The following is a 56,489-nucleotide window of genomic DNA, read 5'->3' as shown; positions in this document are numbered from 1 at the left end:
GTTTATCGAAGGCTATGGCCCGGCGATCCTGACTCCAGCCTGACCCGGTCCGGTAGGAGCTGCCGAAGGCTGCGATCTTTTGATTTTGCTTTTTGCAGATCAAGATCAAAAGATCGCAGCCTTCGGCAGCTCCTCCAAGGGATCTGCGGTTTTCCTCGATATCCAGTAAACTGCCGCACGTTTTTTCTTCAAGTAGTGTTTCCCATGCAAATTGCTCTGGCGCCCATGGAGGGGTTGGTCGACGACATCCTGCGCGACGTGCTGACCCGTGTTGGCGGTATCGACTGGTGCGTGACCGAATTCATTCGGGTCAATGACCAGTTGCTCACCCCGGCGTACTTCCACAAGTTCGGCCCGGAGCTGCTCAACGGTGCCCGTACCGCGGCTGGCGTGCCGTTGCGCGTGCAGTTGCTAGGTTCTGACCCGGTGTGCCTGGCGGAAAACGCCGCGCTGGCCTGCGAACTCGGTTCTGAAGTGATCGACCTCAACTTCGGCTGTCCGGCCAAGACCGTGAACAAATCCCGGGGCGGTGCAGTGCTGCTGAAAGAGCCTGAGCTGCTCAACCAGATTGTCGAGCACGTCCGCCGCGCCGTGCCGGCACATATTCCCGTCACCGCAAAAATGCGCCTGGGTTTCGACAGCCCCGACGGTTCGCTGGTTTGCGCCACGGCGCTGGCCGAAGGCGGGGCCGAGCACATCGTTGTGCATGCGCGGACGAAAATGGATGGCTACAAACCGCCGGCGCATTGGGAGTGGATCCCGCGCGTGCAGGACGTGGTCAAAGTGCCGGTGTTCGCCAACGGCGACATCTGGAGTGTCGAAGACTGGCGTCGTTGTCGGGAAATCAGCGGCGTGGAAGACATCATGCTCGGTCGTGGCCTGGTGTCCCGCCCGGATCTGGCCCGGCAGATCGCTGCCGCCCGCGCCGGCGAAGAGGTCGTTGAGATGACCTGGGCCGAGCTGATGCCGCTGGTTCAGGACTTCTGGCTGCAGGCCAAAGCGCAGATGACCGCGCGTCAATCGCCAGGCCGGCTGAAGCAATGGCTGGCCATGCTGACGCGCAATTACCCCGAGGCGGCAGAACTTTTCACTGTTCTACGCCGCGAAACCGAGCCCGATCAGGTCTCGCGCTTGCTCGGATTGCCGCTCGTCGAGGCCGCATAAAAAAACTGAAAATAATCTCTTGAAATCAAAACAGCGGTCCCTATCTAAGGGTTACGCGATGCCGAATTCGGGTCGCGGAGACACAAAACCTTGCTGATTGTTTTCAGGAGATTTGAATCATGAGTACTGCATTTTCCCTCGCGCCACTGTTCCGTTCCTCGGTAGGTTTCGACCGTTTCAACGACCTGTTCGAAACCGCGCTGCGCAACGAGCCAGGCAGCAGCTACCCACCCTACAACGTCGAGAAACACGGTGATGATCAATACCGTATCGTCGTTGCGGCCGCCGGTTTCCAGGAAGAAGACCTGGACCTGCAAGTCGAGAAGGGTGTGCTGACCATCAGTGGCGGCAAGCGTGACACCGACGAGAGCGTGACGTTCTTGCACCAGGGCATCGCTCAGCGAGCCTTCAAGCTGTCGTTCCGTCTGGCCGATCACATCGAAATCAAGGACGCCGCTCTGCGCAACGGCCTGCTGAGCATCGACCTGCTCCGTGTGATCCCGGAAGAAGCGAAAGCCAAGCGCATCCCGATCAATGGAGCGCAGCAGCCCGTCCTGCAATAACGCCGGGCAACAAGAAGGGCGCCAGAGATGGCGCCCTTTTTTGTGCCCGCTATTCGAGGAGAATTTTCAGATCCTCCAGCGCCACCGGCCGGCTGTGCAGATAGCCCTGATACAAATGGCAGCCCAGGCCTTGGAGAAACGCCAGCTGTTCCGGCGTCTCTACCCCTTCGGCAATCACTTCCAGCTCAAGGCTGCGCGCCATCGCCACAATCGCGCGGATGATCTCGGCATCGTTCGGATCGGTGGTCGCATCGCGGATAAACGATTGGTCGATTTTCAGTGTGTCCACCGGCAGCCGTTTCAGATAAGTCAGCGATGAGTAACCGGTGCCGAAATCGTCCATGGCGAAACTCACGCCGAGCTTCTTCAGGCGGCGCATTTTGCTGATGGTGTCCTCCAGGTTCTGGATGACGATGCCTTCGGTGATCTCCAGTTTCAGCAGCGAGCAGGGCAGGCCGTGGCTGCTCATGCTGTGTTCGATGCGTTCGACGAAATCGTTCTGGCGGAACTGCCGAGGGCTGATGTTCACGCACAGGCTGAAGTTGAGCGGGTCGACCCGTTTCAGCGCGATCAATTGTTTGAACGCATTACAGGCTTCATCGAGGATCCACGTGCCGACTTCGAGAATCAGGCCGCTGTCTTCCAGCACCTTGATGAACTCGGTGGGTGATTGCGCGCCGAGTTCCGGGTGGTTCCAGCGCACCAGCGCTTCAGCGCCGATGATGCGGTTGTCGCGGGCGTCGACCTGCGGCTGGAAATGCACGTTGAACTCGCCGCGTGACAACGCCAGACGCAAGTCGGTCTCCATGCGCAGGCGTTCGCTGGCCGCTTTCTGCATGGTGTTGTGGTACATCTGCGTGGTGTTGCGCCCGGAATCCTTGGCCCGGTACAGGGCGATGTCCGCGCGTTTGAGCAGGTCGGTCGGGGTCGAGCCGTGATCGGGAATCAATGCCACGCCGATACTTGGCGTCACCTGCAGGCGCTGGCCATCGAGGAACATCGGCTCCGAAAGCAATTCGCGAATGGTGTCGGCCAGCGCGCGCACTTGCTCACTGACTTCACTGCGCGAACCTTCAAGGCCGCTGAGCAACACCACGAACTCGTCGCCCCCGAGGCGCGCCACCGTGTCTTCCATGCGCACGCTGGCTTCCAGGCGTGCGGTGATGATCTTCAACACGGTGTCGCCGACCGGATGTCCGAGCGAGTCGTTGATGTGCTTGAAGTGATCAAGATCGAGAAACAGCAGCGCCCCGCGCAAATTGTGGCGCTTGAGCAGGGCGATCTGCTGACTGAGGCGATCCATCAGCAGGGCGCGGTTGGGCAGGTTGGTCAGCGGGTCGTGATAGGCCAGGTGGCGAATCTGCGCTTCGGCGTTTTTCAACAGACTGACATCGCGGGCGGTGAGCAACAGGCACGCGGTTTCGTTGAGGGTGATCGGCTCGACCGAGACTTCCACTGTGAGCAATTCCCCGCGCTTGTTGCGCCCGAGCATTTCCTGATGATGCACGCGGCCCTTGATCTGCAATTCGGCGAGCAGCGTGGAGCGCTGTTTCTCTTCGGCCCAGATCCCCACTTGGTAAACGGTTTTGCCCACCACTTCGTCGGCGCGATAGCCAGTCAGGCGACAGAAGCCGTCGTTGACCTCCAGATAACGTCCGGTGTCGCGCTCGGTGATGGTGATGGCATCGGGGCTGGAGTGGAACGCCTTGGCGAATTTTTCTTCGCTGGCCTTCAGCGCCGCTTCCGAACGCTGCTGCTGGGTGATGTCACGGAGGGTGGTGACGATGCAAGGCTGGTCGCCGACGCTGATCTGGCGGCTGGAAATCACACAGGTCAACGACTTTCCGTCTTTGTGCTGAACGAGAATGGCGACGTTGCTCAGGCCTTGTTCGCGAATCACCCGTTCGATGCGTTGCAGGCTTTTTGCCGAGGCGTCCCATAGGCCGATTTCTTCGGCGGTGTGGCCAATCACATCGGCGGCGCTCCAGCCAAAGGTCTGGCTGAAGCTTGAGTTGATCTCGATGAACTCCCCGGTTTCCTGGCGCGTGACGCAAATCGGGTCGGGGCTGACCTGGAACAGCGTGGCGAATTTCTCTTCCGACGCCACCAGGCGCTGCTCGCGCTCGACCTGATCGGTGATGTCCAGCAGCGTACCGGCCATGCGCAGCGGCGCACCGTTGTCGTCACGATAAAGACGGGCGCGGCTTTCCAGGTAACGCGAGCTGCCGTCGGGCAGCTGCACGCGATAAGTCAGTTGGTAATTGCCCGCCGGTCCTTCACGCAGGCTGCGGTAGGCGTCGCGCATGGTGTCGCGTTCCTCGCCCGGCACCCCTTCGAAAAACTCCTCGAACGATTCATGGAATGGAATCGGCTCCAGCCCGTGCAATTGCGCGGCGCGTGCCGAACCGTAGAGCATGCCGCTGGGTATATGCCAGTCCCAGGTGCCCAGTTGCGCCGAGTCCAGCGCCAGGTCGAGGCGTTCCTGGCTGTCCTTCAAGGCATGTTCAGCGGCTTTGCGTTCGGTGGTGTCAAGAAAGGTGCTGAGCAGGTAGGGCTGACCTTCGAGCTCGACCTTTTGCGCGCTGAGGATGCCGTCGTGCACCTGACCATTGCTGGCACGAAATTGCACTTCCATGCTGACCAGTTCGCCCTTGGCCTTGGTTTTCTTCACCAGTTCCGCGCGTTGCTCGGGATGTACCCACAGGCCCAGTTCCAGGGTGGTGCGGCCGATTGCGCTTTGTACCGGCCAGCCAAACAGACTTTCGAAATACTGATTGGCTTCGGTGATCAGGCCGTCCTCCTGACGGGTCAGCAAAACCATGTTCGGACACAGGTGGAAAAGTGTAGCGAAACGTTTCTCCGAGCTGCTCAGGGCCTGCTCGCGCTGACGCTGGTGGGTGATTTCGCGAATCACCCCGATCATTCGGGGCCGGCCGTTTTTGTCCGGCAGCAGGCTGCCACTGATTTCCAGCCAGTGCAGGCTGCCGTCGGGCCAGCGGATGCGATGGTGCATCGCCTGTTCCAGCGGAGCGCCGGCGATCACGGCGTGGAAGGCGCGAACGGTCTTGGCGCGGTCTTCGGGCGGCAGCAGGTCGAGGTATTCCAGATCGGCGGGTAATGGTTGCCGGGGATCGAAGCCGAATAACGCCTGCGTGCCCCGCGACCAACTGATCTGCCCGCGCTCGATGTCCCAATACCAGGCGCCGAGGCGCGCGCCGTTGAGCGCGGCGAGCAATTGCGGCGCGCTTTCCCAGCTCTGCTCGGAGTGTCGCGGATCAACAGCCTGGATGCGCGGCATCGGCGGAATTCGGTCAACGGATTTCGGCATTGTCAGCGGGCCTTGAGCGGAAAGTGGCATTAGGCACAGGGGTGGCGGTTCTATAGGAGTAGCACAAGTCAGGCCGGAATCCCTGGCCGATCGATTTGTGCATCCAGCAAGGCCATGAAAGCTCTTGCTGCATTCGATAGCGTCCGTTCGGTGTGCAAGATATAGCCTAGCTGGCGAGTGAGCTGTATGCCCGGCAATGCGATGCTTGCCACCTGCTCATCGAGCATGGTGCGCGGCAGCACGCTCCACGCAAGACCGATGGAAACCATCATCTTGATGGTTTCCAGGTAATTGGTGCTCATGGCGATGTTCGGCGTCAGACCCTGGGCTTCGAACAAGCGCTGGACGATGTGGTGGGTAAAGGTGTTGCCGCCGGGGAAAACCGCGGGGTGGCCGGCAATATCTGCCAGCGTGACGGCGCCGTTGTTGATCAGCAAATGCTCCGGGGCGACCACGAAATCCAGCGGGTCGTCCCACACCGGCGTGGCTTTGACCAGGGCGTGAGGCTCTGGCGCCAATGTAATGACCGCCAGTTCTGCGCGACCGTGGAGAATTTCTTCGTAGGCCACTTCCGAATCGAGGAACTGAATATCCAGCGCTACCTTTGGATAACGCCGGGTGAACTCTCTTAATAAGGGTGGCAAACGGTGCAGGCCAATGTGGTGACTGGTAGCCAGAGTCAGGCGGCCGCCGACTTCCCCGGTCAGATTGGTCAGGGCACGGCGAGTGTCATCGAGCACATTGAGAATCTGATAGGCCCGTGGCAGCAGGGCGCGACCGGCCTCGGTCAGACTGACTTCACGACCCAGTCGGTCAAACAGGCGCACCTTCAATTGTTGCTCCAGCCCAGCGATGCGCTTGCTGATCGCCGGTTGCGTCAGGTGCAGGCGTTCGCCGGCGCCGGAGAAGCTGCCGGTCTCGGCGATGGCAATAAAAGCGTTGAGGTTAGCCAGGTCCATGTCGCATTCCAGTTGGTTATCCAAAGCATGAAAAATATGAATTTGAGTTATTTAATCTAACCCCATAGGATCGGCCTCACAAGCCAAAGGGTTATTGATAAGCCCAGGGCATAGAAACAAGCTGATGAGGAACCGTCTGATGGCCGGCAAAACGCTCTACGACAAGCTCTGGGATTCGCATTTGGTCAAGCAGCGCGACGATGGCTCGGCGCTGATCTACATCGACCGTCACATCATTCATGAAGTGACCTCGCCGCAAGCGTTTGAAGGTCTGCGTCTGGCCGGGCGCAAGCCTTGGCGCATCGATGCCAACATTGCGACCCCGGATCACAACGTACCGACCACCCCTGAGCGCAAGGGTGGCATCGAAGCCATTGCCGACCAGGTCTCGCGTTTGCAGGTCCAGACCCTCGACGACAATTGCGATGAGTACGGCATCGTCGAGTTCAAGATGAACGACGTCCGCCAGGGCATCGTCCACGTCATCAGTCCGGAGCAGGGCGCGACTTTGCCGGGCATGACCGTGGTTTGCGGCGACTCGCACACCTCGACCCATGGCGCGTTCGGCGCATTGGCTCACGGTATCGGCACTTCCGAGGTCGAGCACGTGCTCGCCACTCAGTGCCTGGTGGCCAAGAAAATGAAAAACATGCTGGTGCGCGTCGAAGGCCAATTGCCGTTCGGCGTGACCGCCAAGGACATCGTCCTCGCGGTGATCGGCAAAATCGGCACCGCCGGTGGTAATGGCCATGCCATCGAGTTCGCCGGCAGCGCGATCCGCGATCTGTCCGTCGAAGGCCGCATGACCATCTGCAACATGTCCATCGAAGCCGGCGCACGTGTGGGCCTGGTGGCGGCGGACCAAAAGACCATCGACTACGTCAAGGGGCGTCCATTCGCGCCGAAAGGCGAGCAGTGGGACATGGCCGTCGAAGCCTGGAAGGATCTGGTTTCCGACGCTGATGCTGAATTCGACACAGTGGTTGAGCTGGACGCCGCGCAGATCAAGCCGCAAGTCAGCTGGGGTACGTCGCCCGAGATGGTGCTGGCGGTTGACCAGAATGTGCCGGATCCGGCCAGGGAAATGGACCTGGTCAAACGCGATTCGATCGTCCGTGCCTTGAAATACATGGGTTTGACCGCCAATCAGGCGATCACCGACATTCAGCTCGATCGGGTATTCATCGGTTCCTGCACCAACTCGCGCATCGAAGATTTGCGCGCCGCTGCGGTGATCGCCAAGGGCCGCAAGGTTGCCTCGACCATCAAACAAGCGATCGTCGTGCCGGGCTCGGGTCTGGTCAAGGCGCAGGCTGAAGCCGAAGGCCTCGACAAGATTTTCCTTGAAGCCGGTTTCGAATGGCGCGAGCCGGGCTGCTCGATGTGCCTGGCGATGAACCCGGATCGTTTGGAATCCGGCGAGCATTGCGCGTCGACTTCCAACCGTAACTTCGAAGGCCGTCAGGGCGCCGGTGGCCGTACCCACCTCGTCAGTCCGGCCATGGCGGCGGCGGCCGCGGTGAACGGCCGTTTCGTAGACGTTCGTGAATTGATCTGAAAGGAGCGCAGCATGAAAGCTTTTACCCAGCACACTGGTCTTGTCGCGCCTCTGGATCGTGCCAACGTAGACACCGACCAGATCATTCCCAAGCAGTTTTTGAAGTCGATCAAGCGCACCGGTTTCGGTCCCAATCTGTTCGACGAGTGGCGTTATCTGGATGTCGGCCAGCCGTATCAGGACAACTCAAAACGTCCGTTGAACAAGGACTTCGTCCTCAACGCCGAGCGTTATCAGGGTGCCAGCGTGTTGCTCGCTCGCGAGAACTTCGGCTGCGGTTCGAGCCGTGAACACGCGCCGTGGGCCTTGGAAGAGTACGGTTTCCGCAGCATCATCGCGCCGAGCTATGCCGACATCTTTTTCAACAACAGTTTCAAGAACGGCCTGCTGCCAATCATCCTCAGCGACGCAGAAGTTGATGAACTGTTCAAGCAGGTTGAAGCCGAGCCGGGTTATCAATTGCAGATCGACCTGCAAGCACAGACCGTGACCCGCCCGGATGGCAAGGTGTACAGCTTCGAGATCGACGCGTTTCGCAAGCACTGCCTGCTCAATGGCCTGGACGATATCGGCCTGACCCTGCAGGACGGCGATGCGATTGCGGCGTTCGAGGCCAAACATCGTGTGAGCCAGCCGTGGTTGTTTCGCGACGCGTAAGCAGGTTTTGAATTGATGTGGTTCAGGCTGGCCTCTTCGCGAGCAAGCTCGCTCCCACAGGGGAATGCATTTCAAATGTGGGAGCGAGCTTGCTCGCGAAGACGGTAGTCCAGGCAATACAAGGCTAAAACCCAGAAGGAAGTGTCCATGACCAGCACCGCCCAGCACACCCAGGTCGTCCAGAAGCAATTCGGCGAACAGGCCGCCGCTTACCTGAGCAGCGCCGTTCACGCCCAAGGCAGTGAATTCGCACTGCTGCAGGCTGAGCTGGCCGGGCAGGGCGCGGCGCGGCTGCTGGATCTGGGTTGTGGCGCCGGGCACGTCAGTTTCCATGTCGCACCGCTGGTCAGGGAAGTGGTGGCTTACGACCTGTCGCAGCAAATGCTCGATGTCGTCGCCAGCGCTGCCGCCGATCGCGGCTTGAGCAACGTCGTCACCGTCAACGGTGCTGCGGAGCGTTTGCCGTTCGCCGATGGCGAGTTCGATTTTGTGTTCAGCCGTTATTCGGCGCATCACTGGAGCGACCTCGGCCTGGCCTTGCGCGAAGTGCGCCGGGTGCTGAAGCCGGGCGGGGTGGCGGCGTTCGTTGATGTGTTGTCACCGGGCAGTCCGTTGTTCGACACTTACCTGCAAAGCGTTGAAGTGCTGCGCGACACCAGTCATGTGCGCAACTACTCCGCCGCCGAGTGGCTGCGCCAGGTCAGCGAGGCCGGTCTGCATGTACGCAGCACCGCCCGTCAGCGCCTGCGTCTGGAGTACAACAGTTGGGTCGAGCGCATGCGCACGCCTGAAGTGCTGCGCGCGGCGATCCGCCAGTTGCAGCAGTCGATGGGCGACGAAGTGCGTGAATATTTTGAGATTGATGCCGACGGCTCGTTCAGTACCGATGTAATCGTCCTGATGGCTGAGCGATAAAAATTTTTCCGGGCGCGCCGTTCAGTGGCGCACCGCTTGAAGACACGAGGAAAGCATGAGCAAGCAGATTCTGATTCTCCCGGGTGACGGTATTGGCCCGGAAATCATGGCCGAAGCGGTCAAGGTTCTTACACTTGCCAACGACAAGTACAGCCTGGGCTTCGAGTTGAGCCACGACGTGATCGGTGGCGCGGCCATCGACAAACACGGCGTGCCGCTGGCCGATGAAACCCTGGAGCGTGCCCGCGCTGCCGATGCCGTGCTGCTGGGCGCTGTCGGTGGCCCGAAATGGGACACCATCGAGCGTGACATTCGCCCAGAGCGCGGCCTGCTGAAAATCCGTGCGCAGCTGGGCCTGTTCGGCAACCTGCGGCCGGCGATTCTTTATCCGCAACTGGCCGATGCGTCGAGCCTGAAGCCGGAAATCGTTGCCGGTCTGGACATTCTCATCGTCCGTGAGCTGACCGGCGGCATCTACTTCGGCGCGCCGCGTGGCACCCGGACGCTGGACAACGGCGAGCGGCAGTCCTACGACACCCTGCCGTACAGCGAAAGCGAAATCCGCCGTATCGCCCGCGTAGGTTTCGACATGGCCATGGTGCGGGGCAAGAAACTCTGCTCGGTGGACAAGGCCAACGTGCTGGCCTCCAGCCAGCTGTGGCGGGAAGTGGTTGAGCAGGTGGCCAAGGATTATCCGCAAGTCGAACTGAGCCACATGTACGTCGACAACGCCGCCATGCAGCTGGTGCGCGCGCCCAAGCAGTTCGACGTGATCGTCACCGACAACATGTTCGGCGACATCCTCTCCGACGAAGCGTCGATGCTCACCGGTTCCATCGGCATGCTGCCGTCGGCTTCGCTGGATTCCAACAACAAAGGCATGTACGAGCCTTGCCACGGTTCGGCACCTGACATTGCCGGCAAGGGCATTGCCAACCCGCTGGCAACAATTCTGTCGGTGTCGATGATGCTGCGTTACAGCTTCAATCTGCACGATGCTGCCGATGCCATCGAAAAAGCCGTCAGCGTCGTGCTCGATCAGGGCTTGCGTACCGGCGACATTTACTCGGCCGGTTGTACCAAAGTCGGTACGCAGGAAATGGGCGACGCAGTAGTCGCCGCGCTGCGGAATCTGTAATCTCTCGGGCCCGCTGCGAAATTCAATACAAAGCAGCGGCCCACTTTTCAAGAAGGTGTAGTTGCGATGAAACGTGTAGGTCTGATCGGTTGGCGCGGGATGGTCGGTTCCGTGCTCATGCAGCGGATGCTGGAAGAGCAGGATTTCGATCTTATCGAGCCGGTGTTTTTCACCACGTCCAATGTCGGTGGCCAAGGCCCGTCCGTGGGCAAGGACATTGCTCCGCTCAAGGACGCTTACAGCATTGACGAGCTGAAGACCCTCGACGTGATCCTGACCTGCCAGGGCGGCGACTACACCAGCGAAGTGTTCCCGAAGCTGCGCGAAGCCGGCTGGCAGGGTTACTGGATCGACGCCGCGTCGAGCCTGCGCATGAACGATGACGCAGTGATCATTCTCGACCCGGTCAACCGCAAGGTCATCGATCAGCAGCTGGATGCGGGCACCAAAAACTACATCGGTGGCAATTGCACCGTCAGCCTGATGCTGATGGGCCTGGGCGGTCTGTTCGAAGCCGGTCTGGTGGAGTGGATGAGCGCCATGACCTATCAGGCGGCCTCCGGTGCCGGCGCGCAGAACATGCGTGAGCTGATCAAGCAGATGGGCGCGACCCACGCCGCTGTTGCCGATCAACTGGCCGATCCGGCCAGCGCGATCCTCGACATCGACCGTCGGGTAGCCGAGGCCATGCGCAGCGAAGCGTACCCGACCGAAAACTTCGGCGTACCGCTGGCTGGCAGCCTCATCCCCTGGATCGACAAGGAACTGCCGAACGGCCAGAGCCGCGAAGAGTGGAAGGCCCAGGCCGAGACCAACAAGATCCTCGGTCGCTTCAAGAGCCCGATCCCGGTCGACGGCATCTGCGTGCGCATCGGTGCCATGCGCTGCCATAGCCAGGCGCTGACCATCAAACTGAACAAAGACGTACCGATTGCCGATATCGAAGGGCTGATCAGCCAGCACAACCCTTGGGTCAAACTGGTGCCGAACAACCGCGACATCAGCATGCAGGAGCTGAGCCCGACCAAAGTCACCGGCACCCTGAATGTACCGGTCGGTCGTCTGCGCAAACTGAACATGGGTTCGCAATTCGTCGGCGCCTTTACCGTCGGCGACCAGCTGCTGTGGGGCGCGGCCGAGCCGCTGCGCCGCATGCTGCGGATTCTGCTGGAGCGTTGATCGTTTGCAGTAATGAAGAAGCCCGTACCTTGCCAAAGGTGCGGGTTTTTTTTTATGCCTTGAAATGCATTCCCTTGTGGGAGCGAGCCTGCTCGCGAAGGGGCCGGCACTGACATCGCAAATCCCGCAGAAATTGCCTGTGCGCCACCCACCCGGTAAAGTGCCGCTCCCCCCGTTTTGCCAGAGGTAGTTCCATGACCCAGACTTTCGATATCGCCGTTATCGGCGCCACCGGTACTGTCGGCGAAACCCTCGTACAGATTCTCGAAGAGCGCGACTTCCCGGTCGGTAACCTGCACCTGCTGGCCAGCAGTGAATCGGCCGGCAGCTCGGTGCTTTTCCGCAACAAAAACGTACGCGTGCGTGAGGTCGACGAGTTCGATTTCAGCAAGGTCAGACTTGTGTTCTTTGCCGCCGGCGCTGCGGTGTCCCTGAGCTATGCGGCCCGGGCGCATGCCGCCGGTTGCTCGCTGATCGATCTGTCCGGCGCCTTGCCGGCCGATCAGGCGCCCCAGGTGGTGCCGGAGGCCAACGCCGAGGTCCTCACCACTCTGAAAACCCCATTTCAGGTCAGCAGCCCGAGCCCATCGGCCACCGCGCTCGCCGTAGTGCTCGCGCCGTTGCTCGATCTGGTTGACCTGCAATACGTCAACGTCACTGCCAATCTGGCCGTTTCGGCGCAGGGGCGCGAGGCGGTAACCGAACTCGCGCGTCAGACCGCCGAGCTGCTGAACATGCGGCCGCTGGAGCCGACGTTCTTCGACCGGCAGATGGCATTCAACCTGCTGGCCCAGGTCGGTACGCCCGATGCGCAAGGCCACACGCTGCTGGAAAAACGCCTGGTACGTGAGTTGCGGCAGGTGCTGGCGAAACCTTTATTGAAGATTTCCGCCACTTGCGTTCAAGCCCCGGTGTTTTTTGGCGATAGCTTTAGCGTGACCTTGCAGTCAGGCAGCGCTGTTGACCTGGAAAAGGTCAACGCAGTGCTCGAGGCCGCACCTGGCATCGAGCTGGTCGAGGCCGGCGATTATCCGACGGCTGTCGGTGATGCAGTGGGGCAGGACGTGGTCTACGTCGGTCGAGTACGCAGTGGAGTCGACGACCCGGCGGAACTAAATCTTTGGCTGACGTCAGATAACGTACGCAAAGGCGCGGCCCTCAACGCCGTGCAACTGGCTGAGTTGTTGATAAAAGACCTGCTGTAAAAGATACTTGGCAACAATTTGTCGACTGATTCTAGGTGAGCGCTATGCTTGCCCGAAGTGATCGATGACGTGTCACCCTCCGGGACTTTCCGGGGCATCAAAGAAATGATCGCGCGCGGCGGCTCTCGTCGTTGCGCGCAATGCCTTACGGCAGCGCTATTCAAAAGCTTCTCGCTGGCCGAGGAACGTTCAAACAAAGGATGAGGCTATGGTTCAAGTTCGCAAACTGGTGTTAGCAATAGCGGCCGCCTCGGCGCTGTCCTCCGGTATGGCGCATGCCCTCGGGCTCGGGGAGCTGACCCTGAAGTCGACCCTGAACCAGCCGCTGGTGGCTGAAATCGAGCTGCTCGACGTCAAGGATCTCACCGCCGCCGAAGTGGTGCCGAGCCTGGCTTCACCCGAAGATTTCGCCAAGGTCGGCGTCGATCGCCAGGCCTTTCTCAATGATCTGACGTTCACCCCGGTGCTCAACGCCAACGGCAAAAGCGTGTTGCGCGTGACGTCGAGTCAGCCGCTGTCGGAACCGATGGTCAAGTTCCTTGTGCAAGTGATGTGGCCCAATGGCCGCCTGCTGCGCGATTACAGCGTATTGCTGGATCCTTCGAAGTTCTCGCCGCAGACCGCTGATGCCGCCGCGCAACCGGCACCGTCGCAGACCATCGCCGCGCCAACCACTGGCGCCACCCATCGCAATCAATACACCACCACGCCGCGCGACACCCTGTGGGAAATCGCCGCGAAGGCACGCAACGGCGGCTCGGTACAGCAGACCATGCTGGCGATTCAGGCGCTCAATCCGAACGCATTCATCGACGGCAATATCAACCGCCTGAAAACCGGGCAGGTCCTGCGTCTGCCGGACTCGGTGCAAAGCACCGCACTGCCGCAATCGGCAGCCATTGCCGAAGTGGCGGCGCAGAACGAAGCGTGGCGTCAGGGCCGTCGCTACGTGGCCAAGCCTGGCACCGGTCAGCAGCAACTCGACGCGACCAATCGCGGTCGCGGCAATGCCGCTGCGGCGCCCAACACTCAGGACAATCTGAGTCTGGTCTCGGCCGAAAGCGCCAAGCCCGGCGCGAAGGGGCCGGCGGGCGACGCCAAGGCGCTGAGCAACAAACTGGCAATCACTCAGGAAAACCTCGACACGACCCGTCGTGACAACGAGGAACTGAAAAGCCGTATGGCTGATCTGCAAAGCCAACTGGACAAGCTGCAAAAGCTGATCGAGCTGAAGAACAATCAGCTGGCGAAGATGCAGGCCGATGGCGCCGGTGCCGCGCCTGGCGCCAACGGTGCTGTGCCGCCAGTGCCGGCAATTACCGCCGAACTGGCCGCGACACCGCCCGCCACCCCGGCGGACGCCGCAGCCGCTTCACCCACCCCGGAGTCAGCCATTGCGCCACCAGCGGAAACACCGGTTGAGCCGGTGGTCGAGCCGGTGGTCGAAACCACGCCGGCTGCTGCTGACGATGACAAAGCTTTCAACGAACTGCTGACCAATCCGATCCTGCTCGGCCTGATCGGCGGCGGTGCGGTGGTTCTGCTGCTTCTGCTATTGCTTCTGGCGCGTCGTCGCAAAGCTCAGCAGGAAGCGGAAAAGCACCTGCGCATGGCCCGCGCCCTGGCTGAAGAGCAAGAGTTCTCCGCCGAGCACGATCTGCCGGAGAGCAGCTTCGCTGGCCTGGAAACTCCGGCGGCCAGCGTCAAGCTCAACACGCCTGCTTCAGCGCCTGCGCCAACCCCTGCGCCGGTCGTCGCTCCGGTGGTGATGGCCGCGCCGATCGCCGCGCCTCTGGTGGCCCCGTCCGGCGAGCGCTCGGATGACGTGCTCGACAAGGCGCAATCGCACATCAATGCCGGTCGCCTGAACCAGGCCGCCGCCCTGCTGGAAGAGGGCGTCAGCCTTGAGCCGGAGCGCAGTGATCTGCGTCTGAAACTGATGGAAGTCTACGGCCAGCAGGGCGACCGCGACGCGTTCGTCGCGCAGGAACGACAACTGGTGGCCAATGGCGACAACTTTGCCAAGGTCGAGGCATTGAAAAGCCGCTTCCCGGCAATGGCTGTGGTTGCTGCCGGTGGGCTGGCGGCCGCCGCCGTCGCCGCGGAACTGGACGCGCAATACGTCAAGGATCTGCTGCAGGACGAGCCGCAAACGCCTGAGCCTGCGACTGACGACCTGGACACGGCGTTCGATTTGAGCCTGGACGACCTCGACAACATCACCCCCGTAGATCCTGCGCCAGTGGCCGAGCCAGAAGCGCCGGTCGAGCTGGACGCATTTCCGGCTGAAGACGATCTGAGTTTCGCATCGGTGCTGCAAGAGCAGACCGAGATGAAAGACAATCTCGACGATCTGTCGGACTTCGATCTGGACATGGATCTGGGCGCCGAACCATCACCAACTACTCTGGCTGAAGATGACTTCCTGCTGGATCTGGATGATGGCGTGAAAGATCTGCCACCGGTCGAGACACCGGCAGTTGCTGACGTGCCCCAGGACGATCTGGAGTTGCCAGCCGATTTCGACCTGTCACTGGCGGACGAAATGGACACCAATCCCGCCGCCGAGCGGGACGCCTTCGGAGCCGAGCTGGACGACGTCAACGCCGAGCTGGATCGTTTGTCGCAAAGCATGGCCGAGCCAACCTTCACCGAAGCGGACGCTGCGTTGGGCGACGATCTGGGTGAAGATGATTTCGACTTCCTTGCCGGCACTGATGAAGCGGCGACCAAACTGGATCTGGCCCAGGCTTATATCGACATGGGCGACGCCGACGGTGCGCGTGACATCCTCAACGAAGTGTTGACCGAGGGTGACGAGAAGCAGCGGGGCGAGGCCAAGGAAATGCTTTCCAATCTGGTGTAAGTTCAGCAACAAACAAAAACGGCAGCCCGGTGGGGCTGCCGTTTTTGTTTGTGCCGGGTTCGGCGGTGTTTGATCGATTGCTTTCGCGAGCAGGCTCGCTCCCACAGGGGAATGCGTTGCAAATGTGGGAGCGAGCCTGCTCGCGAAGAGGTCGGAACTGGCGACAGAGAACTCTGGCATCCCCGGCCCGCCGCCTTATAATGCCCGCCTTTGCAAATCAGCAGGCTGTCCCACCTTGGCAAACATAGATAACCCGGTCGCCGAAATGGCGCCCGACGGCTTTTACCGCGTCGCGCTGGGCGTTGAGTACAAAGGCTCGCGCTACAGCGGCTGGCAGCGTCAGCTGACTGGCGTGGCAACGGTGCAGGAAGAACTCGAAAAAGCCTTGTCGAAGGTCGCCGATTCGCCGGTTTCCCTGCAGTGCGCCGGGCGTACCGACGCCGGTGTGCATGCCTGCGGACAAGTGGTGCACTTCGACACACAGGTCGATCGGTCGCTGAAAGCCTGGGTCATGGGCGCCAACATCAATCTGCCCCACGACATCAGCGTCAGTTGGGCGAGGGTGATGCCTGCGCATTTTCACGCCCGGTTCAAAGCCATCGCCCGGCGTTATCGCTATGTGATCTACAACGATCAGATCCGTCCGGCGCATCTCAACGAAGAAATCACCTGGAATCACCGTCCGCTCGACGTCGAGCGCATGGCTGAGGCCGCGCAATGCCTGATCGGCACTCATGACTTCAGCGCGTTCCGGGCTGGTCAATGCCAGGCCAAGTCGCCGATCAAGAAAATGCACCACCTGCGCGTGACCCGGCACGGCAAGATGATCGTGCTTGATATACGTGCCAATGCGTTCCTGCATCACATGGTGCGCAATATTGCCGGCGTGCTGATGACCATTGGCGCCGGTGAGCGTCCGGTGGAATGGATGAAGGAAGTGCTGGAAAGTCGTGAGCGCCGTTCCGGCGGAGTGACAGCGCATCCGTACGGTTTGTATCTGGTGCAGGTCGAGTACCACGACGAATTCCCGTTGCCCGAGCGTTTTATCGGGCCACATTTCCTTACGGGTTTCTCCGAACTTGACGGCTGACGCCCTCGAACGCTTTTGTTACCATCCGGGACGTTTTCGGATTTTGCCTTGAGGTTTTCCTGACATGTCAGCCGTTCGCAGCAAGATCTGCGGCATTACCCGCGTAGAAGATGCACTGGCCGCCGTCGAAGCCGGTGCCGATGCGATCGGTCTGGTGTTTTACGCCAGGAGCCCGCGTGCGGTGAACGTGCAGCAGGCGCGGGCGATCATCAAGGCATTGCCGCCGTTCGTCACCACCGTGGGGCTGTTCGTCAATGCCAGCCGTTGCGAGCTGGGGGAAATCCTCGATGCGGTGCCCCTGGATCTGTTGCAGTTCCATGGCGATGAAAGCGCTGAGCAATGCGAGGGCTGGCACCGTCCGTACATCAAGGCGCTGCGGGTCAAGGCCGGTGATGACATCGCCGCTGCCTGCGATGCCTATCCCGGCGCCAGTGGCGTGCTGCTCGACACGTACGTCGAAGGCGTGCCCGGCGGAACCGGCGAGGTGTTTGACTGGTCACTGATTCCGCGGCGCTTGAGCAAGCCGTTGATTCTGGCCGGTGGCCTGACGCCGGAGAACGTTGCCGACGCTGTGGCACGAGTCAAACCGTATGCCGTGGATGTCAGCGGCGGGGTCGAGGCGAGCAAAGGCATCAAGGATCACCACAGGATTCGCGCATTCATCGATGCGGTGCGCGGCAATACATTGCGGATGTGACGGCTGGCAGTCTGCCGCCGTCCACCAATGCACCTGCACAAAGCAGGCGCGGCTGAGGGTTTCTGAATCGTGCGCAGGTCATGTTTCGCGCTGACCGCGACCCTTCACCAACCATCGCCACACACATGAATTTAGCTCAAGGGCATACGCGGGGCTGCGAACCAGAGCGTTCGGGCCGCCGGTACTGGAGAAAGAAAGCATGAGCAACTGGTTAGTAGACAAACTGATCCCTTCGATCATGCGCTCGGAGGTCAAGAAGAGCTCGGTGCCTGAAGGTCTTTGGCACAAATGCCCATCCTGCGAGGCGGTTCTGTACCGTCCGGAGCTGGAAAAGACCCTGGACGTTTGCCCCAAGTGCAATCACCACATGCGCATCGGCGCACGTGCGCGCATCGACATCTTCCTCGATCCTGAAGGTCGCAACGAACTGGGCGCCGATCTGGAGCCGGTTGACCGTCTGAAGTTTCGCGACGGCAAGAAGTACAAGGACCGTCTGACTGCTGCACAGAAGCAGACCGGTGAAAAGGACGCGCTGATCTCTGTCAGCGGTACCTTGCTGGGAATGCCGGTGGTGGTTTCGGCGTTCGAATTCAACTTCATGGGTGGTTCCATGGGCGCCATCGTCGGTGAGCGTTTCGTTCGCGCTGCCAACTACGCGCTGGAAAACCGTTGCCCGATGATCTGTTTTGCTGCCTCCGGCGGAGCGCGCATGCAGGAGGCGTTGATCTCGCTGATGCAAATGGCCAAGACCTCGGCCGTTCTGGCGCGTCTGCGCGAAGAAGGCATTCCGTTCATCTCCGTGCTGACCGATCCGGTCTACGGCGGTGTTTCCGCCAGTCTGGCGATGCTGGGCGACGTGATTGTCGGCGAGCCGAAAGCCTTGATCGGTTTTGCCGGCCCGCGTGTAATCGAGCAGACCGTGCGCGAAAAACTCCCTGAAGGCTTCCAGCGCAGCGAGTTCCTGCTTGAGCACGGTGCCATCGACATGATCATTCATCGTCAGGAACTGCGTCCGCGTCTGGGCAACCTGCTGGCGCAAATGACCGGCAAGCCGACGCCGAAATTCGTCGCCGCGCCGATCGAGCCGATCGTGGTTCCGCCGGTGCCTGCCAACGTATGACCCAGCGCACCCTTGGTGAATGGCTCGCCTACCTCGAGCAGTTGCATCCGTCGGCCATCGACATGGGCCTGGAACGCTCGCAGCAGGTAGCGTCCCGCATGGGGCTGGGCCAGCCGGCGCCTCGGGTGATCACGGTCACCGGCACCAACGGCAAGGGTTCAACCTGCGCATTCGTGGCTTCATTGCTGCGCGCGCAGGGCCTGAGCGTTGGCGTCTACAATTCTCCGCACCTGCTGCGTTACAGCGAGCGGGTGCAGCTCAATGGCGTCGAAGCCACTGACGCCCAGCTGTGCGAGGCCTTTGCGGCAGTCGAGGCCGGCCGTGGCGACACTTCCCTGACTTATTTCGAGATGGGCACCCTGGCGGCGTTCTGGCTGTTTCAACGGTCGGCGCTTGATGCCGTGGTGCTCGAGGTCGGGCTGGGCGGACGCCTGGATACGGTCAACGTGGTTGATGCCGATATCGCGCTGGTCACCAGCATTGGCGTGGATCACGCTGATTATCTGGGCGATACCCGCGAATCCGTAGCCTTCGAAAAGGCCGGAATCTTCCGTCAGGGCAAGCCTGCCTTGTGTGGCGATCTGAATCCTCCGCAACCGCTGCTCGACAAGGCGCGCGAACTGGCTTGCCCGTTTTCCCTGCGTGGCCGCGATTTCGATCTCGCTGTCACCAAACAGCATTGGCAATGGCGCGGTACCGATGCCCAAGGCCAAGCGGTCGAGTTGCACAACTTGCCGCTGCTCGATCTGCCGATGGAAAACGCCGCGCTGGCGTTGCAGGCTTATCTGCTGACGGGGTTGCCATGGGTTGCCGAGCAGATTGTCGCGGCCTTGCAGGCCACTCGTGTGGTCGGGCGCCTGGACCGTCGCTCGTTCGAATGGAATGGCAAGCGTCTGAATCTGTTGCTGGATGTCGGTCACAATCCCCATGCCGCTGAATATCTGGCTGGTCGTCTGGCTGCGCGTGCGCCGGTGGGCAAGCGCCTAGCGGTGTTCGGCCTGCTCGCAGACAAGGATCTGGATGGTGTTGTGGGCGAATTGAATGCTAGTGTCGCGCACTGGGCTGTAGCGCCTCTGGACTCCCCGCGCGCCCGTCCGGTGGCTGAGTTGCAGGCAGCGCTGCAGAACCTTGGTGCTTCGGTCACGTCTTACGACAGCGTGGCGGCCGCTCTGGAAGGGCAGTGCGCTGTAGCGACCGGCGACGACGAGATTCTGTTGTTCGGATCATTTTATTGTGTCGCCGAGGCCCTTGAATGGCTGGCCCGGCGCTCCACGGAGGAAGCGGCAAATGGCTTTGCTCGATAAAGCGTACAAGCAGCGCATGGTCGGCGCGTTGGTGTTGGTGGCGCTGGCAGTTATTTTCCTGCCGATGCTGTTTTCGCGTCAGGATGAGCAGCGTCAGGTGGCCGTCGAGGCCCCGGCTGCGCCTCAACCTTCAGCCCTGCCGCAAGTGCAAATGGACCCGGTCGCCGTGCCTGAGCCGCAAGCCCTGCCGCAAGAGCCAGTGCCGACGGACGAAGAAGTCGCTGAAGAAGCAGCGCCTGCTGCTCCGGCCGCTCCGGCTCCGACCATCCCTGCGCAGATTGCCCGCCCAGCAACGCCGCCACCGGTAGTCAAGCCGATTCCGGCGCCGGCCCAGCCGATTACCTCGGCAACAAGCAAGCCTGACACCACCCAGAGCCGCGTCGATGCCAACGGCGTATCGGTGAGCTGGTCCGTGCAACTGGCGAGTCTGTCGAGTCGTGCCAGCGCTGAAAGCCTGCAGAAAAACCTGCGCAGCCAGGGTTATAACGCCTACATTCGTTCGGCCGATGGCAAGAATCGGGTGTTCGTCGGTCCGCTGATTGAGCGTGCCGAAGCCGATCGTCTGCGCGATCTGTTGAGTCGCCAGCAGAACCTCAAGGGCTTCGTTGTCCGTTTCCAGCCTGAACGTGGCTGAAATCTATCACCTCGATTGAAAAGCACTGACAATCGCAGCTTACCGACAGCCATGCGCTCTGCTAAAATGCGCCGCCTTATCCGTCTGTAGGCTGCACTGTGCCATTTACCTGGGTTGACTGGGCGATCGTTGCAATCATCGCCATCTCCGCTTTGATCAGTCTGAGCCGCGGCTTCGTCAAGGAAGCCTTATCGCTGCTGACCTGGATCATCGCAGGAGCGGTTGCCTGGATGTTTGGTGGCTCACTGTCCGAGTACCTCGCCGGATACATCGAAACCCCATCGGCTCGCGTGATCGCGGGCTGTGCCATCATGTTTGTCGCCACACTGATCGTCGGCGCAATGATCAATTATCTTATCGGCGAGTTGGTTCGCGTCACCGGGTTGTCCGGGACCGATCGATTCCTCGGCATGGCCTTCGGCGCTGCGCGTGGCGTGTTGCTGGTGGTCGTGGCGGTCGGGCTGTTGAGCCTGGGGCCGGTACAGCAGGACGGGTGGTGGAAAGAATCACAGCTCGTGCCGAAGTTTCTATTGGTCGCCGACTGGTCCAAAAACCTGATACTCGGGTGGAGCAGTCAGTGGCTTGCCAGCGGAATCAGCGTACCCGCTGAGATTCCGTTCAAGGAGCAGCTCTTGCCGGCGGCGAAAACGCCTCAGTGAGTGTTGTTCAGTTCAGATCCATTAAGTAGGGGTTGCGTCGCATGTGTGGCATCGTCGGTATCGTCGGTAAGTCGAACGTCAATCAGGCGCTGTATGACGCGCTAACCGTGCTCCAGCACCGCGGCCAGGATGCTGCCGGTATCGTGACCAGCCATGATGGCCGGTTGTTCCTGCGCAAGGATAACGGCCTGGTGCGTGACGTGTTCCAGCAGCGTCACATGCAGCGTCTGGTCGGGCACATGGGTATCGGTCACGTCCGTTACCCGACTGCCGGCAGCTCGACGTCGGCCGAAGCCCAGCCGTTTTACGTCAACTCGCCGTACGGCATCACCCTGGCGCACAACGGTAACCTGACCAACGTTGAACAGTTGGCCAAGGAGATCTACGAATCCGATCTGCGTCACGTCAACACCAGTTCCGATTCGGAAGTGCTGCTTAACGTGTTCGCCCACGAGCTGGCCCAGCGCGGCAAGCTGCAGCCGACCGAAGAAGATGTCTTCGCCGCCGTGACCGACGTACACAACCGCTGCGTTGGTGGTTACGCCGTTGTGGCGATGGTCACCGGTTACGGCATCGTCGGTTTTCGCGATCCGCACGGCATTCGCCCGATCGTGTTCGGCCAGCGTCACACGGACGAAGGCGTTGAGTACATGATCGCCTCGGAAAGCGTGTCGCTGGACGTGCTCGGTTTCACCCTGATTCGCGACCTCGCCCCGGGCGAAGCGGTGTACATCACTGAGGACGGCAAGCTGCACACCCGTCAGTGCGCGACCAACCCGTCGCTGACCCCGTGCATTTTCGAACACGTCTACCTGGCGCGTCCGGACTCGATCATCGATGGCGTGTCGGTCTACAAGGCTCGCCTGCGCATGGGCGAGAAGCTCGCCGAGAAAATCCTGCGCGAGCGCCCTGAGCACGATATCGACGTGGTCATCCCGATTCCGGACACCAGCCGCACGGCAGCGCTGGAACTGGCCAATCACCTGGGCGTGAAATTCCGCGAAGGCTTCGTCAAGAACCGCTACATCGGCCGGACCTTCATCATGCCGGGCCAAGCCGCGCGCAAGAAGTCGGTACGCCAGAAGCTCAATGCCATCGAGCTGGAATTTCGCGGCAAGAACGTCATGCTGGTCGATGACTCGATCGTGCGCGGCACCACTTGCAAGCAGATCATCCAGATGGCGCGCGAAGCCGGCGCGAAAAACGTCTACTTCTGCTCGGCGGCACCAGCGGTGCGTTTCCCGAACGTCTACGGTATCGACATGCCGAGCGCCCACGAACTGATCGCGCACAATCGTTCGACCCAGGACGTGGCCGACCTGATCGGTGCTGACTGGCTGATCTATCAGGACCTGCCTGACTTGATCGAAGCGGTCGGCGGCGGCAAGATCAAGATCGAAAACTTCGATTGCGCCGTGTTCGATGGCAAGTACGTGACCGGTGACGTCGACGAGGCTTACCTGAACAAGATCGAACAGGCACGCAACGATGCCTCGAAGGTCAAGACCCAGGCCGTCAGTGCAATCATCGATCTGTACAACAACTGAGTTTCCACCGGCCCTGAGGGGCCGGTTTTGTATCTGATATTCATTGTTCGAGAACTGCAAGGAGAGACAGCATGAGTCAGGAATGGGATGCCGGTCGGCTGGACAGCGACCTCGAAGGCGTAGCGTTCGATACCCTGGCTGTGCGTGCCGGTCAGCACCGCACGCCGGAAGGCGAACACGGTGATCCGATGTTCTTCACCTCCAGCTACGTGTTCCGTACCGCTGCCGACGCAGCGGCGCGCTTTGCCGGCGAAGTGCCGGGCAACGTCTATTCGCGCTACACCAACCCGACCGTGCGTGCCTTCGAAGAGCGCATTGCCGCGCTGGAAGGCGCCGAGCAAGCCGTCGCCACGGCAACCGGCATGGCCGCGATCATGGCGGTGGTGATGAGCCTGTGCAGTGCTGGCGATCATGTGCTGGTGTCGCGCAGTGTATTTGGTTCGACCATCAGCCTGTTCGAAAAGTATTTCAAGCGCTTCGGCGTCGAAGTCGATTACGTGCCGCTGGCCGATCTGTCCGGCTGGGACACGGCGATCAAGTCCAATACCAAACTGCTTTTTGTCGAGTCACCGTCCAATCCTTTGGCCGAGCTGGTGGATATCGCCGCGCTGGCGGAAATTGCCCACGCCAAGGGTGCGATGCTGGTGGTCGACAACTGCTTCTGCACCCCGGCGTTGCAGCAGCCGCTAAAGCTCGGTGCGGATGTTGTCGTGCACTCGGCGACCAAGTTCATCGACGGCCAGGGCCGTTGCATGGGTGGCGTTGTCGCCGGTCGTGGCGAGCAGATGAAAGAGGTGGTCGGTTTCCTGCGTACCGCCGGGCCGACTCTGAGTCCGTTCAACGCGTGGATCTTCCTCAAAGGTCTGGAAACCCTCAACCTGCGCATGAAGGCTCATTGCGCCAACGCTCAGGCGCTGGCCGAATGGCTGGAGCAGCAGGATGGCGTCGAGAAGGTCCATTACGCAGGTCTCAAAAGCCATCCGCAGCACGAATTGGCTCAACGCCAGCAGAAAGGCTTCGGTGCCGTGGTCAGTTTCGAGGTCAAGGGCGGCAAAGAGGGCGCCTGGCGCTTTATCGATGCCACGCGGTTGATTTCGATCACTGCCAACCTCGGCGACAGCAAAACCACCATCACCCATCCGAGCACCACGTCCCACGGCCGTCTGGCGCCCCAAGAGCGTGAAGCGGCGGGCATTCGTGACAGCCTGATCCGGGTCGCGGTCGGTCTGGAAGATGTGGCAGACCTGCAAGCCGATCTGGCGCGCGGTCTGGCGGCGTTGTGATCGAATTGTCGACACCGGCGGCCAATACCCATGGCCGCGTGGCGCTGGTCACCGGTGCCGCACGCGGCATCGGACTGGGCATCGCTGCATGGCTGATCAGCGAAGGCTGGCAAGTAGTGCTGACTGATCTGGATCGGGCGCGTGGTTCAAAGGTGGCGAAGGTACTGGGCGAAAACGCCTGGTTTATCGCTATGGACGTCGCCGATGAAAATCAGGTCGCGCTGGGTGTGGCCGAGGTGTTGGGGCAGTTTGGTCGCCTTGATGCTCTGGTCTGTAATGCAGCGGTAGCCGAGCCGCACAACATCACCCTGGAAAGCCTTGATCTGGCGTATTGGAACCGAGTGTTGGCGGTCAATCTGAGCGGGCCGATGTTGCTGGCCAAGCACTGTGCGCCGTATCTACGCGCGCACAACGGTTCGATCGTCAACCTGGCCTCGACCCGTGCCAGGCAGTCGGAACCGGACACCGAGGCGTACGCCGCGAGCAAGGGCGGATTGTTGGCGTTGACCCATGCGCTGGCCATCAGCCTCGGCCCGGAAATCCGCGTAAACGCGGTGAGTCCTGGCTGGATTGACGCGCGTGATCCCTCGGTACGTCGCGCCGAACCTCTGGCCGATGCCGATCATGCCCAGCATCCAGCGGGCAGGGTAGGGACGGTCGAAGATGTGGCGGCGATGGTGGCATGGTTGCTGTCGCGCAACGCCGGGTTTGTCACCGGACAGGAATTCGTCGTCGATGGCGGCATGACCAAGAAGATGATTTACGAGCAGTGAAGGGCAGCTTCGAGCTGCAAGCTGCAAGCTAAAGCAAGACTCTGGTGTACCTGCTTTAGGTGCTCCTGCTTTTTCTTGAAGCTTGAAGCTAAAAGCTGTTTTTGAAAAAAACTCCAATCCTGCTATTGACTTAGCTTCGCCACCTGCGTAAATTTCGCGGCCTCGGAGATGCAAACGGGTGATTAGCTCAGCTGGGAGAGCGTCTGCCTTACAAGCAGAATGTCGGCGGTTCGATCCCGTCATCACCCACCACTCCCGAGATACTTGTGTAAGCAAGAGCGTAGGCTGAAAGTGCCTGCACCGACGCGCAGCGGTAGTTCAGTCGGTTAGAATACCGGCCTGTCACGCCGGGGGTCGCGGGTTCGAGTCCCGTCCGCTGCGCCATATTTTACGAGTCAGATTCATCTGGTTCGCGATTGCGAGGCACCGAAGCCTGCAGTCAAAACGAGTTACTTGAGCGCAAGCTCAAAGCGATACGCAGCGGTAGTTCAGTCGGTTAGAATACCGGCCTGTCACGCCGGGGGTCGCGGGTTCGAGTCCCGTCCGCTGCGCCATATCTGTTTCAAGGAGCACTGAACGCCTTGAAACACCGAAATCAGCTGCTGGCTGAGTCGGATCGATAGCAAAGACCCTGGTCGAAAGACCGGGGTTTTTTGTGTCTGAAATTTGGCTATTCCTCTCTTGAACGCCTGCACGAATCCCCCTGTAGGCGCTGCGGCACGCTGCGATCTTTTGCTCTTGATCATCAAAACAAGATCAAAAGATCGCAGCCTCGTTTCACTCGACAGCTCCTACAAGAATCTCCGCAAGCCTCCTGCGATACCACGTCGCATTGATTTTTTTGATTATTTAGTCAGGTTTTTGTAACTGGTTGTTTGCCGCGGACGCAGAAACCTTTAAAGTTAACCTTTCGGTCAGCTTTGCACTGTCAACACAGCTCTTTGCTTCGTCAGAAAGAGCTTCTGCACGACTCGAGATCCCCTGTAGATAACCACAAGGGCGGACCTATAACCGCCCAGAGGATGATCCATGTCCAACCGTGAAATATCCCGGCGCTCGTTCCTCCAGGGCGGGCTGGTGGCGGGTGTGAGCGTTACGCTCACGCCGCTCAGTAGTCAGGCGCTGGCTGCCTTGATGGAAACCAGCGTCACCGTCCCGTCCGAGAAATGGCTCGGCAACAACGGCAAGGCGCGTCAACGCAACGATGCCCTGTCCAAGGTTTGTGGCAGCAAAGTCTTCGCTCGCGACATCCGCGCCAAGGACATGCCAGGCTGGCCTGAGCAACAAGGCCACGCCATGCTGCTCAAAACCATCAAGGCCGACCGTATCTACGCAGGCTACGACCTGTCGTGGCTCGGCGCCGATCTGCAGCCGGACCGTATCGTCACCGCTGCCGATCTGGATAAGGACGGTATCCACTTCCCCGAAGAGCACGCGCCCGATCCATTGCTGCCAGAAGGCAAGGTGCCGATGTTCATCGGTCACCCGGTGGCGATCCTGATCTGGAACGACTTCGAGCGCTTCCGTCAGGCCAAGAACCAACTCAAATTCAATGACAAAGCGATTCGTTACGGTGCCAAAGTGCCGTTCTACGAAGGCGATCCCTATGGCAGCTTCCGCTACGTGCGCGTTGGCGGCGCGACCTCGGCGGACGAAGATGAGTTCGCCAGTCTCAAGGATTCGATCCTCTTCCCGATGCTGAAAAACCGTCGCCCGGTGTGGAATTCCCAGCCAAACCTGCACGGCAACCTCACCGAGCGCGGCCTGTTCTACGCCGACCGCATGAAACAGCAAATCGACACGCCGCCGGACAACTGGCTGGTGTTCGATGAGCGCTACAAAACCCCGTCGATCGAACCGGCCGCCCTTGAGCCGGACAACGGCAACGGCTGGTACGACCCGAAAACCAAAACCCTGCATTTCGTCGTAGCGACGCAGTGCCCGCTGGAAGTCGCGACCGAGACTGCGAAGATGATCGGGCCGTCGCGTTTCGGCCTGGCCAATCTGAACATGCACCCGGGCTATACAGTCGGCTATGGCTCCAAAGACCACAACATTTTCGTCTACTACGCAGCCTTGGCCGCGCTTTACGGCGCCGGTGTTCCGGTGCGTCTGGCCAACGACCGCTACGAGCAATTCCAGAGCGGCATCAAGCGTCACCCGTTCGACATCCGCTACCAGTTGGCCGTGGACAAGAACGATTACTCCTTCAAGATTTTCCGCGCTGAAATGAGTGTCGACGGTGGCGGCCGGGTCAATTACAGCCCTTCGGTGGCGGCAGTTGGCGCTACGGCAGCGCAATCGATCTACTACATGCCGCAGAACGATCTGCAGGTCACGGCGTATCACTCGCGTGCGGTCGAAGCAGGTTCGATGCGCGGTTACGGCACTCTGCAGAGCATGGCGGCGACTGAAATGATGGTCGACGAAATCGCCAACCGCCTGGGTGTGGACGCGATCGATTTGCGCCGCAGGAACGCCCTGCGTTCCGGTATGAAAAACACTCAGGGCGCGATTCCCGCGGGTGCGCTGCGTCTGCACGAAATCCTCGACAAGGCGTCGGTGCACGAAGTCTGGAAAAACCGCGACGCGATCAAGCAACAGCGTGAAGCGGCAGATGCGGATAACTGGTACGGCGTCGGTTTCGCTATTTGCCAGAAGGACTTCGGCACCGGCTCCGAAGCGCCGATGGCCAGCATCGAATTCACCGCTGACGGCCGCATTACCTTGCGCCACATCGGTATCGAAATCGGCACCGGCATGTCCACTTCGCAAGCGTTGGTTGTCGCAGATTTCCTCGGCAGCCCGGCGCACGATGTAAAAACCGGCGAAACCGAATGGCAGGAAATGCAGCTGATCACCAGCGGCAACCCTTACATCATGAGTCAGGCCGAGCAGGACGCTCTGCTGCGCAACCCGCGCTGGGTCGGCAAGCTGGCCTCAGCCTCCTCGGCGACCAACTCCGCCTATTACTTCAGCCATGCCACCCGTGAAGCGGCGCGCGTGCTGTTCAACCACGGCTTGTGGCCGGCGGCACTGGAGATCTGGCGTCAGGGCCCCTATGGCGGCCAGGCCAACCCTTACATGGTGCGCCGCGAAGATGCGCATTGGGTCGACGGCAAGTTGACTGCCAACGGCATGCAACCGCTGAGCTTCGAAGAGTTGGCCAAGCGCGCCCACGAACGCGGGCTGGTGACGGGCGCCACGGTCCACGGTTTCAACCGTTGGAGTTGGGCCGAGGCCGAGTACAGCATCGACGGCGTGCGCGAGCGCCTGCCGCTCGACGGTCTGGCGGTGAAATACGGCGATGGCGCGCCGCAAGCGAAGAAGGCGCAAATGAACAGCGCCGGTTTCCACTTGCTCGATCGGCAGAACGTCAACTACCCGGTGGTGCAACTGAACAACGCTGCCGTGACCTACTACAGTCCGGTCGCCACGTTGGTCGAGCTGAAGGTCAACAAAGGCTCCGCGGAGGTCCAGGTGCTCAACCACCATTCGTGGGTCGAGTGCGGTCGCGTGCTGGTTGAGGAGTTGGTCAAAGGGCAGCTCGAAGGTGGCATCGCCATGGGTATTGGCCATGCGCTGATGGAAGAGATGCCGCTGTACGAAGGCGGGCCGGGGGAGGGCGACTGGAACTTCAACCGTTACCGTCTGCCGATGGCGCGTCATGTTGCGGTGTGGAAGCAGACCGCTGAAATCCTGCCGCCGCTGTCGCCAAGCGACCCGTCCAAAGGCATCGCCGAAGTGGTGATGATTCCGATTGTCGGTGCCATCGGTAACGCCGTGGCGCACGCCATCGGTAAACGTGTTCGCGACCTGCCCATCACTGCTGCGCGTATCAAGGAGGCCCTCCATGGCTAACCGTCCGCTTCAACTGACCCTCAACGGTCAATCCGTCGGCCCGGTGGACATCCCTGATGATCTGCCGATGATCGACTACCTGCACGAATACAAAAACCTCACCGGCTCGCGTCTGGGCTGCGGTCAGGGGATCTGCCACGCCTGCGTGGTGATCGTCGACAACCCCGACGGCACCAGCGAAGAAGTGCGCACCTGCATCACCGGTGCGCATTACTTCGAGGGCAAAAAAGTCCGCACGATCGAAGGCCACGCCATTCGCGACGAGCAGGGTCAGGTCACCGAGCTCAATCCGATCCAGCAACGCTTCGTCGACGAGTTCGCCTTCCAGTGCAGCTACTGCGCGCCGGGTTTCGTCAACGCTGCCACCGTGCTGGTCGAGAAGCTGCAACGCCAGCCAACCGTACACAGCAAGCTGGAACAGGTGATCGAGGACAGCCTCGGCCATCACGTCTGCCGCTGCACTGGTTACGTGCGTTATTACAACGCCACGCGCAACGTGCTGACCGATCTCGGCCTGGTCAAGGAGGGGTGAGCATGAAACGTTTATTGACTCGCCTGACTTTTGCGGTCGGACTGGCTGCGCCGCTGTTGGCTGCCCACGCCGACGATCAGATCAAGCGCGGCGAATATCTCGCCCGCGCCGCCGATTGCATGGCCTGCCACACTGCACCGGGTGGCGCGCCTTATGCCGGCGGCCTGCCGATCGTCTCGCCTTTCGGCACGATCTACGGCACCAACATCACGCCGAGCAAGGAACACGGCATCGGTCTGTACAACGATGACGAGTTCTTCGCTGCGTTGACCGAGGGCAAGCGTCGCGACGGTGCGAATCTGTATCCAGCGATGCCGTACACCTCGTATCACCTGATGCCGCGCGCCGATTCCGATGCTATTCACGCGTATCTGAAAACCATCGAGCCAATTGAGCGCGCCGCACCGGTAACCAACCTGAGCTTTCCGTTCAACGTCCGTTTGGGCCTGACGGGCTGGAACATGCTGTACGGCAAAGACGTCAAGCTGGAGCCGGCCGACGGCAAAAGTGAGGCGTGGAAGCGTGGCCAATACATGGTCGACGTTCTCGGTCACTGCGGTGAATGTCACACGCCACGCGGCCTGCCGGGCGCGATGCAGATGGACAAGCGCATGACCGGCGGCATCCTCAATGGTTATCTGGCGCCGAGCCTGCTGGCTACCGACCTGGCTGCGCGCGGCTGGAATCAGCAGGATCTGAGCACGTTTCTTAAACATGGCATGAGCGCGCAAGGGACCATGTTCAACGAAATGTTCCCGGTATTCCACAACAGCACGCAGGGTTTGAGCGATGCGGATCTGGCGGCGATGGCGATATTCCTGCTGGGCGAGCAGCCGGCGGCAGCCAGGGAACTGGTCGAGGTGCCGCTGGATAAGCTCAGCCCGAGTGCCCAACGCGGCCGTCAGGAATACTTGAACGTCTGCGCCGGATGCCATGCGGCTGGCGGTGAAGGTAAACCGCACATTGCGGTAGCGATGCGCGGCAACACCACCTTGCGCCTCGAAGACCCGCGTAACCTGCTGCGGGTGATCGAGGATGGCATCGGCGAGCAGAAGTTCTCCGGGTTCGAACACATGCAGCCGATGCCGGGTTTCGCCGACAAGTTAAATCCTGAGCAATTGACCGATCTGCTCAACTATCTGCGTCAGGGCTGGGGCGGGCAGAGCGCAGAGCTGGTGGTGAGCGAAGTGCAGAAGCTGCAAGCCGACGCGCCGGCCCTTGAGCACAACGTCCACTAAGATGCAGTCTCTCGGTCTGCAAGTGGCGCGACGGGCGCCGGAGGGGACGGCGGCAGTGCGCACTGAAGCGTTTATCCAGGCGTGACGAGCTCACTGCAGGCTCTTGCGGATTCGCGGCGCAATTGCAGGGGTCAGCTCTGAGGCTGGTGCGCAAATGAAGAGGGCCGCAGTAAGCGGCCCTTTTTTTACATCCCGAATTTGTCGCGCAACCCGTAATACCAAGCGCCCAGCGCAGCAAACGGTGTACGCAGCAATTGCCCGCCCGGAAACGGATAGTGCGGCAGATCGGCAAATGCGTCGAAACGCTCAGCCTGACCGCGCAGCGCTTCAGCCAGAACTTTGCCTGCCAGGTGCGTATAGGTGACGCCGTGTCCGCTGCAACCCTGCGAGTAATAAATGTTGTCGCCCAAACGTCCGACCTGGGGCAAGCGCGACAGCGTCAACAGGAAGTTGCCGGTCCAGGCGTAATCGATCTTTACATCCTTGAGCTGCGGGAAGGCCTTGAGCATCTTCGGGCGGATGATCGCTTCAATGTTCGCCGGATCCCGCGCGCCGTAAACCACGCCGCCGCCGAAGATCAGGCGCTTGTCGCTGGTCAGTCGGTAGTAGTCGAGCAGGTAGTTGCAGTCTTCCACACAGTAATCCTGCGGCAGCAGCGCTTTCGCCAACTCGTCACCCAGTGGCTCGGTGGTGATCACCTGCGTGCCACAGGGCATCGATTTGGCTGCCAGTTCCGGCACCAGATTGCCCAGATAGGCATTGCCGGCGACGATGATGAATTTGGCCCTGACCTTGCCTTGCGGCGTATGCACGACAGGGGTGGCGCCGCGCTCGATGCGCACGGCAGGAGACTGTTCGTAGATCGTGCCGCCCAGTGACTCGACTGCCGCCGCTTCGCCGAGTGCGAGGTTGAGCGGGTGAATATGGCCGCCGCTCATATCAAGCATGCCGCCCACGTATCGATCGCAACCGACCACTTCGCGAATGCGGCGTTGGTCGAGCAACTCGAGTTGTGAATGACCGAAGCGCTCCCACAGGCGCTTTTGTGATTCGAGATGGCCCATCTGTTTAGTGGAGAGGGCGGCGAACACACCGCCGTCCTTCAAGTCGCACTGGATGTTGTATTTGGCCACACGCTCACGAATGATCCGGGCGCCTTCAAAGGCCATCTGCCCTAGCAGTTGTGCTTGCTTGGGGCCAACCGTGCGTTCGATGACATCAATGTCGCGGCTGTAGCTGTTGACGATCTGCCCGCCGTTGCGCCCCGAAGCACCAAAACCGACCTTCGCGGCTTCGAGAACCGTCACGCGAAAACCGTTCTCCAATAGAAATAAAGCGGAGGACAATCCGGTATACCCGGCACCGATTACACAGACGTCTGTCTCTACAGCATCCTGCAGCGCAGGACGGGCCGGCACGGCATTGGCCGACGCAGCGTAGTAAGAATCCGGGTATTGGTTGTTTGCCATCCTGCCGCCTCTGTTTAATATATTTTACGAGTGCGTCGATCCTACCCGAGTTGAAAATCCTCCGCCAGCCACCGGAAAATCTTCTTCCCTGAGCAGAAATTAAATATTTTGCATATTCATAGGGTTAGGTGAAAAAAAGGTGTTGACACCCCTCCGGAATTCCGTAGAATGCCGCCTCACAGCAGGCACGTAGCTCAGTTGGTTAGAGCACCACCTTGACATGGTGGGGGTCGTTGGTTCGAGTCCAATCGCGCCTACCAAACAAAATCCGCTCTGCTGGGCGGTCTGGAAGGGCTCACCGAAAGGTGGGCCCTTTTTTGTTGTCTGGGATTTGCATAACTTTTTCATAATCCCCTCGCATTAGTACGCGTAGACGAACCAGTCGAGGGCGATCATGGCGCGCCCTATGCCCGAGTTCGCAGGATTTGAAATCTGGAACTGCCGGCCCCAAGCTGATGCCCAAATAGCAACGATAATGAGGGCAGCGCAATGACTGACGATAAAACGCAAGTGCCAGAGGAAGACCTGCCTGAGCAAACGACGCCTGCGCATTCCACAGAGGAAGAGCGGGAGCGCTTAAAGGACTTCAATAAGGATGGAATTCCGCCTGGCTCATGCTGATCTGCTTGCCATTTGAGCTAATAACCGCCGTATCAGCGAAGCAGGTAGCGCTGAGTGGAATTGATCCAGGCGAATGAAAGCCCGGACCTTGCCGGGCTTGTGCGGAAGTGAGTCAGCGCGAATCGACTTTTCGCGCGTGACTGGCGTTCGCTCTTTCACTCCGTCTGCGAAGCCAGGAAATAAGCGCGTGCAACGGATGAAGGGCGGCAGCCAGGGCGCCGAGCAGAAGAATGATGAAAAAGATGATAAGCGGAATGCTTTCGTGCGAGAACATGGTGGGTTACTCCTGTAGTCACTATGTCGGAACCCGCAGACTAGACGCTTGCAATGATGATTTGGATGAACGTATGTTCACGCGCCGGCGCCTCGATTGTGCTACGGCAAAGCACACCGGGTTGGCTGATCTGAACATCAGTGAGAAACACTTTCCTGGCGAAATGTTCTGGGGCAGGTAATCCTCCGTCCTCCCAAAAAGCGCTGGCTCCATTTTGGTGCGTCAAATTCTCCTGGTGGTATAAAAAACACTCGGATATTTAAAGGCTTACGGCTTTTTCTCTCCAACCGGTTATCGAAAAAGCCTTGTTGGAGGTTGTGAATTTAAGTAACATCCGTCCCGCGTTCACCACCACGGTTTATGCATTTTTAAATCCCAAGCTTCCATCAGCTGCTTGGGATTTTTTTTGCCTGCGATTTGTGGCACCGCACGTCCTTCGTGGCATCGCTTCACGCGCGTCTGTTTTTTCGTCTACTACTGACTGGCCGATTTTCGACTCTTTAGATGGGGAGTGTGTCGATGTTGAGTCAGTGGATTCTTGCAGCTATTCATCTTTTCGCGTTTGTCTTGGCTTTCTGGGCGGTGCTCACTCGCGGCAGGGCGTTCAGCCAGCTGACTGCCAATATGGCTCAGGTCAAGCGTGTTTTGCTCGCGGATAACCTCTGGGGGCTTTCGGCGTTGACGCTGCTGGTCACGGGTGGGATGCGTGCACTTGGCGGTTATGAGAAGGGCGCTGACTATTATCTGCATCAGCCGCTGTTCCATCTGAAAATGACGCTGTTTTTGCTGATTCTCCTGATCGAGCTTGCACCGATGATCACGCTGATCAAATGGCGTGTCGCATCATCGCGCGGGGTGGTGATCGATACGGGACGTGCGAAGTTGTATGCGCGAATCAGTCACGTCGAAGCGCTGCTCTTGACCTTGATGATGGTGGCGGCCACCGGCATGGCGCGTGGTGTGATATTCACTTAGAAGGCGAGATTCTCCGCGCTCTATCGGAAACGTCCGACAGCCAGCTCCAGAAGTGAAAGGTAAGATCGGCGGCAGAAAGCAGGGAGGCAAGTGAGGGGGGGCTGTATGCTTCAGGCGCCGTGCCTGGCGGGGTGAAATGCGGATGGCTAAACGGCGCGTGAATCTTTAGCCAGTCTTGCACGGCGGCAAAAGGACTGGCTACGTAAGACAGCGTGACTCAGGGTGTTTGCGGCTTGTCCGGAGCGGTCAGGCCGGCCTGGATGCGTTGGTAAATTTCTTCACGGTGCACTGCCACGTTTTTCGGAGCATTGATGCCGATGCGAACCTGTTGGCCGCTGACTCCGAGGATGGTGATCGTGATGTCATCACCAATGTTTATGCTTTCACCGACTTTGCGGGTGAGTATCAGCATGGTCTTCTCCTTGATTGCTTTGTAGGGCACCTGATTCAGACAGTGCAGAGGTCGGTGGTATCTATAGATTAGTGCGAAGTCTCACGGTTTGGGTGCCTCTTTCTGACGCGCAGATGCGGCATTAATTCCCAGGGCGTAACTATACAGAGGCTGCATTCATGATTCTCGTTGTTTCGTGCCCATTTTGCGGGCCTCGCGAAGTATTTATGAATGATAAGATCGCCGCTTTACGAATTCCGAGGAAAGCGTTGTGCGCAAATTGGTTTGGCTGATAGCGACACTGGCATTGGCAGGCTGCGGTGAAGGCAAAAATGTGAATGCACCGAAGCCCGAGACGAAGGTTGCGGCAGCGCCGGCGGTGGCTTCTGCACCCCAATGGGATCTGGAGGTGCGTGGTGAAACCCCTCAGGCAGTCAGTGACCTGAGCGGCTGGTTGATCGAGCATGCTTTTGTGCCGACGGTGGTCAAGGACAGCAGCGGTAACACACGCATTCTGATCGGTCCGTTCAATTCCCGGGCTGATGCTGAGGCGCGCAAGGTGCAGGTTGATGCGGCGTTGGTAAAAGCCAAGAAGCAGAATATTGAATCGGTGGTGATCGAGCACCCGCTCACGCCATAAACGAAGCGCCAAATGAGAAAGGCCTCGAGCGTAGCGCTCGAGGCCTTTTTTACGCGCTGCGCTCAGCCGCAGGCTTTCAGATTGACCGAGCCGACGAACTCATTGCCGCGCCCCATCACGCACGCCACGCTTTGGTTGCGCTGACGTTCCCAATCCTGCACCGGATAAGTCTTGTCCCACGCCTCGTACAGCTGCCGATCCTGCTTCGACAGACGCAGACCGTATTGTTTGCTCATATAAAAATACGTGCGGGCTATCATGCCGCGGATCGAAGGACGGGGCATGACCTTCTTCGCCTTGAAGTCGACTTGAGTCAGGCAGGAGCCGTACTGGCCGGATTGCACGGGCAGCCAGCCGTAGCTGAAGTTGCTGCGGTCACCATTGACCTCGCCAATGCTCGGCACCAGGTTGTGCAAATCGGCTTCAGCCTTTTGATAAACCGGATCGTAGCGTGTGCAATTCTTGCGTCCGCCTGCTTGCCAGCATTGTCGCTGATGGCCGATCTGCCACGCCGGCACGATGTGCTCCCACTCTATTCGCGAAGCGCGCTTGGCATTCTTGCGTGGCACATAACCGCAAGCCTTCAGGTCGACCTTGTTCCCGGTGTACTTGCAGCCGCAATAAAACTCGGTGGACTGGGGTGCATAAAGTTTCCACGCGGCTTTCTTGGCTTCCGAAAATGTTCGAGGGGCACCCGCCTGGGCGCTCATGGCGAAAAATAACAACAGTACAGCAACACAGCGGACACTCATTGAATCAATCTTCCTTCGGCACAACCCAAAAAATCTGCACGCCACCGTCATCGCGGTAGGCAAGGGTAACGTTGTCGTTCTCGTCGATTTCCTCGAGCAAGCGTTCCCAGTCATCCATCGGCTCATCCGGCAAACGGAAAATCAGTGCAGCTTTGGCTTTCTGTGCGGTAGGGGAGTTGATGATTTTCTGAACGCGCATACCCATGCGTTCATAAGCGTCAGGAGCAGCAAGAGAGGTGGCCACGAGGTTATCCTTATTAAGCTGTACGTGCATACAGTATTTAACTGTAAGCATTTTCGCAACTGCTTAAAATTCAAGAAAATCCTCTGACAGCGGTTTTCCGATTTTGGTGTAGGGGCGTAGAGTTTTTTGTGGGAAAAATGCTTAAGAGGGGAGCGAGGCACCACCCGCCAGGATGGCAGGTGGTGAGCTGACGCCCGATCGAGAGTTGATCAGGCGAAGGTTAGTCAATATTCCCAGAACATCCGTTGCAGCTCTTTGCTGTCATTGGTTTTGGTCAGGGCGACCATGGCCAGGATGCGGGCCTTTTGCGGGTTCAAGTCGTGAGCGACAACCCAGTCATATTTGTCGTCGGGCTGCTCAGCATTACGCAGGACAAAACCGCCGGCATTGACGTGCGACGAACGAATGATCTGTACGCCATCCTTGCGCAGAGCTTGCAAGGACGGAACCACGCGGGAGGAAACCGAACCGTTGCCAGTACCGGCGTGGATGATGGCTTTGGCGCCGGATTGCGCCAGTGCCTTGTAGGCGGTATCGCTGACGTTGCCGTAGGAATAAGCGATTTCTACGTCAGGCAGGCTCTTGATGTTTTTGATGTCGAATTCCGAATCCATGGTGTGACGCTTGGCCGGCAGGCGGAACCAGTAGGACTTGCCTTCGACCACCATACCCAGCGGACCCCAGGCGCTTTTGAACGCTTCGGTCTTGATGTTGATCATTTTGCTGACGTCGCGACCAGACTGGATCTCGTCGTTCATGGTCACGAGGACACCTTTGCCGCGGGCCTCTTTGCTGCTGGCCACGGCCACGGCGTTGTACAGGTTAAGCATGCCGTCTGCCGACATGGCGGTGCCCGGGCGCATCGAGCCAACGACGATGATTGGCTTGTCGGTCTTCTCGACCAGGTTCAGGAAGTAAGCGGTTTCTTCCAGGGTGTCGGTGCCGTGAGTGATAACGATACCGTCGACGTCCTTGCTGTCAGCCAGCTCGGAAACGCGACGGCCCAACTGCAGCAGGTTTTCATTGGTGATGCTTTCCGAAGCAATCTGCATGACTTGTTCGCCACGCACGTTGGCCAGTTTGCTCAACTCGGGAATGCCGGCAACCAATTGCTCGACACCGACTTTCGCTGCCTGATAGGTCGCGCTGTTGGCGGCGCTGGCACCGGCGCCCGCGATGGTGCCGCCCGTGGCAAGTACAACCACATTGGCCAGTTTGGTCTGGGCTTCGACTTCTTTTGCCTGAAGGGCGGTGGGCAGGAGCAGGAGGAGGGCCAATGCGCCCGGAACCAAGGTATTGAAAGCAGATTTCATTATTTTTCTCTCTAGTCGTGAGACGGTGCGGATGCAGGTTCATCTAGATGCGCCTCGAGCCGATCTGAATGCCCGAGGTGCGAGGAGGGGAGCAGAATTCATACCATGTGTAATGTATCTGTGGAAAATGTCTAACCTGATGATTTAAATCAACATTAAGTACGTATCTGAATATTCTGTCGGATCTGACCATCCGGGATTCCGAACGTCAGCCGGCCTCGTGTTCGGCTCTCCGATAGCCCCTGCTCAATGGATGATATATGCCGACTAAAGAATTGCGCCTTCATGCCGATGCGTCTTCAAGGAAACCAAATTTAGGAGTTCACATGTCACTGACGGTCGGTTTTGCCAATCCCGCTGCTGTCACCATCGGCGGTAAAACTGCGGCGACGATCAACACCCTGAACGACGCGACCAATGAAGCGTCAACCCAGGCGCTGGGCACTGAGAAAACTGAAAAAAATGAGGTAAGAACCGGCGGTGGTCCTGTTCAGGAGAATAGTGAAACCGAGGCCGGGAGCAATCTGAGCGTCACCGTCAAGACCTTGCTCAAGCGGATGAAAGAACTGCAGAAGCAGCTCCAGGAGCAGCAGCAGCAGCTGGCTGCCGCGCAGGCTGCAAGCTATCCGACGCCGGAGGCAAAATCCCAGGCAGTCATGTCTATTCAGGGTCAGATTGCACAAACCAGCGCTGCGCTAGCGGAAGTAGCGGGTGCGCTGGTCAAGGAAATGTCCAAGACTGCCACCAGCGGGGGATTGGTCAACACTACCGCTTGAATGTCGGAAGGGCGTGACAGCGATTCGCCCTACAACTTATTGCGATTTCTGATTGTTGACAAATGGCGGCGGGATTCTCATAGTTCGGTCTACGCAAACGTTTGCGCGGCGTTAATGGGGCATTTGCTCGTGAAGCTGTTCGCGCAACGTTGCTTACAATAATCATAAGATCGGAGTGAACCCATGAAGCTGCCATTCGCTGCACGTCTTCTTGCTGTCGCTATGCTGGCTGTCACAGCCGCCGCATTACCTGTCTCATCGGCATTTGCCGAGTCCCCGGAAAAACCCAAAGTCGCGTTGGTCATGAAGTCTCTCGCCAACGAGTTCTTCCTGACCATGGAAGATGGCGCGAAAGCGTACCAGAAAGAACACTCCGCCGATTTCGATCTGATCTCCAACGGCATCAAGGATGAAACCGACACCGCCGGCCAGACCCGCATCGTCGAACAGATGATCCTGGCCAAGGTCGACGCACTGGTGATCGCGCCCGCTGATTCCAAGGCGATGGTGCCAGTGATCAAGAAAGCTGTTGATGCCGGCATCACCGTCATCAATATCGACAACCAGCTCGATCCCGCCGTGGTCAAAAGCAAAAACATCAACGTCCCTTTCGTAGGGCCGGACAACCGCAAAGGTGCGCGTCTGGTCGGCGAGTACCTGGCCAAGCAACTGAAGGCGGGCGACGAAGTCGGCATCATCGAAGGCGTTTCCACCACCACCAACGCGCAAGCGCGTACGGCTGGTTTCAAGGATGCCATGGAAGCTGCGCAGATCAAGGTAGTCTCGCTGCAGTCCGGTGATTGGGAAATCGACAAGGGCAACAAGGTCGCCGCTTCGATCCTCAGCGAATATCCGGACGTTAAAGCGCTGCTGGCCGGTAACGACAGCATGGCGGTCGGCGCGGTGTCTGCAGTTCGTGCTGCCGGCAAGGCCGGGCAGGTGAAAGTCGTCGGTTACGACAACATCAATGCCATCAAGCCGATGCTCAAGGACGGCCGCGTGCTGGCCACGGCTGACCAGTTTGCTGCCAGGCAAGCAGTGTTCGGCATCGAAACCGCATTGAAGATCATCAAAGGCGAGAAAGTCGACAGCGGCACCAACGGTGTGATTGAAACACCGGTCGAGCTGGTCACTCAATAAGTCATCCGGCGACACAACGGCGCTCGTCCGTCCGGGCGAGCGCATGGAGATTTCTATGTCAGTTTCCGCCCCGAACGCTGTCCTCTCGGTCAGCGGTATCGGCAAGACCTATGCGCAACCGGTGCTCACCGGCATCGATCTGACGCTGATGCGCGGTGAAGTACTGGCGCTGACCGGCGAGAATGGCGCCGGTAAAAGTACCCTGTCGAAGATCATCGGTGGTCTGGTCACGCCAACCACAGGTCATATGCAGTTCCACGGCAAGGACTACCGTCCGGGCAGTCGTACCCAGGCAGAAGAGCTTGGCGTACGCATGGTCATGCAAGAGCTCAACCTGTTGCCGACGCTGTCGGTGGCGGAGAATCTGTTTCTGGATAATTTGCCGAGCAGCGCTGGCTGGATCAGTCGCAAGCAACTGCGCAAGGCAGCGATCGAAGCCATGGCCCAGGTCGGCCTTGACGCGATCGATCCGGACACGCTGGTCGGCGAGCTGGGGATCGGTCATCAGCAGATGGTCGAAATCGCACGCAACCTGATCGGTGATTGTCACGTGCTGATCCTCGATGAGCCGACCGCGATGCTCACGGCTCGCGAAGTCGAAATGCTCTTCGAGCAGATCACACGATTGCAGGCTCGGGGTGTTGCCATCATTTATATTTCTCATCGTCTCGAAGAACTGGCGCGGGTTGCGCAGCGGATTGCCGTGCTGCGTGACGGCAATCTGGTCTGCGTCGAGCCGATGGCCAACTACAACAGCGAGCAACTGGTCACATTGATGGTCGGTCGCGAACTGGGCGAACACATCGACATGGGTCCGCGCAATATCGGCGCGCCAGCGTTGACGGTCAAAGGCCTGACCCGCTCGGACAAGGTTCGTGATGTTTCCTTCGAGGTGCGTGCCGGGGAAATCTTCGGAATCTCCGGGCTGATCGGGGCAGGGCGCACGGAGTTGCTGCGGCTGATTTTCGGTGCTGACGTGGCTGACAGCGGCAGCATTGCCCTGGGCTCGCCAGCGAAGGTTGTGAGCGTGCGCTCGCCGGTCGATGCCGTACGCAATGGCATTGCCCTGATCACCGAAGATCGCAAGGGCGAAGGGCTGCTGCTAAGCCAGTCGATCTGCGCCAACATTGCCTTGGGCAACATGCCGGAAATCTCCAGTGGTGGTTTCGTCAACAATGGCGACGAGATCTCCCTGGCGCAGCGTCAGATCGAGGCCATGCGCATCCGCAGTTCGAGTCCGACGCAGTTGGTGTCGGAGCTGTCCGGCGGCAATCAGCAGAAAGTCGTGATCGGGCGCTGGCTGGAGCGCGACTGTTCAGTGCTGCTGTTCGACGAACCCACCCGCGGTATCGACGTCGGCGCCAAGTTCGACATTTACGGTTTGCTTGGCGAATTGACCCGTCAGGGCAAGGCGTTGGTCGTGGTGTCCAGTGACTTGCGCGAACTGATGCTGATCTGCGACCGGATCGGCGTGCTGTCGGCGGGGCGCTTGATCGATACCTTCGAGCGCGACAGCTGGACCCAGGATGATTTGCTTGCCGCCGCATTTGCCGGCTACCAAAAACGTGATGCGTTGCTCAACGAAGCGGCGCCTAGGGATCTCCCATGAAAACTGCATCTTCTGCCAATCAGCGTAGTGGCAACTTCTACGGCCTGGGGACTTACCTGGGTCTGGCCGGTGCCTTGCTGGCGATGATCGCGCTGTTCTCGGTCTTGAGCAGTCATTTCCTCTCGTACAACACCTTCAGCACGCTGGCCAACCAGATTCCTGATCTGATGGTTCTGGCAGTGGGCATGACGTTCGTGCTGATCATCGGCGGCATCGATCTGTCCGTCGGCTCGGTACTGGCGCTGGCAGCGTCGACCGTCAGCGTTGCGATTCTGGGCTGGGGCTGGAGCGTGCTGCCGGCAGCGTTGCTCGGCATGGCAGTGGCGGCTTTGGCCGGTACCATCACTGGCTCGATCACCGTGGCCTGGCGGATTCCTTCGTTCATTGTCTCCTTGGGCGTGCTGGAAATGGCTCGCGGTCTGGCTTACCAGATGACCGGTTCGCGTACTGCGTACATCGGCGATGCGTTCGCGTGGCTGTCGAACCCGATCGCGTTTGGCATTTCTCCCTCGTTCATCATTGCCCTGCTGGTGATATTCATTGCGCAGGCAGTTTTGACCCGCACCGTTTTCGGCCGTTACCTGATCGGCATCGGCACCAACGAAGAGGCGGTGCGCCTGGCCGGGATCAATCCAAAGCCTTACAAGATTCTGGTGTTCAGCCTGATGGGTTTGCTGGCGGGCATCGCTGCGCTGTTTCAGATTTCGCGTCTGGAAGCGGCAGACCCGAACGCAGGTTCGGGTCTGGAATTGCAGGTGATCGCAGCGGTGGTTATCGGCGGTACCAGCCTGATGGGCGGTCGCGGTTCGGTGATCAGCACTTTCTTTGGTGTGTTGATTATCTCAGTGCTGGCCGCCGGTCTCGCACAAATTGGTGCGACCGAACCGACCAAGCGCATCATCACCGGTGCGGTAATTGTTATCGCCGTGGTGCTCGACACCTATCGCAGTCAACGCGCCACGCGCCGGGGCTGAACCATGGCAACGATCAAGGATGTAGCGGCGCTCGCGGGCATTTCCTACACGACGGTGTCGCATGTGGTGAACAACACCCGGCCGGTCAGTCAGGAAGTGCGGCTGAAAGTGGAGGCGGCGATCAAGAGTCTCGACTACGTGCCCAGCGCCGTGGCGCGCTCGCTGAAAGCCAAGACCACCGCAACCATTGGCTTGCTGGTGCCTAACAGCCTCAACCCGTATTTCGCTGAATTGGCCCGAGGAATCGAAGACTACTGCGAGCGTAACGGCTATTGCGTGATCCTCTGCAACTCCGACGACAATCCGGAAAAACAGCGTAGCTATTTGCGCGTCCTGCTGGAAAAGCGCATCGACGGTTTGATCGTCGCCTCTGCTGGCGGCGACAGTGGTCTGGCCGAAGGGCTGGCGGGAGTGAAGACGCCGATGGTGATCGTCGACCGGGATCTGGAAGGCGTGAGTGCCGATCTGGTGCGCATCGACCATGAGTACGGCGCTTATCTGGCGACACGTCATCTGCTTGACCTGGGGCATCGCGACATCGCCACTATTGGCGGCCCGGCGAGTACCAGCGTCGCGCAGATGCGTCAGGCCGGCTATTGCCGAGCGCTGCAGGAAGCAGGGGTCGAGGTGCGCGAAGAGCGCATGCTGGAAAGTGATTTCACCAGCACTGGCGGTTACAACGCCGCCACACGGCTGCTCGAAAGCAATCGGCCCAGCGCGATTTTTGCCGGTAACGACATGATTGGCATCGGCGTGCTGCGCGCAGCGGCCGAACGTAACGTACGGGTACCGGCCGAGCTGTCAGTGATCGGCTTCGACGACATTCAGATGAGTCGCTATGTGTACCCGGCGCTGACCACGGTCGGCCAGTCGATCCTGCAACTGGGCGAGATGGCTGCCGAAGTGCTGTTGCGAAGGATTTCTGCTCCGGACTCCGGCACCGGTCAACGCATCGTGACCCCGAGTATCGTCCTGCGCGAATCGACTGCGCCGCTGTCCGGCGTGTTCACCGAATATCGCTGAAACCGAATTGATGAGTAGTGATGTATGCCCGCAAATGTAGTGGTAATTGGCAGCCTGAACATGGATCTGGTGACCCGGGCGCCGCGCCTGCCCAGGGGCGGTGAAACGCTGATCGGACATTCCTTTGCCACCGTGTCTGGCGGCAAGGGCGCCAATCAGGCGGTTGCCGCCGCGCGTCTGGGTGCGCAAGTGGCAATGGTGGGTTGCGTTGGAAACGACGACTACGGTGTGCGCTTGCGCGATGCTTTGCTCGCCGAGCAGATCGACTGCCAGGCCGTCAGCGTCGTCGAGGATTCCAGTGGCGTGGCACTGATTGTGGTCGATGACAACAGTCAGAATGCGATCGTCATTGTCGCCGGTGCCAACGGTGCAATGACGCCGGCGGTGATCGACCGGTTTGATGCGGTCTTACAGGCTGCAGACGTGGTGATCTGCCAGCTCGAGATTCCAGATGCGACGGTCGGACACGCGCTCAAGCGTGCGCGAGAACTCGGTAAAACGGTGATTCTCAATCCGGCACCGGCCAGTCGTCCTTTGCCGGCGGACTGGTATTCCGCCATTGATTATCTGATTCCCAATGAGAGCGAAGCGGCTGCGTTGAGCGGGTTGACTGTCGACTCGCTGCAGGCAGCAGAGGCGGCGGCCACGCAATTGATTGCCATGGGCGCCGGCAAGGTCATCGTCACTCTCGGAGCGCAAGGTTCGTTGTTCGCCAATGGCAATGGCTTCGAACATTTCCCCGCGCCGACAGTGAAGGCTGTCGATACCACGGCGGCGGGTGACACATTTGTCGGCGGTTTCGCCGCAGCGCTGGCCAGTGGCAAGTCTGAAGCCGAGGCGATCCGCTACGGTCAGATCGCCGCAGCACTGTCGGTCACCCGTGCCGGAGCACAACCGTCCATTCCTACCATGTCCGATGTACAGGCGTTCAAACCCGCATGAAAAAAACACCTCTACTTAACGTCGCGCTGTCGCGACTGATCGCGTCGCTGGGCCATGGTGACATGGTGGTGATTGGTGACGCCGGACTGCCCGTGCCCCCGGGTGTTGAGCTGATCGACCTGGCGCTCACTCATGGCATCCCCGATTTCGTCAGCACGCTGAAAGTCGTGCTCAGCGAAATGCAGGTGGAAAGCCATGTGCTGGCCAAGGAAATTTTCGACAAGCAACCGACAGCGTTGGCGGTTCTGGACGCACTGAATGAAGAGGGTGCGCTTGGGCGTAGGGATTTGCTCACTCACGAACAGTTCAAGGTGCTTGGCCGGCAAGCCAGGGCGATCATTCGTACAGGAGAATGTCAGCCATACTGCAACATCGTTCTGATCGCCGGGGTTACATTCTGATTTCCGATTTCACCTGCACAAGGAATGCGCTATGCAACGCTATGCTGAAAAACTCCAACAACTGATGCGGAGCCTGCTGCTTTTGTCCGTGATAACTGCGACCGGTGTTCAGGCGGCGGAAAAGATCGACTTGATCATCGACACCGATCCAGGTGCTGACGACGTGGTCGCCTTGCTGTTCGCTCTGGCATCACCGGATGAACTGAATATCCGTGCCCTGACCACGGTCGCCGGCAACGTGCGACTGGACAAGACCTCGCGTAACGCGCGTCTGGCTCGCGAATGGGCGGGGCGCGAAGATGTACCGGTTTACGCCGGCGCACCGAAACCGCTGATGCGCACGCCGATCTACGCCGAGAACATTCATGGCAAGGAGGGCTTGTCAGGTGTTACGGTCCACGAGCCGAAAAAGGGGCTGGCGAAAGGCAATGCGGTCAACTATCTGATCGACACCCTGAAAAACGCCAAGCCGCACAGCATCACCATTGCCATGCTCGGTCCGCAGACCAATCTGGCCCTGGCGTTGATCCAGGAGCCCGAGATTGTCCAGGGCATCAAGGAAGTGGTGATCATGGGTGGGGCGCATTTCAACGGCGGCAACATCACGCCGGTGGCCGAATTCAACCTGTTCGCTGATCCGCAGGCCGCTGAAGTTGTACTCAAAAGTGGTGTGAAACTGACTTATCTGCCGCTCGACGTGACGCACAAAATCCTCACCAGTGACGCACGCCTGAAGCAGATTGGCGCGCTCAACAATAATGCGAGCAAGATTGTCAGCGACATTCTCAACGAATACATCAAGGGCGATATGGAGCACTACGGTATTCCCGGTGGCCCGGTGCATGACGCGACCGTCGTGGCTTACCTGCTCAAGCCTGAGCTGTTTACCGGGCGGGCGGTCAACGTCGTGGTGGATAGCCGGGAAGGCCCGACCTTCGGCCAGACCATCGTTGACTGGTACGACGGTCTGAAAGCACCGAAGAATGCGTTCTGGGTCGAAAACGGCGACGCCCAGGGATTCTTTGATCTGCTGACCGAGCGTCTGAAGCGTCTGAAATAAGCTGTCAACCCGCAGGCGCCTGCCTGCGGGTTTTCACTGCGCAGGTTCGGTCGGCCCGGTGGGGTATCGTTCGAAAACCTGCTTGATAAAATCCTGCGCCCCCTCTATTCCCAGATCCTTGACCAATAAATCGATGCTGATCAGGGCCAGCTCTTGCGTGGTGCCGGGGCTGTAAGAGCTGTGTCCTTGCACCCATTTGGCGTTAATGGTGGCGTCGATGCTTACACTGGTCATGAGGAGGCTCGAAAGGTCTGGATGTCTATTTTTCGAGTTAACCATCTTGCGCTGCATTTGGCACTGCGACTTAGGCATGAGCGGGGCGCTATGCGACACTTGGTCTTTTTCGGCTTTCCAAGGACACCGCTGTGCACATCGATCTGAATATCCCCGATAGCCTGACTGTTGAAGCTGTCCGTCTACTGCTGGCTTGCGCCAGTGACGACGAACACAATCAGTTGCGCGTGACCACAGGTGGCATTGCCTATCTGTCCACTGTAACCGGCGGCCAAGACATCGACGGCCTGTCGTTTCGTCTCGAAACGTGGGCAAAGGGCTCGGGATATGTGGGTAATGTCGCAGCCAGCGACGAGGTGTGGGTGATGCAGGTTTTCAATGCGCTCAGAGATAACTGGCCGAACCCGCCGTCTGACTACATCGACGTTTATTGAGCTTCATTAATATTCAGTCACGATTGTTTTGATGAGCCGCTGGGCGCAGCTCGGGCACACTCGGCATTTTTCCGCTCGTGGGCATGGCCTGATCCTTGAAACCAAACGCTGCATTGGCGGTCGCACGATCTCTGCTTAAACATTTGAAAACAAGGAGGCTTCATGCCTTTGAAGTTCGCAACACTGGGTGCACTTATGGCCGCTGCTCTGTTGGCTGGTTGCAACACAACCTCCGGCGAGTCGGCAAAGGAGCCCGTGGTGGCTGAATCAGGAAATAGCCGCTGCGAAGCGTCGGCAGCGCAATTCGCCGTTGGCAAGAAAGCATCCCCTGAGTTGCTGGATCAGGCGCGGGCCAAGGCTGGAGCGCAAAATGCGCGCTTCCTCAAGCCGACCGACATGATCACTCTGGAATATCGCTCCGACCGCCTGAACCTGAACACCGACAACAATTTGGTGGTTACCCGCGTCAACTGCGGCTGAGTCCTTTTGTTTCAGGCATAAAAAACCCCGTCACCTGGACGGGGTTTTTTTAGTGCGCCAGGAAATTACTCTGGGCGAACTTGTGCAGCTTGCATACCCTTTTGGCCTTTCTCAGCCACGAAAGAGACAGTCTGGCCTTCTTTCAGGCTTTTGAAACCGTCGGATTCGATAGCTTTGAAGTGTACGAACAGGTCGTCACCGCCACCTTGAGGAGTGATGAAGCCGAAGCCTTTTTCATCGTTGAACCATTTAACGGTGCCGGTTTGGCGATTAGACATGGTGTATCTCCAAGAAACATATATTTTCAGTAGTACTGTGCTGCTCAGGCCAACTGGGCACACCCGGGTATCATAGTCGAAATGTTCGCTTTGGTAGCCCCCCGGACGTGCTGTTTGCCAATCAGTCGTGTTTTCTTTACTGCCTGTTTCTGCTGAAAGCCCCGGTTTGAAAGGCTTTCAGCGAAACGTAAAGACGATAAAAAAACCTGTAAAACCTGCATAAATCGTCTGAAACGGCTCATTTCCGCTACTTTTTTCCGCCTTTCAGCCGGTTGTCATGCACGCTTTCATTATTTTTTCGCTGGGGTGTTTGCCTTGCATTTGGCGATCTGGCCAAGGGCTTTCTGTTGCAATTCTGGAGTCGCCTTGTTGTCCATCAGCGCCTGAATGTCGCTGGCCGGATAGGACTTGATGGCGTCAGCACCGCAAGCGCAGTGGGATTTCGCTGCCGCAGCACCGATTTGTGGGGTGGCAGCCTGGGTGCACTGGGCCATGTACTTCTCGCGCTCGCCCTTCGGCCAGTCGGCATGAGCGCTCAGTGGCAGCAGCAGAACGACGGGGGCGACGACGGCGAATAAGCTTTTCAGACGCATGCGAGGATGCTCCTTGTGGGTCAATGTCTTGTTATCTGAGGGCGCAAGGGCCGATCAAGTTCAGCACTCTGGCATAAAAACGGACAATTCGCCTTCCGGTAAATCAAGGCGTGAGCGACCGTTCATCTGTGCTAGCATGCCGGCTCAAGCGTTCTCAGGCTTTGGATGACCTACAGTCCCGAAGCGGTCGACGTGCGAATTATTTCCGATTTGAATCCCAGTCACTCTGGTTCGGTTTTCCGGTTGGCCGCAAGGCTCCTGCCGCTGTAAGGCAGGCGTTCGTCATTGAATGGCCTGGATCGGATCTTGTACTGGCTCATCCCAACCCACGTGACCTTTGGTAGGGGTCACCACTAGGAGAGGAGGCGCCATGCCAACTATTACTCTTCCCGACGGCAGTCAACGTTCATTCGATCACCCGGTTTCCGTAGCCGAGGTCGCCGCATCCATTGGTGCAGGTCTGGCCAAGGCGACGCTTGCCGGCAAGGTCAATGGGCAACTGGTCGACGCCAGCGACATCATCAGCAGCGACGCGACCCTGCAAATCATTACGCCAAAGGATGAAGAGGGGCTGGAGATCATTCGCCACTCTTGCGCTCACCTGGTCGGCCATGCGGTCAAACAGCTGTATCCGACTGCGAAAATGGTCATCGGCCCGGTCATCGACGAAGGCTTCTATTACGACATTGCCTACGAGCGTCCTTTCACGCCGGAAGACATGGCCGCCATCGAACAGCGCATGCAGCAGCTGATCGAGAAGGATTATGACGTCATCAAGAAAGTCACTCCGCGCGCCGAAGTGATCGAAGTGTTCAAGGCCCGCGGCGAAGATTACAAGTTGCGCCTGGTCGAAGACATGCCGAACGAGCAGACCATGGGTCTGTACTATCACGAAGAATACGTCGATATGTGCCGCGGTCCGCACGTGCCGAACACGCGTTTCCTGAAATCCTTCAAGCTGACCAAGTTGTCTGGCGCCTACTGGCGCGGCGACGCCAAGAACGAGCAACTGCAGCGCGTCTACGGCACCGCTTGGGCTGACAAGAAGCAACTGGCGGCGTACATCCAGCGTATCGAAGAAGCTGAAAAGCGCGATCACCGCAAGATCGGCAAGCGTCTGGGCCTGTTCCACACCCAGGAAGAATCCCCGGGTATGGTGTTCTGGCACCCGAACGGCTGGACTCTGTACCAGGTGCTTGAGCAGTACATGCGCAAGATACAGCGCGACAACGGTTACCTCGAGATCAAGACCCCTCAAGTCGTCGATCGCAGCCTGTGGGAGAAATCCGGGCACTGGGCCAATTACGCCGACAACATGTTCACCACTCAGTCGGAAAACCGCGACTACGCCATCAAGCCGATGAACTGCCCATGCCACGTGCAGGTGTTCAACCAAGGCTTGAAAAGCTACCGCGAGCTGCCGATGCGCCTGGCCGAGTTCGGTGCCTGCCACCGTAACGAGCCGTCGGGTGCGTTGCACGGCATCATGCGCGTTCGTGCGTTCACTCAGGACGACGCGCACATCTTCTGCACCGAAGAGCAGATGCAGGCCGAGTCCGCTGCGTTCATCAAGCTGACCATGGACGTCTATCGCGATTTCGGCTTTACCGAAGTCGAGATGAAACTGTCCACTCGTCCGGAAAAGCGCGTCGGCTCCGACGAACTGTGGGATCGCGCAGAAGCAGCATTGGCTGCAGCCCTTGATTCCGCTGGCCTGCCGTACGATCTGCAGCCGGGCGAGGGTGCTTTCTACGGGCCGAAGATCGAGTTCTCGCTGAAAGATTGTCTCGGTCGCGTCTGGCAGTGTGGTACCTTGCAGCTCGATTTTAACCTGCCTGTCCGTTTGGGCGCTGAATACGTCTCCGAAGACAACAGCCGCAAGCACCCTGTGATGTTGCACCGGGCGATCCTCGGTTCCTTCGAGCGTTTCGTCGGGATCCTGATCGAGCACTACGAAGGTGCGTTCCCTGCGTGGCTCGCGCCAACCCAGGCAGTGATCATGAATATCACTGATAAACAGGCAGATTTTGTTGCAGAGGTTGAAAAAACTCTCAACGAAAGCGGATTTCGTGCCAAGTCCGACTTGAGAAATGAAAAGATCGGCTTTAAAATCCGCGAGCATACTTTGCTCAAGGTTCCCTATCTTTTGGTTATCGGAGATAAGGAAGTCGAGATGCAGACTGTCGCTGTGCGTACTCGTGAAGGTGCTGACCTGGGCTCGATGCCCGTCGCCCGGTTCGCTGAGTTTCTCGCGCAAGCGGTTTCCCGGCGTGGTCGCCCAGATTCGGAGTAATTATTATTAAGCGTGAAATGAGACAAGATAAACGAGCTGCACCGAAAGCCCCGATCAACGAGAATATCTCGGCACGCGAGGTTCGGTTAATTGGCGCTGATGGCGAGCAGATTGGCATCGTCTCGATTGATGAAGCGCTTCGTATCGCTGAAGAAGCAAAGCTTGATCTGGTGGAAATCTCCGCAGATGCAGTCCCGCCTGTTTGCCGGGTGATGGACTACGGCAAGTCGATCTTCGAGAAGAAGAAGCAGATTGCCGCGGCGAAGAAAAACCAGAAGCAGATTCAGGTTAAAGAAATCAAGTTTCGTCCAGGGACGGAGGAAGGGGATTACCAGGTAAAACTGCGCAACCTGGTACGTTTCCTGAGTGACGGGGACAGGGCCAAGGTATCCTTGCGATTCCGCGGCCGTGAGATGGCCCACCAGGAGCTGGGGATGGAACTCCTCAAGCGGGTTGAACAAGACCTGCTCGAGTACGGTTCGGTCGAACAGCATCCTAAGATGGAAGGACGCCAGCTGATCATGGTCATCGCCCCGAAAAAGAAGAAGTAATCAACAGGGCACGGCAGGCCTTCTGATTATGTTTATCAACTGAATGCGGAGTATCCGAACATGCCAAAAATGAAAACCAAAAGTGGTGCTGCCAAGCGGTTTCTGAAAACTGCTAACGGCATCAAGCACAAGCACGCTTTCAAGAGCCACATCCTGACTAAAATGTCGACCAAGCGTAAGCGTCAACTGCGCGGTAGCAGCTTGCTGCATCCGTCTGACGTGGCAAAAGTCGAGCGCATGCTGCGCCTTCGTTAATTTAGTCAAGAATAGAGGAAGTAACTCATGGCTCGTGTAAAGCGTGGCGTCATTGCCCGTAAGCGTCACAAAAAAATTCTGAAACTTGCTAAAGGCTACTACGGCGCACGCTCCCGCGTATTCCGTGTTGCCAAGCAAGCGGTAATCAAGGCAGGCCAATACGCCTACCGTGACCGTCGTCAGAAAAAACGTCAGTTCCGCGCTCTGTGGATCGCTCGTATCAATGCTGGTGCTCGTGTTAACGGTCTGTCCTACAGCCGTTTCATCGCTGGCCTGAAAAAAGCGTCCATCGAGATCGACCGTAAGGTTCTGGCTGATCTGGCAGTGAACGAAAAAGCGGCGTTTGCTGCGATTGTCGAGAAAGCTAAAGCCACCTTGGCTTAAGTACCCCCGACAGTCACCCGGTCTCATCTCTGTGGGGCCAGGTGTTAAACGTCATAAATAGGGGAAGAGCCTTCAAGCTCTTCCCCTATTTTGTATCTGGAGTCTGTACATGGAAAACCTGGATGCGCTGGTCTCTCAAGCACTAGAGGCTGTGCAAAGCGCTGAAGATATCAATGCCCTGGAGCAAATCCGGGTTCAATACCTTGGCAAGAAGGGCGAATTGACCCAGGTGATGAAGACCCTGGGAAATCTGCCGGCCGAAGAGCGTCCGCAAGTCGGTGCGCTGATCAACGTTGCCAAGGAACGTGTTACAGGCGTTCTCAATGCGCGCATGGCGCTGTTTGAAGAAGCCGAACTGGCTGCCAAACTGTCCGCCGAATCCATTGACGTGACATTGCCGGGCCGTGGCCAGACCTCCGGCGGTCTGCATCCGGTCACCCGGACTCTGGAGCGTGTCGAGCAGTTCTTCACCCGCATCGGCTACGGTATCGCCGAAGGCCCCGAGGTCGAAGACGACTACCACAACTTCGAAGCACTCAACATCCCAGGCCATCACCCGGCCCGGTCGATGCATGACACCTTCTATTTCAATGCCAACATGTTGCTGCGCACCCATACCTCGCCGGTACAGGTTCGCACCATGGAGTCGAAGCAGCCGCCGATCCGCATTGTCTGCCCAGGCCGCGTGTATCGCAGTGACTCCGATATCACCCACTCGCCGATGTTCCACCAGGTCGAAGGCCTGCTGGTTGATCGCGATATCAATTTTGCCGATCTCAAAGGCACCATCGAAGAATTCCTGCGAGTGTTCTTCGAGAAGGAACTGGCCGTACGTTTCCGTCCTTCGTACTTCCCGTTCACCGAGCCATCCGCTGAAGTCGATATGGAATGCGTGATGTGCAGTGGTAAAGGCTGCCGCGTCTGCAAGCAGACCGGCTGGCTGGAAGTGATGGGCTGCGGCATGGTTCACCCGAACGTGCTGCGCATGTCCGGCATCGACCCGGAAGAGTTCTCCGGCTTTGCCTTCGGCATGGGCGTCGAGCGGCTGGCCATGCTCCGTTACGGCGTGAACGACTTGCGTCTGTTCTTCGACAACGACTTGCGGTTCCTCGCGCAATTTCGCTAGTCGTAACGAATTCTTAGGAGAGCAGGATGAAATTCAGTGAACAATGGCTGCGTGGCTGGGTTAGCCCGCAGGTAGATCGCGACGAGCTGGTTGCTCGTCTGTCAATGGCCGGTCTTGAGGTCGATAGCGTCACTCCGGCTGCCGGCGTATTCAGTGGCGTGGTGGTGGGCGAGGTGCTCAGCACCGAGCAGCATCCGGACGCTGACAAGTTGCGCGTGTGCCAGGTCAGCAATGGCGCGGAAACCTTCCAGGTCGTGTGCGGAGCGCCAAACGTGCGCCCGGGCCTGAAGATTCCATTCGCCATGATCGGCGCCGAACTGCCGGGCGACTTCAAGATCAAGAAAGCCAAGCTGCGCGGTGTCGAGTCCAACGGCATGCTGTGCTCGCAATCCGAGCTGCAGGTCGGTGAAGGTAACGACGGCCTGATGGAGCTGCCGGCCGATGCGCCGGTTGGCGAAGATTTCCGCGTGTATCTGAGTCTGGAGGACGCGAGCATCGAGGTCGACCTGACCCCGAATCGTGGCGACTGCCTGTCCCTGGCAGGTCTGGCTCGCGAAGTCGGCGCGCTGTATGCGGTGCCGGTTACACGTCCTGTGGTGGCTGCGGTTCCTGCGGTGCACGACGAAGTGCGTTCGGTAGAGTTGCTGGCGCCAGCCGCCTGCCCACGTTACTTGGGGCGGGTCATCCGTAACGTCGACTTGTCCAGGCCAACCCCGCTATGGATGGTTGAACGTCTGCGTCGCGCCGATGTGCGCAGCATCGACGCGGCGGTCGACATTACCAACTATGTAATGCTTGAGCTCGGCCAACCTCTGCACGCTTTCGATCTCGCCGAAATCAATGGCGGCATTCGCGTGCGCATGGCCGAGGAAGGCGAGAAGCTGGTTCTGCTCGACGGTCAGGAAGTCAGCCTGCGCAGCGATACGCTGGTCATCGCCGACCACACCCGCGCATTGGCGATCGCCGGTGTCATGGGTGGCGAACATAGCGGTGTCTCTGCGACCACGCGTGATGTGTTCCTGGAATCTGCGTTTTTCGATCAGATTGCTGTCGCCGGCAAGGCCCGTTCCTACGGCCTGCACACCGACGCTTCGCATCGTTATGAGCGCGGCGTTGACTGGCAACTGGCCCGTGAAGCCATGGAGCGCGCCACTGGCCTGCTGCTGGAAATTACTGGCGGCGAAGCTGGCCCGATCATCGAGACCGTCAGCGAGCAACATTTGCCGTCGATCGCGCCGATCACCCTGCGTGCCCAGCGCATCACGCAGATGCTCGGTATGGAAATGGATTCGGCACAGGTCGAGCGCCTGCTCAGCGCATTGGGTCTGAACATCACCGCTGAAGGCGAAGGGCAGTGGCGCGTTGAAGTGCCAAGCCATCGCTTCGATATCAGCCTGGAAGTCGATCTGATCGAAGAACTGGCCCGTCTATACGGTTACAACCGCCTGCCGGTTCGCTACCCGCAAGCGCGCCTGGCGCCGCAAGCCAAGGCCGAAGCGCGTAGTGATTTGCCGGAGCTGCGTCGTCTGCTCGTTGCTCGCGGCTATCAGGAAGCCATCACCTACAGCTTCATCGATCCGAAGCAGTTCGAGCTGTTCAATCCGGGCGTAGAGCCGCTGTTGCTGGCCAATCCGATCTCCAACGACATGGCTGCCATGCGTTCGTCGCTGTGGCCCGGCCTGATCAAGTCGCTGCAGCACAACCTCAATCGCCAGCAGGACCGCGTGCGTCTGTTCGAGAGCGGCCTGCGCTTCGTCGGTCAGCTTGAAGGCTTGAAGCAGGAACCCATGCTGTCCGGTGTTGTTTGCGGCAGTCGCTTGCCGGAAGGTTGGGCTCAGGGGCGCGAGACCGTCGACTTCTTCGACGTCAAGGCTGACGTAGAAGCGGTGCTAGGCTTCGCCGGTGCGCTGGACTCGTTCACTTTCGCCCCGGGCAAACACCCGGCGCTGCACCCGGGTCAAACCGCGCGCATTGAACGCGAAGGTCGTGAAGTCGGTTTCGTCGGCGCTATTCATCCGGAATTGTCGAAAACGCTCGGCCTGGATCGTCCGGTGTTCGTTTTTGAGCTGGTTCTGGCTGAAGTGGCACTGGGTAAAATGCCGAAATTCCACGAGTTGTCGCGCTTTCCTGAAGTGCGTCGTGACCTTGCACTGATCGCGCACAAAGACGTCGCAGCCTCGGCTGTGTTGGACGTAATCCGTGAAAATGCAGGCGAATGGCTCACAGAGCTCAGGCTGTTTGACGTTTATCAGGGTAAAGGTATTGATCCTGATAGAAAAAGCCTTGCAGTCGGCTTGACCTGGCAGCATCCATCGCGCACTCTTAATGACGATGAGGTGAATTCGACGACGCAAAATATCCTCACCTCGCTCGAACAAAGGTTGAACGCCACGTTAAGGAAGTGACGTATGGGGGCTTTGACGAAAGCTGAGATGGCGGAACGTCTGTATGAAGAGCTGGGCCTGAACAAGCGGGAAGCCAAGGAACTGGTGGAACTGTTTTTCGAGGAAATCAGGCACGCTCTTGAAGACAACGAGCAAGTCAAATTGTCCGGTTTCGGCAATTTCGACCTTCGGGACAAACGCCAGCGGCCTGGCCGCAACCCGAAAACGGGGGAAGAAATCCCGATCACGGCTCGCCGTGTGGTCACCTTTCGTCCAGGGCAGAAGTTGAAGGCCCGAGTTGAGGCTTATGCTGGAACCAAGTCATAACGACGAGCTACCCGTCATCCCGGGCAAACGCTACTTTACCATCGGTGAAGTCAGCGAGTTGTGTGCCGTAAAGCCACACGTGCTGCGTTACTGGGAGCAGGAGTTTCCTCAGCTCAACCCCGTCAAACGCCGCGGAAACCGCCGGTATTATCAGCGCCAGGACGTGCTGATGATCCGGCAGATCCGCGCACTCCTTTACGATCAGGGTTTCACCATCGGCGGCGCACGTCTGCGCCTGTCCGGCGATGAAGCCAAAGACGACACCACTCAATACAAGCAGATGATCCGGCAGATGATTGCCGAGCTGGAAGACGTACTGGTGGTGCTCAAGAAATAAAAAGCTGCGTTTGAATACTTCCAGTTTTCAAAAGCTTGCGATATATTCTTGAGCGTTCTTCGAGGTGAAGAACGAAAAGCTGTAATAGTCGGGGCGTAGCGCAGTCCGGTAGCGCACTAGCATGGGGTGCTAGGGGTCGAGTGTTCGAATCACTCCGTCCCGACCATATTTTTCAATGAGTTAGGCCAATGTTCACAACATTGGCCTTTTTCATGTGCGTGAGATTTGTGAGGCTTTTCGATTTCGATCTTCTACGATCACACCTGCATCTCGAAGATGACAGCCGTTGCTTCTGCTGGGACGTCATTATCAAACGCATCGCTCGCGGCAATTCTCGCCCGTGCCACCCCGTCAGGTATTTAGGTTTTATAAAAATCAGGCCCGCTCGTCGAACAAACAGCACTCACAGTGCCAGGACCCTCTCTCATTTATAAGCGCAGCCCATGCGCCACTGACGGGAGAGAATGATGATCGAAGACAACAACGGCCCTGAAGCGCCATATCCGGGACCAAGCGAGCAAACGCCTGACTCTGGCGAGGATCAGGATTCCGGTCTGGACCAGGCTGTCTCTGAGCCAAAGCAGGGCGCTGAAGAAAGACCGGAAGACTGGAATCCGCCACCCGGGAACCCTGGTTCTGATCAAGATGCGCAGACGGGACGTGATAACGGCGGCGCGAAATAAGCACCATGAATTCTTATCTCACATGACCCGGCCATCGCGCCGGGTTTTTATGCCGCCGATCCATGAACGGCGCCGGCGCTGGATACTTTATCCAGCCGCCGGCAACAAGTACGTTCACTCAACGATACAGATCCAGCGGTGGTTGTATCGGTAAGGCGCACGAGTGAAATGGACGTCTGAAACCATTTTCATGCCGCGCTCTTGAAGCGCTTCGGTCAGTTGCACGAGTGTCTCTGCCTGGATAGTCATTACTGTCACCTCGTCAGATTTACTGCGTTCATAATTCTTGACCGAGAGATCAGGTGGCTAATTCAATTTTTCTACGGTTCTGATTAAAGTCAGCGAGTATTGCACCAGCTTGCTGCCTGGAGCGCGCTGCGCTTTATTTCGTGCCTGTGATCTCGCCCCATTCAAGCCCGAACCGCCCCAGGTACTTCCTCAAGCGATCGGCATCATTGGGCTGCGTCTTCGCCTGCCGGGAAACACCGAACAGTCGTCGGCCAGCATCCGACAGACTATCCGCCTGCCGGCACACCTCAATAACTGCCTTCAGCTGCACGCGGTCGAACAAGTCCATGTGCTCGCCATCTCCCGGCAAATCTGCCGACACCGCAGTGGGTTGCATCAATCCCCACGCATATCGCAATCGATCAATCTCCTCATCCACCTGCGCTTCATCGATCCGCCCGCTGTCGGCCAAAGTCGCCATCCGTGTAATCGATGCGGACAGTTCGCGAAAGTTGCCCAGCCAGGCTGCTTCACGTGAGGTGGCGAAGGCCAGGTAGCGTCGGCGTGCTTCGAGATTGAAGTGCACCTGATGCCCATGTTCGCGAGCATGGCGTACCAGCTCGAAATCAATATTGGGCTCGATATCCTCGCGGCGGCCAGCGAGACCTGGCAGATCGAACGTCCACAAGTTGATGCGCGCATACAGATCTTCGCGAAACAGGCCTTCGGCGACGCGGCTGCGCAGGTCGCGGTGGGTACCGGCGATGATCAGGAAATCGCTCTCGACTTCCTTGTCCGAGCCCAGTGGGAAGAAACGTTTCTCTTCGATTGCCTTTAACAGCATCGCCTGTTCGTCTGCACCGAGCTCGCCGATCTCGTCGAGAAACAGCATGCCACCGTTTGCGCCGCGCAATAGACCGTCGCGAGCGTTTTGCGCGCCGGTGAAGGCACCTTTGACATGGCCGAACAAGGCCGACATCGCGCCGTCGCCACGCAGGGTCGCACAGTTGACTTCGACAAAGCGCCCC

The 56,489-nt window shown here is 58.9% G+C and carries 55 protein-coding genes and 5 tRNA genes (2 of these 60 cut by a window edge); 48 read left to right on the top strand and 12 right to left on the bottom strand.

From position 1 onward, the window contains the following. The 3 genes from VNV36_RS17655 to VNV36_RS17645 all read left to right on the top strand — a co-directional run. Positions 1-43 carry the final stretch of an acyl-CoA thioesterase gene (locus VNV36_RS17655; protein ID WP_122610307.1) on the top strand. Its footprint begins 395 nt before the window's first position, so 43 of the gene's 438 nt are visible here — the last part of the coding sequence; its start codon lies off the left edge, out of view; the stop codon is at positions 41-43. A gap of 161 nt (positions 44-204) precedes the next feature. Next, the gene (locus VNV36_RS17650) at positions 205-1,164 is read left to right on the top strand and encodes a tRNA dihydrouridine synthase (protein ID WP_325718896.1); all 960 of its coding nucleotides are present in this window, start codon (positions 205-207) and stop codon (positions 1,162-1,164) included. Between the two features lie 119 nt (positions 1,165-1,283). Continuing rightward, positions 1,284-1,727, top strand: a complete 444-nt coding sequence (locus VNV36_RS17645) for an Hsp20 family protein (protein WP_039762036.1) — start codon at positions 1,284-1,286, stop codon at positions 1,725-1,727. 49 nt (positions 1,728-1,776) lie between these two features. Here the strand turns inward: VNV36_RS17645 and VNV36_RS17640 are convergent, their stop codons facing one another. Further along, positions 1,777-5,055, bottom strand: coding sequence for a PAS domain S-box protein (locus VNV36_RS17640; protein WP_325718893.1), 3,279 nt, complete (start codon positions 5,053-5,055; stop codon positions 1,777-1,779). A 68-nt stretch (positions 5,056-5,123) separates the two neighbouring features. Continuing rightward, a complete protein-coding gene (locus VNV36_RS17635; protein ID WP_325718890.1) occupies positions 5,124-6,014 on the bottom strand; it encodes a LysR family transcriptional regulator in 891 nt (296 codons plus the stop codon). A 139-nt stretch (positions 6,015-6,153) separates the two neighbouring features. Here VNV36_RS17635 and leuC point away from each other — a divergent pair, with 139 nt between their 5' ends. From leuC to VNV36_RS17525, 22 genes are all read left to right on the top strand, one after another. Next, positions 6,154-7,572, top strand: coding sequence for a 3-isopropylmalate dehydratase large subunit (leuC, locus tag VNV36_RS17630; RefSeq protein ID WP_325718888.1), 1,419 nt, complete (start codon positions 6,154-6,156; stop codon positions 7,570-7,572). 12 nt (positions 7,573-7,584) lie between these two features. Further along, positions 7,585-8,229, top strand: coding sequence for a 3-isopropylmalate dehydratase small subunit (gene leuD, locus VNV36_RS17625; RefSeq protein WP_325718886.1), 645 nt, complete (start codon positions 7,585-7,587; stop codon positions 8,227-8,229). A 147-nt stretch (positions 8,230-8,376) separates the two neighbouring features. Then, positions 8,377-9,144 (top strand): class I SAM-dependent methyltransferase, encoded by a 768-nt coding sequence (locus VNV36_RS17620; protein ID WP_325718884.1) that lies wholly within the window; start codon positions 8,377-8,379, stop codon positions 9,142-9,144. A gap of 55 nt (positions 9,145-9,199) precedes the next feature. Continuing rightward, positions 9,200-10,282, top strand: a complete 1,083-nt coding sequence (gene leuB, locus VNV36_RS17615) for a 3-isopropylmalate dehydrogenase (RefSeq protein ID WP_325718882.1) — start codon at positions 9,200-9,202, stop codon at positions 10,280-10,282. A gap of 66 nt (positions 10,283-10,348) precedes the next feature. Further along, complete coding sequence (asd, locus tag VNV36_RS17610) at positions 10,349-11,461, top strand: aspartate-semialdehyde dehydrogenase (RefSeq protein WP_186532610.1); 1,113 nt, start codon at positions 10,349-10,351, stop codon at positions 11,459-11,461. Between the two features lie 194 nt (positions 11,462-11,655). After that, on the top strand, positions 11,656-12,666 hold the full coding sequence (locus VNV36_RS17605) for an aspartate-semialdehyde dehydrogenase (protein ID WP_325718877.1): 1,011 nt from the start codon (positions 11,656-11,658) through the stop codon (positions 12,664-12,666). A gap of 208 nt (positions 12,667-12,874) precedes the next feature. Then, positions 12,875-15,532, top strand: coding sequence for a FimV/HubP family polar landmark protein (locus VNV36_RS17600; protein WP_325718874.1), 2,658 nt, complete (start codon positions 12,875-12,877; stop codon positions 15,530-15,532). 265 nt (positions 15,533-15,797) lie between these two features. After that, on the top strand, positions 15,798-16,622 hold the full coding sequence (truA, locus tag VNV36_RS17595) for a tRNA pseudouridine(38-40) synthase TruA (RefSeq protein WP_325718963.1): 825 nt from the start codon (positions 15,798-15,800) through the stop codon (positions 16,620-16,622). Between the two features lie 64 nt (positions 16,623-16,686). Beyond that, positions 16,687-17,319 (top strand): phosphoribosylanthranilate isomerase, encoded by a 633-nt coding sequence (locus VNV36_RS17590; RefSeq protein WP_325718872.1) that lies wholly within the window; start codon positions 16,687-16,689, stop codon positions 17,317-17,319. A 199-nt stretch (positions 17,320-17,518) separates the two neighbouring features. Further along, positions 17,519-18,439 (top strand): acetyl-CoA carboxylase, carboxyltransferase subunit beta, encoded by a 921-nt coding sequence (gene accD / locus VNV36_RS17585; protein ID WP_325718870.1) that lies wholly within the window; start codon positions 17,519-17,521, stop codon positions 18,437-18,439. Continuing rightward, positions 18,436-19,743, top strand: a complete 1,308-nt coding sequence (folC, locus tag VNV36_RS17580; RefSeq protein ID WP_325718868.1) for a bifunctional tetrahydrofolate synthase/dihydrofolate synthase — start codon at positions 18,436-18,438, stop codon at positions 19,741-19,743. Before accD ends, folC begins: the two co-directional genes overlap by 4 nt. Next, positions 19,727-20,377 carry an SPOR domain-containing protein gene (locus VNV36_RS17575; RefSeq protein WP_325718865.1) on the top strand — a complete coding sequence of 217 codons (651 nt, stop codon included), beginning with the start codon at positions 19,727-19,729 and terminating at the stop codon, positions 20,375-20,377. The genes folC and VNV36_RS17575 overlap by 17 nt, the downstream gene beginning before the upstream one ends. A 98-nt stretch (positions 20,378-20,475) precedes the next feature. Beyond that, complete coding sequence (locus VNV36_RS17570) at positions 20,476-21,036, top strand: CvpA family protein (protein ID WP_129999126.1); 561 nt, start codon at positions 20,476-20,478, stop codon at positions 21,034-21,036. Between the two features lie 41 nt (positions 21,037-21,077). Beyond that, a complete protein-coding gene (gene purF / locus VNV36_RS17565; protein WP_007956466.1) occupies positions 21,078-22,583 on the top strand; it encodes an amidophosphoribosyltransferase in 1,506 nt (501 codons plus the stop codon). Positions 22,584-22,654: 71 nt separating this feature from the next. Then, positions 22,655-23,866, top strand: a complete 1,212-nt coding sequence (locus VNV36_RS17560; protein ID WP_325718858.1) for an O-succinylhomoserine sulfhydrylase — start codon at positions 22,655-22,657, stop codon at positions 23,864-23,866. Beyond that, positions 23,863-24,639 carry an SDR family oxidoreductase gene (locus VNV36_RS17555; protein WP_325718856.1) on the top strand — a complete coding sequence of 259 codons (777 nt, stop codon included), beginning with the start codon at positions 23,863-23,865 and terminating at the stop codon, positions 24,637-24,639. Before VNV36_RS17560 ends, VNV36_RS17555 begins: the two co-directional genes overlap by 4 nt. A gap of 176 nt (positions 24,640-24,815) precedes the next feature. Then, positions 24,816-24,891, top strand: a tRNA-Val gene (locus VNV36_RS17550). A 55-nt stretch (positions 24,892-24,946) separates the two neighbouring features. Further along, positions 24,947-25,023: transfer RNA gene (locus tag VNV36_RS17545), tRNA-Asp, on the top strand. A 93-nt stretch (positions 25,024-25,116) separates the two neighbouring features. After that, a tRNA-Asp gene (locus VNV36_RS17540) sits at positions 25,117-25,193 on the top strand. A gap of 475 nt (positions 25,194-25,668) precedes the next feature. Then, positions 25,669-28,500, top strand: a complete 2,832-nt coding sequence (locus tag VNV36_RS17535; protein ID WP_325718854.1) for a xanthine dehydrogenase family protein molybdopterin-binding subunit — start codon at positions 25,669-25,671, stop codon at positions 28,498-28,500. Beyond that, positions 28,493-29,032, top strand: a complete 540-nt coding sequence (locus VNV36_RS17530) for a (2Fe-2S)-binding protein (protein WP_325718851.1) — start codon at positions 28,493-28,495, stop codon at positions 29,030-29,032. The genes VNV36_RS17535 and VNV36_RS17530 overlap by 8 nt, the downstream gene beginning before the upstream one ends. Before the next feature lie 2 nt (positions 29,033-29,034). Next, on the top strand, positions 29,035-30,270 hold the full coding sequence (locus tag VNV36_RS17525) for a c-type cytochrome (protein ID WP_325718850.1): 1,236 nt from the start codon (positions 29,035-29,037) through the stop codon (positions 30,268-30,270). Between the two features lie 185 nt (positions 30,271-30,455). Here VNV36_RS17525 and VNV36_RS17520 read toward each other — a convergent pair whose 3' ends face one another. Next, positions 30,456-31,739 (bottom strand): NAD(P)/FAD-dependent oxidoreductase, encoded by a 1,284-nt coding sequence (locus VNV36_RS17520; RefSeq protein ID WP_325718849.1) that lies wholly within the window; start codon positions 31,737-31,739, stop codon positions 30,456-30,458. Positions 31,740-31,922: 183 nt separating this feature from the next. Between VNV36_RS17520 and VNV36_RS17515 the strand changes: the two genes are divergently transcribed. After that, positions 31,923-31,999, top strand: a tRNA-Val gene (locus tag VNV36_RS17515). A 473-nt stretch (positions 32,000-32,472) separates the two neighbouring features. Here VNV36_RS17515 and VNV36_RS17510 read toward each other — a convergent pair. Continuing rightward, on the bottom strand, positions 32,473-32,634 hold the full coding sequence (locus tag VNV36_RS17510) for a hypothetical protein (RefSeq protein WP_325718848.1): 162 nt from the start codon (positions 32,632-32,634) through the stop codon (positions 32,473-32,475). Between the two features lie 519 nt (positions 32,635-33,153). Between VNV36_RS17510 and VNV36_RS17505 the strand changes: the two genes are divergently transcribed. Further along, on the top strand, positions 33,154-33,609 hold the full coding sequence (locus VNV36_RS17505) for a DUF2214 family protein (protein ID WP_325718846.1): 456 nt from the start codon (positions 33,154-33,156) through the stop codon (positions 33,607-33,609). Between the two features lie 217 nt (positions 33,610-33,826). Here the strand turns inward: VNV36_RS17505 and csrA are convergent, their stop codons facing one another. Continuing rightward, positions 33,827-34,021, bottom strand: coding sequence for a carbon storage regulator CsrA (gene csrA, locus VNV36_RS17500; RefSeq protein WP_003179932.1), 195 nt, complete (start codon positions 34,019-34,021; stop codon positions 33,827-33,829). A 250-nt stretch (positions 34,022-34,271) separates the two neighbouring features. Here csrA and VNV36_RS17495 point away from each other — a divergent pair, with 250 nt between their 5' ends. Continuing rightward, positions 34,272-34,640, top strand: a complete 369-nt coding sequence (locus VNV36_RS17495) for an SPOR domain-containing protein (RefSeq protein ID WP_325718844.1) — start codon at positions 34,272-34,274, stop codon at positions 34,638-34,640. Positions 34,641-34,702: 62 nt separating this feature from the next. Here the strand turns inward: VNV36_RS17495 and VNV36_RS17490 are convergent, their stop codons facing one another. The 3 genes from VNV36_RS17490 to VNV36_RS17480 form a co-directional block, all read right to left on the bottom strand. Beyond that, positions 34,703-35,392, bottom strand: coding sequence for an endonuclease (locus VNV36_RS17490; RefSeq protein WP_325718843.1), 690 nt, complete (start codon positions 35,390-35,392; stop codon positions 34,703-34,705). Between the two features lie 4 nt (positions 35,393-35,396). Then, a complete protein-coding gene (locus VNV36_RS17485) occupies positions 35,397-35,666 on the bottom strand; it encodes a DUF1654 domain-containing protein (RefSeq protein ID WP_414705526.1) in 270 nt (89 codons plus the stop codon). 194 nt (positions 35,667-35,860) lie between these two features. After that, positions 35,861-36,949, bottom strand: a complete 1,089-nt coding sequence (locus tag VNV36_RS17480) for an asparaginase (protein WP_325718841.1) — start codon at positions 36,947-36,949, stop codon at positions 35,861-35,863. Positions 36,950-37,275: 326 nt separating this feature from the next. Between VNV36_RS17480 and VNV36_RS17475 the strand changes: the two genes are divergently transcribed. From VNV36_RS17475 to VNV36_RS17440, 8 genes are all read left to right on the top strand, one after another. After that, positions 37,276-37,725 (top strand): hypothetical protein, encoded by a 450-nt coding sequence (locus VNV36_RS17475; RefSeq protein WP_325718840.1) that lies wholly within the window; start codon positions 37,276-37,278, stop codon positions 37,723-37,725. Positions 37,726-37,908: 183 nt separating this feature from the next. Next, on the top strand, positions 37,909-38,865 hold the full coding sequence (locus VNV36_RS17470) for a sugar ABC transporter substrate-binding protein (protein WP_325718839.1): 957 nt from the start codon (positions 37,909-37,911) through the stop codon (positions 38,863-38,865). A 55-nt stretch (positions 38,866-38,920) separates the two neighbouring features. Then, positions 38,921-40,474 (top strand): sugar ABC transporter ATP-binding protein, encoded by a 1,554-nt coding sequence (locus VNV36_RS17465; RefSeq protein WP_325718838.1) that lies wholly within the window; start codon positions 38,921-38,923, stop codon positions 40,472-40,474. Further along, entirely contained in the window at positions 40,471-41,448 is a 978-nt protein-coding gene (locus VNV36_RS17460) for an ABC transporter permease (protein ID WP_325718837.1), read from the top strand. Before VNV36_RS17465 ends, VNV36_RS17460 begins: the two co-directional genes overlap by 4 nt. Before the next feature lie 3 nt (positions 41,449-41,451). Further along, a complete protein-coding gene (locus VNV36_RS17455) occupies positions 41,452-42,471 on the top strand; it encodes a LacI family DNA-binding transcriptional regulator (protein WP_325718836.1) in 1,020 nt (339 codons plus the stop codon). A 24-nt stretch (positions 42,472-42,495) separates the two neighbouring features. Beyond that, the gene (gene rbsK, locus VNV36_RS17450) at positions 42,496-43,413 is read left to right on the top strand and encodes a ribokinase (protein WP_325718835.1); all 918 of its coding nucleotides are present in this window, start codon (positions 42,496-42,498) and stop codon (positions 43,411-43,413) included. Continuing rightward, positions 43,410-43,814 (top strand): D-ribose pyranase, encoded by a 405-nt coding sequence (gene rbsD, locus VNV36_RS17445; RefSeq protein ID WP_325718834.1) that lies wholly within the window; start codon positions 43,410-43,412, stop codon positions 43,812-43,814. The genes rbsK and rbsD overlap by 4 nt, the downstream gene beginning before the upstream one ends. Positions 43,815-43,845: 31 nt before the next feature. Beyond that, positions 43,846-44,874 carry a nucleoside hydrolase gene (locus tag VNV36_RS17440; RefSeq protein WP_325718833.1) on the top strand — a complete coding sequence of 343 codons (1,029 nt, stop codon included), beginning with the start codon at positions 43,846-43,848 and terminating at the stop codon, positions 44,872-44,874. Between the two features lie 33 nt (positions 44,875-44,907). Here VNV36_RS17440 and VNV36_RS17435 read toward each other — a convergent pair whose 3' ends face one another. Then, on the bottom strand, positions 44,908-45,108 hold the full coding sequence (locus VNV36_RS17435) for a hypothetical protein (RefSeq protein WP_325718832.1): 201 nt from the start codon (positions 45,106-45,108) through the stop codon (positions 44,908-44,910). A 131-nt stretch (positions 45,109-45,239) separates the two neighbouring features. On the opposite strand from VNV36_RS17435, the gene VNV36_RS17430 reads away from it, so the two are divergent. Together VNV36_RS17430 and VNV36_RS17425 are read left to right on the top strand one after the other, a co-directional pair. Further along, positions 45,240-45,542, top strand: coding sequence for a hypothetical protein (locus VNV36_RS17430; protein ID WP_325718831.1), 303 nt, complete (start codon positions 45,240-45,242; stop codon positions 45,540-45,542). Between the two features lie 162 nt (positions 45,543-45,704). Then, complete coding sequence (locus VNV36_RS17425) at positions 45,705-46,022, top strand: I78 family peptidase inhibitor (protein ID WP_325718830.1); 318 nt, start codon at positions 45,705-45,707, stop codon at positions 46,020-46,022. 65 nt (positions 46,023-46,087) lie between these two features. Here VNV36_RS17425 and VNV36_RS17420 read toward each other — a convergent pair whose 3' ends face one another. Continuing rightward, complete coding sequence (locus VNV36_RS17420) at positions 46,088-46,300, bottom strand: cold-shock protein (protein ID WP_003179963.1); 213 nt, start codon at positions 46,298-46,300, stop codon at positions 46,088-46,090. A 290-nt stretch (positions 46,301-46,590) separates the two neighbouring features. After that, positions 46,591-46,893: a hypothetical protein gene (locus VNV36_RS17415; RefSeq protein WP_325718829.1), complete on the bottom strand. Its 303-nt coding sequence runs from the start codon at positions 46,891-46,893 to the stop codon at positions 46,591-46,593. 370 nt (positions 46,894-47,263) lie between these two features. Between VNV36_RS17415 and thrS the strand changes: the two genes are divergently transcribed. The 10 genes from thrS (at position 47,264) to VNV36_RS17365 (ending at position 55,233) form a co-directional block, all read left to right on the top strand. Further along, a complete protein-coding gene (gene thrS, locus VNV36_RS17410; protein WP_042609455.1) occupies positions 47,264-49,186 on the top strand; it encodes a threonine--tRNA ligase in 1,923 nt (640 codons plus the stop codon). Then, the gene (gene infC / locus VNV36_RS17405) at positions 49,186-49,737 is read left to right on the top strand and encodes a translation initiation factor IF-3 (protein ID WP_169432615.1); all 552 of its coding nucleotides are present in this window, start codon (positions 49,186-49,188) and stop codon (positions 49,735-49,737) included. Before thrS ends, infC begins: the two co-directional genes overlap by 1 nt. Before the next feature lie 60 nt (positions 49,738-49,797). After that, positions 49,798-49,992, top strand: coding sequence for a 50S ribosomal protein L35 (rpmI, locus tag VNV36_RS17400; RefSeq protein ID WP_002553160.1), 195 nt, complete (start codon positions 49,798-49,800; stop codon positions 49,990-49,992). Positions 49,993-50,019: 27 nt separating this feature from the next. Further along, positions 50,020-50,376, top strand: a complete 357-nt coding sequence (gene rplT / locus VNV36_RS17395) for a 50S ribosomal protein L20 (protein WP_002553161.1) — start codon at positions 50,020-50,022, stop codon at positions 50,374-50,376. Between the two features lie 109 nt (positions 50,377-50,485). After that, entirely contained in the window at positions 50,486-51,502 is a 1,017-nt protein-coding gene (gene pheS / locus VNV36_RS17390; RefSeq protein ID WP_003226365.1) for a phenylalanine--tRNA ligase subunit alpha, read from the top strand. A 26-nt stretch (positions 51,503-51,528) separates the two neighbouring features. Further along, complete coding sequence (pheT, locus tag VNV36_RS17385) at positions 51,529-53,907, top strand: phenylalanine--tRNA ligase subunit beta (RefSeq protein ID WP_325718828.1); 2,379 nt, start codon at positions 51,529-51,531, stop codon at positions 53,905-53,907. Positions 53,908-53,910: 3 nt separating this feature from the next. Beyond that, entirely contained in the window at positions 53,911-54,213 is a 303-nt protein-coding gene (gene ihfA, locus VNV36_RS17380; protein ID WP_002553164.1) for an integration host factor subunit alpha, read from the top strand. Next, positions 54,194-54,550, top strand: a complete 357-nt coding sequence (locus VNV36_RS17375; protein ID WP_003179985.1) for a MerR family transcriptional regulator — start codon at positions 54,194-54,196, stop codon at positions 54,548-54,550. Before ihfA ends, VNV36_RS17375 begins: the two co-directional genes overlap by 20 nt. A gap of 89 nt (positions 54,551-54,639) precedes the next feature. Then, a tRNA-Pro gene (locus VNV36_RS17370) sits at positions 54,640-54,716 on the top strand. Positions 54,717-55,017: 301 nt separating this feature from the next. Then, positions 55,018-55,233: a hypothetical protein gene (locus tag VNV36_RS17365; protein ID WP_325718827.1), complete on the top strand. Its 216-nt coding sequence runs from the start codon at positions 55,018-55,020 to the stop codon at positions 55,231-55,233. A gap of 382 nt (positions 55,234-55,615) precedes the next feature. Here the strand turns inward: VNV36_RS17365 and rtcR are convergent, their stop codons facing one another. After that, positions 55,616-56,489: the 3' portion of an RNA repair transcriptional activator RtcR gene (rtcR, locus tag VNV36_RS17360; protein WP_325718959.1), read on the bottom strand. 731 nt of this gene lie beyond the right edge of the window; the window shows 874 of its 1,605 coding nt (coding positions 732-1,605); its start codon lies off the right edge, out of view; it ends in the stop codon at positions 55,616-55,618.

The organism is Pseudomonas sp., assembly GCF_035554175.1.
Classification (GTDB): domain Bacteria; phylum Pseudomonadota; class Gammaproteobacteria; order Pseudomonadales; family Pseudomonadaceae; genus Aquipseudomonas.
This window is presented reverse-complemented; position numbering and strand designations above follow the sequence as displayed.

Bases quoted from the DNA above. Each gene is read 5' to 3' on its own strand.
- VNV36_RS17650 (WP_325718896.1), top strand. From the start codon at position 205: ATGCAAATTGCTCTGGCGCCCATGGAGGGGTTGGTCGACGACATCCTG.
- VNV36_RS17645 (WP_039762036.1), top strand. From the start codon at position 1,284: ATGAGTACTGCATTTTCCCTCGCGCCACTGTTCCGTTCCTCGGTAGGT.
- VNV36_RS17640 (WP_325718893.1), bottom strand. From the start codon at position 5,055: ATGCCGAAATCCGTTGACCGAATTCCGCCGATGCCGCGCATCCAGGCT.
- VNV36_RS17635 (WP_325718890.1), bottom strand. From the start codon at position 6,014: ATGGACCTGGCTAACCTCAACGCTTTTATTGCCATCGCCGAGACCGGC.
- leuC (WP_325718888.1), top strand. From the start codon at position 6,154: ATGGCCGGCAAAACGCTCTACGACAAGCTCTGGGATTCGCATTTGGTC.
- leuD (WP_325718886.1), top strand. From the start codon at position 7,585: ATGAAAGCTTTTACCCAGCACACTGGTCTTGTCGCGCCTCTGGATCGT.
- VNV36_RS17620 (WP_325718884.1), top strand. From the start codon at position 8,377: ATGACCAGCACCGCCCAGCACACCCAGGTCGTCCAGAAGCAATTCGGC.
- leuB (WP_325718882.1), top strand. From the start codon at position 9,200: ATGAGCAAGCAGATTCTGATTCTCCCGGGTGACGGTATTGGCCCGGAA.
- asd (WP_186532610.1), top strand. From the start codon at position 10,349: ATGAAACGTGTAGGTCTGATCGGTTGGCGCGGGATGGTCGGTTCCGTG.
- VNV36_RS17605 (WP_325718877.1), top strand. From the start codon at position 11,656: ATGACCCAGACTTTCGATATCGCCGTTATCGGCGCCACCGGTACTGTC.
- VNV36_RS17600 (WP_325718874.1), top strand. From the start codon at position 12,875: ATGGTTCAAGTTCGCAAACTGGTGTTAGCAATAGCGGCCGCCTCGGCG.
- truA (WP_325718963.1), top strand. From the start codon at position 15,798: ATGGCGCCCGACGGCTTTTACCGCGTCGCGCTGGGCGTTGAGTACAAA.
- VNV36_RS17590 (WP_325718872.1), top strand. From the start codon at position 16,687: ATGTCAGCCGTTCGCAGCAAGATCTGCGGCATTACCCGCGTAGAAGAT.
- accD (WP_325718870.1), top strand. From the start codon at position 17,519: ATGAGCAACTGGTTAGTAGACAAACTGATCCCTTCGATCATGCGCTCG.
- folC (WP_325718868.1), top strand. From the start codon at position 18,436: ATGACCCAGCGCACCCTTGGTGAATGGCTCGCCTACCTCGAGCAGTTG.
- VNV36_RS17575 (WP_325718865.1), top strand. From the start codon at position 19,727: ATGGCTTTGCTCGATAAAGCGTACAAGCAGCGCATGGTCGGCGCGTTG.
- purF (WP_007956466.1), top strand. From the start codon at position 21,078: ATGTGTGGCATCGTCGGTATCGTCGGTAAGTCGAACGTCAATCAGGCG.
- VNV36_RS17560 (WP_325718858.1), top strand. From the start codon at position 22,655: ATGAGTCAGGAATGGGATGCCGGTCGGCTGGACAGCGACCTCGAAGGC.
- VNV36_RS17535 (WP_325718854.1), top strand. From the start codon at position 25,669: ATGTCCAACCGTGAAATATCCCGGCGCTCGTTCCTCCAGGGCGGGCTG.
- VNV36_RS17530 (WP_325718851.1), top strand. From the start codon at position 28,493: ATGGCTAACCGTCCGCTTCAACTGACCCTCAACGGTCAATCCGTCGGC.
- VNV36_RS17525 (WP_325718850.1), top strand. From the start codon at position 29,035: ATGAAACGTTTATTGACTCGCCTGACTTTTGCGGTCGGACTGGCTGCG.
- VNV36_RS17520 (WP_325718849.1), bottom strand. From the start codon at position 31,739: ATGGCAAACAACCAATACCCGGATTCTTACTACGCTGCGTCGGCCAAT.
- VNV36_RS17510 (WP_325718848.1), bottom strand. From the start codon at position 32,634: ATGTTCTCGCACGAAAGCATTCCGCTTATCATCTTTTTCATCATTCTT.
- VNV36_RS17505 (WP_325718846.1), top strand. From the start codon at position 33,154: ATGTTGAGTCAGTGGATTCTTGCAGCTATTCATCTTTTCGCGTTTGTC.
- csrA (WP_003179932.1), bottom strand. From the start codon at position 34,021: ATGCTGATACTCACCCGCAAAGTCGGTGAAAGCATAAACATTGGTGAT.
- VNV36_RS17490 (WP_325718843.1), bottom strand. From the start codon at position 35,392: ATGAGTGTCCGCTGTGTTGCTGTACTGTTGTTATTTTTCGCCATGAGC.
- VNV36_RS17485 (WP_414705526.1), bottom strand. From the start codon at position 35,666: ATGCACGTACAGCTTAATAAGGATAACCTCGTGGCCACCTCTCTTGCT.
- VNV36_RS17480 (WP_325718841.1), bottom strand. From the start codon at position 36,949: ATGAAATCTGCTTTCAATACCTTGGTTCCGGGCGCATTGGCCCTCCTC.
- VNV36_RS17475 (WP_325718840.1), top strand. From the start codon at position 37,276: ATGTCACTGACGGTCGGTTTTGCCAATCCCGCTGCTGTCACCATCGGC.
- VNV36_RS17470 (WP_325718839.1), top strand. From the start codon at position 37,909: ATGAAGCTGCCATTCGCTGCACGTCTTCTTGCTGTCGCTATGCTGGCT.
- VNV36_RS17465 (WP_325718838.1), top strand. From the start codon at position 38,921: ATGTCAGTTTCCGCCCCGAACGCTGTCCTCTCGGTCAGCGGTATCGGC.
- VNV36_RS17460 (WP_325718837.1), top strand. From the start codon at position 40,471: ATGAAAACTGCATCTTCTGCCAATCAGCGTAGTGGCAACTTCTACGGC.
- VNV36_RS17455 (WP_325718836.1), top strand. From the start codon at position 41,452: ATGGCAACGATCAAGGATGTAGCGGCGCTCGCGGGCATTTCCTACACG.
- rbsK (WP_325718835.1), top strand. From the start codon at position 42,496: ATGCCCGCAAATGTAGTGGTAATTGGCAGCCTGAACATGGATCTGGTG.
- rbsD (WP_325718834.1), top strand. From the start codon at position 43,410: ATGAAAAAAACACCTCTACTTAACGTCGCGCTGTCGCGACTGATCGCG.
- VNV36_RS17440 (WP_325718833.1), top strand. From the start codon at position 43,846: ATGCAACGCTATGCTGAAAAACTCCAACAACTGATGCGGAGCCTGCTG.
- VNV36_RS17435 (WP_325718832.1), bottom strand. From the start codon at position 45,108: ATGACCAGTGTAAGCATCGACGCCACCATTAACGCCAAATGGGTGCAA.
- VNV36_RS17425 (WP_325718830.1), top strand. From the start codon at position 45,705: ATGCCTTTGAAGTTCGCAACACTGGGTGCACTTATGGCCGCTGCTCTG.
- VNV36_RS17420 (WP_003179963.1), bottom strand. From the start codon at position 46,300: ATGTCTAATCGCCAAACCGGCACCGTTAAATGGTTCAACGATGAAAAA.
- VNV36_RS17415 (WP_325718829.1), bottom strand. From the start codon at position 46,893: ATGCGTCTGAAAAGCTTATTCGCCGTCGTCGCCCCCGTCGTTCTGCTG.
- thrS (WP_042609455.1), top strand. From the start codon at position 47,264: ATGCCAACTATTACTCTTCCCGACGGCAGTCAACGTTCATTCGATCAC.
- rpmI (WP_002553160.1), top strand. From the start codon at position 49,798: ATGCCAAAAATGAAAACCAAAAGTGGTGCTGCCAAGCGGTTTCTGAAA.
- rplT (WP_002553161.1), top strand. From the start codon at position 50,020: ATGGCTCGTGTAAAGCGTGGCGTCATTGCCCGTAAGCGTCACAAAAAA.
- pheS (WP_003226365.1), top strand. From the start codon at position 50,486: ATGGAAAACCTGGATGCGCTGGTCTCTCAAGCACTAGAGGCTGTGCAA.
- pheT (WP_325718828.1), top strand. From the start codon at position 51,529: ATGAAATTCAGTGAACAATGGCTGCGTGGCTGGGTTAGCCCGCAGGTA.
- ihfA (WP_002553164.1), top strand. From the start codon at position 53,911: ATGGGGGCTTTGACGAAAGCTGAGATGGCGGAACGTCTGTATGAAGAG.
- VNV36_RS17375 (WP_003179985.1), top strand. From the start codon at position 54,194: ATGCTGGAACCAAGTCATAACGACGAGCTACCCGTCATCCCGGGCAAA.
- VNV36_RS17365 (WP_325718827.1), top strand. From the start codon at position 55,018: ATGATCGAAGACAACAACGGCCCTGAAGCGCCATATCCGGGACCAAGC.